42 protein-coding genes, 2 tRNA genes and 1 rRNA gene (1 of these 45 running past the window's edge) are annotated in these 57,671 nt (G+C 52.9%); 12 read left to right on the top strand and 33 right to left on the bottom strand.

What is annotated here, in order from left to right:
* From BQ7483_RS00415 to BQ7483_RS00375, 9 genes are all read right to left on the bottom strand, one after another.
* A protein-coding gene (locus BQ7483_RS00415) for a phage baseplate assembly protein V (protein ID WP_072544432.1) crosses the window boundary here: on the bottom strand, positions 1–3,755 show its 5' portion. The gene continues 76 nt to the left of window position 1, outside the view; only the first 3,755 of its 3,831 coding nucleotides appear in the window; it begins with the start codon at positions 3,753–3,755; its stop codon lies beyond the left edge, outside the window.
* Between the two features lie 18 nt (positions 3,756–3,773).
* Positions 3,774–4,283, bottom strand: a complete 510-nt coding sequence (locus tag BQ7483_RS00410) for a hypothetical protein (protein ID WP_139247477.1) — start codon at positions 4,281–4,283, stop codon at positions 3,774–3,776.
* A gap of 27 nt (positions 4,284–4,310) precedes the next feature.
* Positions 4,311–4,718, bottom strand: coding sequence for a type VI secretion system tube protein TssD (gene tssD, locus BQ7483_RS00405; protein WP_072544430.1), 408 nt, complete (start codon positions 4,716–4,718; stop codon positions 4,311–4,313).
* 95 nt (positions 4,719–4,813) lie between these two features.
* Positions 4,814–5,212 (bottom strand): type VI secretion system tube protein TssD, encoded by a 399-nt coding sequence (gene tssD, locus BQ7483_RS00400; protein ID WP_072544429.1) that lies wholly within the window; start codon positions 5,210–5,212, stop codon positions 4,814–4,816.
* Between the two features lie 38 nt (positions 5,213–5,250).
* Positions 5,251–5,643, bottom strand: a complete 393-nt coding sequence (tssD, locus tag BQ7483_RS00395; RefSeq protein WP_072544428.1) for a type VI secretion system tube protein TssD — start codon at positions 5,641–5,643, stop codon at positions 5,251–5,253.
* Between the two features lie 38 nt (positions 5,644–5,681).
* Positions 5,682–7,052 (bottom strand): hypothetical protein, encoded by a 1,371-nt coding sequence (locus BQ7483_RS00390; protein WP_083535604.1) that lies wholly within the window; start codon positions 7,050–7,052, stop codon positions 5,682–5,684.
* 19 nt (positions 7,053–7,071) lie between these two features.
* Positions 7,072–7,536, bottom strand: coding sequence for a hypothetical protein (locus tag BQ7483_RS00385; protein ID WP_072544427.1), 465 nt, complete (start codon positions 7,534–7,536; stop codon positions 7,072–7,074).
* A 49-nt stretch (positions 7,537–7,585) separates the two neighbouring features.
* A complete protein-coding gene (locus BQ7483_RS00380; protein WP_072544426.1) occupies positions 7,586–10,036 on the bottom strand; it encodes an AAA family ATPase in 2,451 nt (816 codons plus the stop codon).
* A 182-nt stretch (positions 10,037–10,218) separates the two neighbouring features.
* A tRNA-Met gene (locus BQ7483_RS00375) sits at positions 10,219–10,292 on the bottom strand.
* A 263-nt stretch (positions 10,293–10,555) separates the two neighbouring features.
* Here BQ7483_RS00375 and BQ7483_RS00370 point away from each other — a divergent pair.
* The 8 genes from BQ7483_RS00370 (at position 10,556) to BQ7483_RS00335 (ending at position 19,828) form a co-directional block, all read left to right on the top strand.
* Positions 10,556–10,942 carry an START-like domain-containing protein gene (locus BQ7483_RS00370; protein WP_072544425.1) on the top strand — a complete coding sequence of 129 codons (387 nt, stop codon included), beginning with the start codon at positions 10,556–10,558 and terminating at the stop codon, positions 10,940–10,942.
* 78 nt (positions 10,943–11,020) lie between these two features.
* Positions 11,021–12,922 (top strand): LptF/LptG family permease, encoded by a 1,902-nt coding sequence (locus tag BQ7483_RS00365; RefSeq protein WP_072544460.1) that lies wholly within the window; start codon positions 11,021–11,023, stop codon positions 12,920–12,922.
* A gap of 25 nt (positions 12,923–12,947) precedes the next feature.
* Positions 12,948–14,162 (top strand): bifunctional 3,4-dihydroxy-2-butanone-4-phosphate synthase/GTP cyclohydrolase II, encoded by a 1,215-nt coding sequence (locus tag BQ7483_RS00360; RefSeq protein WP_022020304.1) that lies wholly within the window; start codon positions 12,948–12,950, stop codon positions 14,160–14,162.
* 84 nt (positions 14,163–14,246) lie between these two features.
* Positions 14,247–15,440 carry a pyridoxal phosphate-dependent aminotransferase gene (locus BQ7483_RS00355; RefSeq protein WP_022020305.1) on the top strand — a complete coding sequence of 398 codons (1,194 nt, stop codon included), beginning with the start codon at positions 14,247–14,249 and terminating at the stop codon, positions 15,438–15,440.
* A gap of 312 nt (positions 15,441–15,752) precedes the next feature.
* Positions 15,753–16,709 (top strand): methylenetetrahydrofolate reductase [NAD(P)H], encoded by a 957-nt coding sequence (gene metF, locus BQ7483_RS00350; protein ID WP_072544424.1) that lies wholly within the window; start codon positions 15,753–15,755, stop codon positions 16,707–16,709.
* A gap of 16 nt (positions 16,710–16,725) precedes the next feature.
* A complete protein-coding gene (locus BQ7483_RS00345) occupies positions 16,726–17,850 on the top strand; it encodes a DNA polymerase III subunit (RefSeq protein WP_072544423.1) in 1,125 nt (374 codons plus the stop codon).
* A gap of 29 nt (positions 17,851–17,879) precedes the next feature.
* Positions 17,880–19,322, top strand: coding sequence for a PSP1 domain-containing protein (locus tag BQ7483_RS00340; protein WP_022020308.1), 1,443 nt, complete (start codon positions 17,880–17,882; stop codon positions 19,320–19,322).
* Positions 19,323–19,348: 26 nt separating this feature from the next.
* The gene (locus BQ7483_RS00335) at positions 19,349–19,828 is read left to right on the top strand and encodes a gliding motility lipoprotein GldH (RefSeq protein ID WP_022020309.1); all 480 of its coding nucleotides are present in this window, start codon (positions 19,349–19,351) and stop codon (positions 19,826–19,828) included.
* A gap of 2 nt (positions 19,829–19,830) precedes the next feature.
* On the opposite strand, the gene rodA is transcribed toward BQ7483_RS00335, so the two are convergent.
* From rodA to BQ7483_RS00295, 8 genes are all read right to left on the bottom strand, one after another.
* The gene (gene rodA / locus BQ7483_RS00330) at positions 19,831–21,297 is read right to left on the bottom strand and encodes a rod shape-determining protein RodA (protein ID WP_072544422.1); all 1,467 of its coding nucleotides are present in this window, start codon (positions 21,295–21,297) and stop codon (positions 19,831–19,833) included.
* The gene (gene mrdA / locus BQ7483_RS00325) at positions 21,278–23,146 is read right to left on the bottom strand and encodes a penicillin-binding protein 2 (protein WP_072544421.1); all 1,869 of its coding nucleotides are present in this window, start codon (positions 23,144–23,146) and stop codon (positions 21,278–21,280) included. Before mrdA ends, rodA begins: the two co-directional genes overlap by 20 nt.
* 22 nt (positions 23,147–23,168) lie before the next feature.
* Entirely contained in the window at positions 23,169–23,675 is a 507-nt protein-coding gene (gene mreD, locus BQ7483_RS00320) for a rod shape-determining protein MreD (RefSeq protein ID WP_022020312.1), read from the bottom strand.
* Positions 23,676–23,733: 58 nt separating this feature from the next.
* The gene (gene mreC, locus BQ7483_RS00315) at positions 23,734–24,573 is read right to left on the bottom strand and encodes a rod shape-determining protein MreC (RefSeq protein WP_072544420.1); all 840 of its coding nucleotides are present in this window, start codon (positions 24,571–24,573) and stop codon (positions 23,734–23,736) included.
* A 116-nt stretch (positions 24,574–24,689) separates the two neighbouring features.
* Positions 24,690–25,712: a rod shape-determining protein gene (locus tag BQ7483_RS00310; RefSeq protein ID WP_022020314.1), complete on the bottom strand. Its 1,023-nt coding sequence runs from the start codon at positions 25,710–25,712 to the stop codon at positions 24,690–24,692.
* A 118-nt stretch (positions 25,713–25,830) separates the two neighbouring features.
* A complete protein-coding gene (gene purH, locus BQ7483_RS00305; RefSeq protein WP_072544419.1) occupies positions 25,831–27,357 on the bottom strand; it encodes a bifunctional phosphoribosylaminoimidazolecarboxamide formyltransferase/IMP cyclohydrolase in 1,527 nt (508 codons plus the stop codon).
* 309 nt (positions 27,358–27,666) lie between these two features.
* The gene (locus BQ7483_RS00300; protein ID WP_072544418.1) at positions 27,667–29,703 is read right to left on the bottom strand and encodes a M13 family metallopeptidase; all 2,037 of its coding nucleotides are present in this window, start codon (positions 29,701–29,703) and stop codon (positions 27,667–27,669) included.
* 36 nt (positions 29,704–29,739) lie between these two features.
* The gene (locus tag BQ7483_RS00295) at positions 29,740–31,698 is read right to left on the bottom strand and encodes an ABC-F family ATP-binding cassette domain-containing protein (protein ID WP_072544417.1); all 1,959 of its coding nucleotides are present in this window, start codon (positions 31,696–31,698) and stop codon (positions 29,740–29,742) included.
* Between the two features lie 261 nt (positions 31,699–31,959).
* Here BQ7483_RS00295 and BQ7483_RS18120 point away from each other — a divergent pair, with 261 nt between their 5' ends.
* Positions 31,960–32,094 carry a hypothetical protein gene (locus BQ7483_RS18120; RefSeq protein ID WP_262493905.1) on the top strand — a complete coding sequence of 45 codons (135 nt, stop codon included), beginning with the start codon at positions 31,960–31,962 and terminating at the stop codon, positions 32,092–32,094.
* On the opposite strand, the gene BQ7483_RS00290 is transcribed toward BQ7483_RS18120, so the two are convergent.
* From BQ7483_RS00290 to BQ7483_RS00270, 5 genes are all read right to left on the bottom strand, one after another.
* Positions 32,091–33,002 carry a glycosyltransferase family protein gene (locus BQ7483_RS00290; RefSeq protein ID WP_072544416.1) on the bottom strand — a complete coding sequence of 304 codons (912 nt, stop codon included), beginning with the start codon at positions 33,000–33,002 and terminating at the stop codon, positions 32,091–32,093. The genes BQ7483_RS18120 and BQ7483_RS00290 overlap by 4 nt on opposite strands.
* 114 nt (positions 33,003–33,116) lie before the next feature.
* Positions 33,117–35,480 carry a translocation and assembly module lipoprotein TamL gene (tamL, locus tag BQ7483_RS00285; RefSeq protein ID WP_072544415.1) on the bottom strand — a complete coding sequence of 788 codons (2,364 nt, stop codon included), beginning with the start codon at positions 35,478–35,480 and terminating at the stop codon, positions 33,117–33,119.
* Positions 35,481–35,509: 29 nt separating this feature from the next.
* Positions 35,510–39,976, bottom strand: a complete 4,467-nt coding sequence (locus tag BQ7483_RS00280) for a translocation/assembly module TamB domain-containing protein (protein ID WP_083535608.1) — start codon at positions 39,974–39,976, stop codon at positions 35,510–35,512.
* 173 nt (positions 39,977–40,149) lie between these two features.
* The gene (locus BQ7483_RS00275; RefSeq protein WP_072544414.1) at positions 40,150–42,432 is read right to left on the bottom strand and encodes a hybrid sensor histidine kinase/response regulator; all 2,283 of its coding nucleotides are present in this window, start codon (positions 42,430–42,432) and stop codon (positions 40,150–40,152) included.
* A 3-nt stretch (positions 42,433–42,435) separates the two neighbouring features.
* Positions 42,436–43,770, bottom strand: coding sequence for an MATE family efflux transporter (locus tag BQ7483_RS00270; RefSeq protein ID WP_072544413.1), 1,335 nt, complete (start codon positions 43,768–43,770; stop codon positions 42,436–42,438).
* Positions 43,771–43,880: 110 nt separating this feature from the next.
* Here BQ7483_RS00270 and BQ7483_RS00265 point away from each other — a divergent pair, with 110 nt between their 5' ends.
* Entirely contained in the window at positions 43,881–45,062 is a 1,182-nt protein-coding gene (locus tag BQ7483_RS00265; protein WP_139247476.1) for a 6-bladed beta-propeller, read from the top strand.
* Between the two features lie 150 nt (positions 45,063–45,212).
* On the opposite strand, the gene BQ7483_RS00260 is transcribed toward BQ7483_RS00265, so the two are convergent.
* Both BQ7483_RS00260 and BQ7483_RS00255 read right to left on the bottom strand, forming a co-directional pair.
* A complete protein-coding gene (locus BQ7483_RS00260) occupies positions 45,213–46,448 on the bottom strand; it encodes a M16 family metallopeptidase (protein ID WP_072544411.1) in 1,236 nt (411 codons plus the stop codon).
* 13 nt (positions 46,449–46,461) lie between these two features.
* A complete protein-coding gene (locus BQ7483_RS00255; protein WP_072544410.1) occupies positions 46,462–47,298 on the bottom strand; it encodes a peptidylprolyl isomerase in 837 nt (278 codons plus the stop codon).
* A gap of 89 nt (positions 47,299–47,387) precedes the next feature.
* Here BQ7483_RS00255 and BQ7483_RS00250 point away from each other — a divergent pair, with 89 nt between their 5' ends.
* Positions 47,388–48,764 (top strand): sigma-54-dependent transcriptional regulator, encoded by a 1,377-nt coding sequence (locus BQ7483_RS00250; RefSeq protein WP_022020326.1) that lies wholly within the window; start codon positions 47,388–47,390, stop codon positions 48,762–48,764.
* 516 nt (positions 48,765–49,280) lie between these two features.
* Here BQ7483_RS00250 and BQ7483_RS00245 read toward each other — a convergent pair.
* From BQ7483_RS00245 to BQ7483_RS00230, 4 genes are all read right to left on the bottom strand, one after another.
* The gene (locus BQ7483_RS00245) at positions 49,281–51,821 is read right to left on the bottom strand and encodes a S9 family peptidase (RefSeq protein WP_072544409.1); all 2,541 of its coding nucleotides are present in this window, start codon (positions 51,819–51,821) and stop codon (positions 49,281–49,283) included.
* A gap of 29 nt (positions 51,822–51,850) precedes the next feature.
* Entirely contained in the window at positions 51,851–52,525 is a 675-nt protein-coding gene (locus tag BQ7483_RS00240; protein ID WP_072544408.1) for an RluA family pseudouridine synthase, read from the bottom strand.
* Positions 52,526–52,537: 12 nt separating this feature from the next.
* Positions 52,538–53,284: a 3-oxoacyl-[acyl-carrier-protein] reductase gene (fabG, locus tag BQ7483_RS00235; protein WP_072544407.1), complete on the bottom strand. Its 747-nt coding sequence runs from the start codon at positions 53,282–53,284 to the stop codon at positions 52,538–52,540.
* Between the two features lie 65 nt (positions 53,285–53,349).
* Positions 53,350–53,949, bottom strand: a complete 600-nt coding sequence (locus tag BQ7483_RS00230) for a TetR/AcrR family transcriptional regulator (RefSeq protein WP_072544406.1) — start codon at positions 53,947–53,949, stop codon at positions 53,350–53,352.
* Positions 53,950–54,090: 141 nt separating this feature from the next.
* Here BQ7483_RS00230 and BQ7483_RS00225 point away from each other — a divergent pair.
* Positions 54,091–54,166 (top strand) — tRNA-Met (locus BQ7483_RS00225).
* A gap of 51 nt (positions 54,167–54,217) precedes the next feature.
* Here the strand turns inward: BQ7483_RS00225 and BQ7483_RS00220 are convergent.
* From BQ7483_RS00220 to rrf, 5 genes are all read right to left on the bottom strand, one after another.
* Positions 54,218–55,057 carry a hypothetical protein gene (locus BQ7483_RS00220; RefSeq protein ID WP_139247475.1) on the bottom strand — a complete coding sequence of 280 codons (840 nt, stop codon included), beginning with the start codon at positions 55,055–55,057 and terminating at the stop codon, positions 54,218–54,220.
* Positions 55,054–55,437, bottom strand: a complete 384-nt coding sequence (locus tag BQ7483_RS00215) for a GntR family transcriptional regulator (protein WP_072544404.1) — start codon at positions 55,435–55,437, stop codon at positions 55,054–55,056. Before BQ7483_RS00215 ends, BQ7483_RS00220 begins: the two co-directional genes overlap by 4 nt.
* 2 nt (positions 55,438–55,439) lie before the next feature.
* A complete protein-coding gene (locus BQ7483_RS17395) occupies positions 55,440–56,150 on the bottom strand; it encodes a hypothetical protein (RefSeq protein ID WP_139247474.1) in 711 nt (236 codons plus the stop codon).
* A gap of 77 nt (positions 56,151–56,227) precedes the next feature.
* The gene (locus tag BQ7483_RS00205; protein WP_072544402.1) at positions 56,228–57,085 is read right to left on the bottom strand and encodes an ABC transporter ATP-binding protein; all 858 of its coding nucleotides are present in this window, start codon (positions 57,083–57,085) and stop codon (positions 56,228–56,230) included.
* Positions 57,086–57,565: 480 nt separating this feature from the next.
* Positions 57,566–57,671, bottom strand: a 5S ribosomal RNA gene (rrf, locus tag BQ7483_RS00200); the annotation flags it as partial.

Raw genomic sequence — 57,671 nt, 5'->3', positions numbered from 1 at the left:
TTGTTATGGAAATTAAGGGTTTCACCTTCCTGATCAGAAAATAGAATTTTCCCTGTATCTTCATGGGTATCCCATATGTATTGGTCGAGTATTCCTTCGAGTTTTTTATATCCAGTAAAATATTTTGCTAAAGTTATTCCCATGGGTTTTAAAAAGTTCTTAACTTTCGTCCTTTTTCTGGTATCAGGTTCAAATACTTCATAAGTTATTGAATTGCAGAAATTTGCCCAGTTAGCATCATCAAAATTAGGTTCTTGTTGTGGTAAATTGCCTATCTTTTTTGTATTTGTTTTTGCATCTGGTTGCTTTTGTATAAGTTGCTTTAAAACCTCATATGTTATTTTTCGTTTGTTTACTGAAGCAATATTATGTGCAATTTGAACTGCTTGTCCAATAATGCGACGTTGAGTTGTGAAATCGTTAAATACACCATCTTTCATTATTTCACTTCTAAGAGTAGTTATTATACTTTTGAGAACCGGGTCTTGAATGATTTCGGTGCAAAATTTATCCCATATTTTGTTTTCTGTTAAGTTCTCTTTTTTTATTTTTATAGCGCTTTTGTTCAAGTTGAATAATTGAGTCGCAATTGTTTGGAAATCTTGGGCTACCTCATTATTCTGAGGATGTTGTGCCGTAAGTTCATTAAATCCATCTATATTATTAGGATAGAGAGTGTTGAAATCCTGAAGATTACCCTCTATATACGTATTATGATTATTAATTCTTATAATTGCAGCATAGGCAGTTTCATAAGCCGTTTTCGCAGTGGATAATGATTGGTTAATTGTATTGAATAAAGCAGTTGCTGTATTAATAGCCTGGATGAAGTTGTTGATATATATTGGTATTCTGTTTGATGCCACATCAGTATTTTGATATGGGATTGTTACCTCCATTATTTGGTCTGGTTTGATTAATGACTTCCATGCAGTACCCATTCCAAATTGTTGATGTCCGGCAATTTGAGTCTCTCCCTTGCCGGCTTCAAAACACAGGTACCTGTTCGACTTGATAAGCATAGTACCGCCACAAGGACGTACGAAAGTTTCGAATGCAGTACGTATTAAATTCATGTCAATTATCTCAAGTTTAGAAATTATTGTTTTACCTGCATCCTTAAGGGAATCGAAAATACTTTCTCCAAGACTTTTATCACGATAAACAGGCCAAAAGTGGGATGCGATATTGTTTCCGGAAGAAATGGACAGGTTATTACCCGCCACGATATCGATGTTCTTGCCCTCGATACGGACATTCCCGTTGGGCGCACTGATGGTGATACCTGTAAAGGCGCTGATATTTACTTTGCCCAAAGGGCTGTCGATGGAGATGGCACGTTTGTCCGATGACATGGATATGGAGTACAGTCCGTGTTCGTCGGTAAACTCGATGCCTCCCATCGCTTTCTTGAAAGAATCTGGGAAAATATCCACTTTATGGTCACGTAAACTAAGTTCTGTTTTGATAAAACCGGTTGGGCAGAAACTTTTAATGGTGCTCATCAATGGGGACAATGAATTAAAAGCGTCTGAACTGGCTGATGGGTCGGAGAAAATGATGGAATGACCGTTTACGGACGAGATGACGCGGGCTTTGTCTTTCTTGTGGGCATATGGGACCGGTGATTCGTTTTCTTTTTCTGCCCTTGTATAGAGCATGCCTTCTACGTAAGGCTTCTCAATATTTCCGTTCTCGTAGTTGATAATGGCTTCGTCGTCTATCTGGGGAAGGAAGTTGAAGCCGCTGCCGTCCGAAGCCATGGGGAGAGCAATGCGGATCCACGGTGTGGGGTCTTCTGTTTGGCTTTGCCACGGATAGCGCACCCTTACACGGTTCATTTTCAGTGGGTCCGCATTGTGCGTGATGAAGGCTCGTTGGGCTTTGGCCTCTCGGATGGGGCTGACAGGAGCGGCAGGGGGGAATACGAACTTATCTTCGTATGGGATGGCCTCGATGTCGAGGGTCTCTGCACCGCTGTTGGCGCAGCCGTTCATCTGGACAACGATGTATTTCTTTCCGTCCAACTCTATCAAGCAGCCCAGCGTGAGGGGGTAGAAATGGTCGCCCAATGCAATTTGGATACGTGACCGTTCGTTCGCTTCTATTCCCTTGCGGATGGCTTCATAAAATTCCAGGCTGAAGGTGACGTAGCTGCTTAAAGTGGTGTTCATATTCTCCTCTGATGTACTGAACGGATGGATGCGATCGCCCTTTTTTCTGTCGTTTGTATAGGTCCCCTTTTTAAAATTTTTGTCTTCATAGTCGTCATTGGCCGCTTTGGCAGACAAACTACAGTTCAGTATGGTTATTCCCGTATCAGAGATTAAGTTCTTTGTTGCTTCAATTATATCGGCCGAATTAACGATGTCAGTAACAGCGTTGATAAAAAAATATCCTGGCCACAGGGCAAAATCTTGCCATTTGGTGTATTCATCTTTGGGAGGAAGGGAAACCAGGTTCTCATCTGAAGCCAGTTGGGAATCCTGAAGCTGCAGATCAGCAACGTTAACTTCGTAATTGCTCCTTAATTTATCTTGTATTGTTATTGATTTTCCTGATTGATCTGTGCTGGTTATATCTATTTTACCTTCTCCCTTTTCCTCAACATTGTAACCTTTTCCATACTCCGTTTGTAGCTTTTCTTCGTCAAGTGGCAATAACGAGGGAAAACGTTTCATGTGATTCTCCGTGAGTGGATAATTATGATGGCTGCTTACGATGTAGTTTTCTTTCCAAGCAGTAACTGTTTCATCAGAAAAATTGACGGAAACATACTCCGTAATGGGTGTTATGTCATCTTGTTCTTTATCATCCTTATCTTTTTTAGTCTTTTTTTCCCACCCGATATTGAAATATCCGTCCTCGTAATAGAGAAATTCTCCGCATCGGTTGCTGACTCTGACCAGAAAATCGAAGAAACTTTCGTTGTATTGCACGAGGTAGGGCTGGATAAATTCTTTATCATCATGGTATAGATAGCGAGGATTTTTGTTAAATTGAGATCCTTTTTTTCCTTCGATAATAGAGCCTAATTTCGTTATTTCGCTATCAAGTTCTTCTATTTTTATACTTATATTTTGAGATAATGCCTTCTTTTCATTAAGCGTCTTTTGCAGTTCCTCTTTTGTATTTTCGTTTGTCTCTTTGTTTATCTTATCGTTGAGGTCGTTTATTTCTTTATTTATTTCCTCTTGTTTTTTCTCGAGATTTGCCTTCTCTGCTTCCCGTTCCTTCTTCAAACTTTGAGCATTCTCTATTTTCAGTTGTTCATCTATTGCTTCCGGAAGGTTATTGGGCCAAAGATCTTTGTTCAAAAAAATGTCTTGAGTGAATTTTTTACCTGTATAGGCTTTGCAATACGTATCCAGTGTAAGGAACTTAAACGGGTCGTAGGCTTGGAACGTAGCATAATAAACGTTCCCTTTTTTCTCGATTTGTATGCCGAAAATATAATAGTCTTTTGCAATACTGCTACTCTTGTTATCGGCTTGGGCTGTTAATTCGATTTTTTTTCCTTTGAATGTGCTGTAAATAGCATTAACGCCGTTACACCCTGATATTTGCAACTTAAAGATAAGTTCTCCCGGTTTGTAAATGGCTTTCGAGTAGCTCAAATTTTGGAGCGTGAAAGTCCATGTAGTATTCTCTATGGTTGTAGATCCTGCTGAATGTCCATCGTTTGAGTTGTAACTCAATTCGATATTTTTATTTTCTTGAGGAACGTCGTAGATTTTTAAAGTATAGGAGGCCATGATCTATAGCTGTTAGGGTTAGAAATTGATATACAGTGTCTTTTGGTAGCTGTCGCTGCCGATGTAGGTAATTGATTGGGTCAGCAGCCTGATGCTGGTCATCATCAGGTCGGCTTTCTTTTCCCCTTCTTCGGAAGGGAATACTGCCGGTTCGGGACGGGAAATTCCGAAGGCCTCGTCCACGCTGATGACGTAGCCAGTTACGACCAGTCCGCTGTCGTAGTCGCTCAATGTGTTTTCTCCTTCATCTGTACGGAAGGTTGCGTTGAAAACGATCGAGAAACACGATTCTGTATGCTCGTCCAGCCGTTTGTATATTTCTTTCAGGTAACCGTCCGGCAAGGATTTGATTTGGAGTTGCAGGATAGTAGTCTGGGTAGGGCCGTAAGGCATTCCCCTGTCATTCCTTTTTCTGGCACATTCGTAATGGAATTGTTGCAGCGTGAAGCCTTGCTCTCTTTTGACTTTAGTTGTACGGATGTCATCGAAAAAGAGAGTGGCCTTGAGATAGTTTGAGATGTTTTGCATAGAAGGTCTTAATTTGAGGGGTTTGCTTTATTGGAATTCAGTCTCGTCAATCTCCAGCTTCTTCACCATAATGCCCAGTTTAAGTTGATGGCGGTTGGTGTCGCTGATATTATAGGTTTCGTCTATCGAAAAGCATTTGGCATCCTCAAACTTGAAGGTTCGTGTCGTTATGTCGTATTTGGCAGATTGGTTGGTCAGATCAACTACGACTTTGCCGGACAATGAAGTCTGGTCGATGTACCATTCAAACAGCATGAGGTCGTCTTTGTTGGGGGCAATGACCGACAGAATAAGTTGGTCGCACCGCGGATTACCGTCGGGCGTATAGGAATTGTGATGCCTCGATACTTTAACCTCGCATTGGACCACCCGATACGCGTTGGTATAAGTGTCAGAGGTGTTATCCCCCAAATATAAGTTAGCAAATAAAGACATAACGGGATGTTTATTACTTCGTGTTTTTTACTTTATCTCCCCGACAAAAAATGTCGGGGAGGCGATAGGATGCCGCCAGCTGGCGGCTACAAACTTTACTTCCAAGGGTTCTGGAAGTCAACGGGACCGTTCTTCAGCTCCTGGCAAACGATTTGCAGTTGTTCGAAGTGTTCCTCGCCATCTTCCCATTTTTCCAGGTAGTGCACGCAATAACATCCTGTACCTTCCAGTTCCTTCATCGTAGAACCGTCAATGGTGTTGTAGAAGGTAATCTTGATGTCACGCGGATCGTTGGGTGACAGCATCCATTGCAGCAACTGGTTATTGCCGTCGTTCATAGCTTTGACACGGATGTCAATACGGCCACCTCTGGGAATACCGGAGATTTGGCCTTCACGGTCGGTTGTCTGTGAGAAAGTGTAGTCAATCATCATGACTTCACGGGTCTCGAAATCTTTTACCGATAATTGTACCGGAGTTATGTTTTCTGCCATAGTGTTTCTGTTTTTTAATTAGACATCATGTTCAGAACTTAAGCCCAGTCGTTTTCAAAAACGACAGACTCGAATTCAATCTTTTGACAGGTGATTTCGATTTCCTCGAAATGACCTTTCTTGTCTTCCCATTTTTCCTCGAAGTTTACACAATAACCGTTGGTGAACTTGATAGTCTTCATGTTCTTACCGGTTTTTGTTTCCAGGAAAGTGATAACACCGTTTTTGGGTAGGTTCCGTTCGATCATCCATGCCAATAAATCGGGGGTTCCGTCATTAAGAGCTTTTACACGGATGTTGATTTTACCTCCACGGGGAATACCCGACATCTGGCCTTCTACGTCAGTAGCCTGGTCAAATTCGTATTTAACCATCATAACTTCTCGTTCTTTGTAGCCATCAACTTCTAATTTAACTGGTGTCTTTGCCATAATTATACGTTTTTGAAATATGAAAGAATTTGATTATATTATACCATCTGAGCGTCTTTATCCTTCTTGTCTGCCGATACCTTAATGATAAAATTCTTGGCTGAATAGAAAGGAGTCAGACTGATATCACATGTGATACGCTTGGTTACCGGATCCTGTGTCGGCTCTTTGATTTCATAATTCTGGAACAAGTTGCCGTAGCCCTTGTAATCGTTCAGGAAGGCCTGTATTTTTGCTTTCAAGTTTTTGGGAGAATTATAGGGATCCCAGTTTTCGAGAGCTACTTCGTGTACGTAGTTCATCAGTACTTTCTTGACCCAGTCGAATACGCGAACAATGGGATATTCTTTCATGGCGGTATTGTCACCATTGTAGAGGGTGGTGTTGTTGAATGCCATGACGCGCCCTTCGGAGTAAACCATCGGAATAACTTGGTTATCCATCAGAGCCGCAATCTCAGATTTCAGCAAGTCCAACTTGACACCTTTCACCCCATCGAGTGTACCATATTTTTTCCCACCAGCGCCTTGAGCCATATTGGCACTTTCGTCATACAGTTTTCCTGCCAATGCGCCCGAACTGCAGATATAGAATGCGGGGCTTTCTTTTTCGTCTTCAGACAGCTTTTCAGAGTCGCGTCCAACAAGCCAGTTTGCGGTCATAATAACGTTTTGCAGTTCGATATCGCTGTCGCGGTAGCCTTCTGTGTTGGCTTGCAAGTCATCAAATGAATATTCGTCGGCATGATCAGTGATCAGCATGACTTTGTATTTGAAGGCAATTTTGGCCCATTGTAACAAAGTTGGTTTGTCTTGGAATACATTGCCGGGAACAACCATCAAGCTATAACAATCTTTCAGGCTTAGACGATCAAAGCCGTTGCGCAGTAGGGTATCTACTTCTTGAGCAAACCCCGAATCGTTATCAGCAATGTCGTCTTTGTATACATTAATGATGCGCAGATTTTTCACTTTGTCTGTATTGGCGTTTTTGAAGAAGCTATCAAGAGCCCGATAAGAGCGTTCTAAATTAGCTGTTGCATAGAGAGCATCAGTGATGCCCTGGCTAAGAAGTTTGGTATACTTATCTTCTTTGGCTTTGCAGGCATCTACAAACTCGGACGCGCTTTCGTGTCCTTCGTTGAGGATTTCAAGCCAACCTTTGATATCGTTAATCAGATTCTCCCGTTTGTCCTGAAAACGTTTGTCCGACAGGAACACAGCTTTGGCAGCCTTGCGCGCGGGGTTCAAATTGTCTGCATCGGGCATAAAGCCACGAATGGCATTGAAACCACCGAATGCGGACAACAATTGCGAGATATCCTTGGACTGTGCCGGTTGCCGGGTCTGCTTCACTTCGCCAGCACCCTGTGATGCGGTATTGCTTTTTTGTAATTCTGCTTCTGGCATAACATTATATTTTTAATGGTTATTTACTATTTTCCAATTCTTCGAGCATGGCCTGGAGCATCTCTTTCAATTCCTCTTTAGCCGTACTGTCCTTAAGAATGTCTCTCAGCTTTCTGTTCTGTTCGATACTCTTACGGATTTTGCTGTTAGTATCAATCTTTTTTTTCACGCCTGAAAGAAACTGACTGTTTGCTACCAATCTGCCTTTACCGCCCTGAGCTTCGAAATCTCGGATTTCACTGAAATGGAGCACTTCATTTACCGAACCGCCCTCTTCGTCCACAAAGTCAACTTCGACGGACGGCTTGAAATGTGCAAACGCATCGTTGATATTCTGAATGTCTTCTACAAATTCAGGATCGCCCGGTTCTACATTCGATGTATACTGGTCAATCATCAACGTCTTGTTGTTGTCAATGGGATTGACTTTCGCATTGGATTCTTCATCTGGAGCCATCGAGATGAAATTTTCTTTCATTGCCATAAGTTTCTCGTTTTTTATAGGGTTATCATGAGTTTAATTTATACATTTATTATAGAGTCATAAATTCCGGTTTTCCATCCTTCATTCGTACTTCAACGGTATCTCCTGATTTAATTTTTCCAGAAATGATCAGTTTGGAAAGCGGGTGTCTCAGTTCCTTACGGATAATGCCTATGACCGGACGGGCACCGTATTGTGGGTTGAAGCCCATCATGGCAATGTCCCTTTTTGCTTCCGGACTAATACAAAGTTCAATGTTCTGCTCTTCCAGTAATTTCAGCAAACCTTTCAGATGTATGTCGAAAATACGGGTAACGGTCTCTTCGGTAATCGGAGAGAAAGGAACAATTTCCGTCAGGCGTCCCAGAAATTCTGGTCGGAAGTAGTTTTGCATAATGTCCATCAAATCGTTGTTCTGAGGGATGGAACCTTTGTTGAACGAATCGACGATGAACTGGCTGCCTATGTTTGAGGTGAACAGGATCAAAGCGTTCGAAAAATCGCCTACACGGCCCAGACGGTCATGAAGTTTGCCTTCATCCAATATCTGGAGAAACAGATCGAATACAGATTTATGTGCTTTCTCGATTTCGTCGAACAACACTACAGAATAAGGCTTTTGGCGAATCTTGTTTACCAGCAGACCTCCTTCTTCATAACCTACATATCCCGGAGGCGCTCCGTAGAGCAATGCGACGGAGTGCTCTTCCTTGAATTCTGACATATCAAAACGGATAAGCGCGGATTCATCTTCGAACAAAAAAGCAGCCAAGGCCTTGGACAATTCAGTCTTACCAGTTCCTGTCGGTCCGAGGAAGAAGAATGATCCCATAGGTTGTCCTTTCTTATTCAGACCCGAACGGGACTCAAACACAGCATCGAGTACAATTTTCACAGCATGATCTTGTCCGACTACACGTTTCTTCAGTGTGGCTTCAGCATTGATGAGACGATCCCGTTCTTTTGACTGGACTTTACCCAACGGGATGCCTGTCTGTTTGGCTACTACGGCGAATAGGTCCGAGCTGTCAAGTTCCGTACGCTTTTGCTGACACAATTGGGAGAGCTGGTCTAAGATCTTTTTCAGATAATCAATCCGCTCCTGGGCAGTAGCAATCTTGCCAAAATCAACGTCTGCATCCAGTTGGGCCATCAAAATACAACTGATTTGGTTGATCAGTTTGTAATGCAGCCATTCCAACTCCATCATCATTTGTCCATTCTCTTTAGTGCCAATCTGCTCCGTTAGCTGCGCCAACTCGGCCTGTAGGCTGGCTATATCGTTGGCAGACATATCGTTCATGGTCTTTACCAGTGCCATTGTGCGGTCAATCAGGTCGAAAGCAGAGTCTGGCAAAGCCTTTTCCGTCAGATAACGCTTGGCCAGCCGGACAGCATCCACCATAACAGGTTCTCCTATACCTAAATGGTGATATTCAGAATACGTACCCAATGCACCTTTCAGAATGCGGAGACACAGGTCGGCATTAGGTTCTTCGAGTGTAATCTTTTCAAGTTTGGTCACAAACTCCTTGTCTGTTTCAATATTTTTGGTATATCCGTCAATGGACGAGGTACAGAGTAGCAGAAGATTGCCCTTATTCAATTCCTGCTTTAAAATGGAAGAAGCTCCATACAGGCTATTTTGTTTGTCAAATAGCTTGTCTATAGACTCAATAATCAAAATTGCATTGGGTTGCTCTTTGATTTCTCGCAACAGGTTCTTGAAGCGATCTTCCAGTTCACCTTTATAGGATGCGTCAGAACCGATACTTGCCAAGTCCAGTTCATATGCGGATGCATTACTCAAAAAGGAAGGTACGTGACCCTCAGAAAGCTGTTTGACAAACGCATTGACAAGAGATGTTTTTCCTACCCCCGATTCTCCTGTTACAAGCAAGTTGGATTTTGTCTTTCGCCCAAAAATCTCGAAAATAACCGATATCTCATTTTCAAAACCGATAACGGGCCCTATTTTCCCCGCTTTGACTTCTTCCTTTTTGTCTATACAATATTTATTGATGAGTCCTTTCCCGTTGGCAACGGAAGACAGGCTTGTTCCGCCGCCGGTTTCGCCTGAATTGGCGGCATGTGTCGAGACTCCGATCTTTGCCTGTATTTCAGCAACGGTCAATGGTAAGGTTTTTAGTTGCTCAAATGTAAAACCTACACCAGGAGTAACAAGGGACATCAGAATGCAAACCGGTTCACATTCGGCCAGTCCAAGTTTTTCCTGGTAAACTTCTGCCTCTTCCATGACGGCCTCAGCTTCCTGAGAATAGGGCAAGTCCTTTTTCGGCCTGACTGCACGTGGTGAAAGTTGCATTTGTATGTCGGCCCATTCTTGCAGATAATAATAATCCTTATCCAAATCTGTTTCAATAAAATGAACCAAACCTACACTTTTGTGGAGTATAGCCTTGAACAAATGGGAGGGATAGATTGCGTCACTACAATATTCCTCAGCGAAAGAATTCGCAATGTCTCTGATGCTGCTCATCTTTTTTATATTTTGTAAGTTCGATAGTCGGTTATCGGTTATCATAAAGATGCTTTCGCAAATATAAAAAAAAAGGAATAAACTACCTATTCTGTAGCTTTTTTTATTGTTTTAGTGCAGCAATATTATAAAAAAAAGACCGCCAAGTGTGGAAGCCACTCAACAGTCTAAATCTTTTGTAGTAGCGGGACCCGGGATTGAACCGGGGACCTCATGATTATGAATCATGCGCTCTAACCAGCTGAGCTATCCCGCCATCGTTTCTCGATTGCGGGTGCAAAGATACGGCTTTTATTGGAACTACCAAAGCTTTTCAATCTTTTTTCTCCATTTTTCTACTTCCAGCAGGAAAGGTCCAAAGGAAGCAAAAAAAAGTTTTCCATTCCAACAATTTCCATATCATTTATTATCAAACAATTGCAGAAGCGAGAGAGCAAGCTGTCCTATAAAAATGCAAAATTGTTTTTTATAATTAGAAATAATGTTTTAACTTGGCGACGCAATTCGAGAAACGAAACCATGGAAAGAGAGAAGATACATTTGCAATATCCGTTGAACGCCACTTCCAAAACCATTCTGTGGAATGCCATCAGCACTCCCAGCGGCCTGGAAGGATGGTTTGCCGACCACGTACAGTCGGACGACAAGACCGTAACATTCTTTTGGGGAAAGACAGAATCGCGCAGTGCTGAAATTGTGGCTGTGCGGGCCTACTCCTTCATCCGCTTCCGCTGGAAAGACCAGAAAGACTCCCGCGAATATTTCGAATTCAGGATGGACTATAGCGAGCTGACCAATGACTTCACCCTCGAAATCGTAGATTTTGCAGCCAAGGACGAAGCCGATGACATGCGCGAATTGTGGGACTCGCAGGTAGAAACATTGCGTCGGGCGTGCGGCTTTTAGTTAACTTTCAATTAAAAATTTTACGTACTCCCTTTTTTGTGCTACTTTTGTGCTTTCAATAAGTATGAGACAAGTAACATGCTGCGCATAAAAAAGTTAGATATATTCGTATTGAAGAGCTTCTGCATGCTCTTTGCCGGCACTTTTTTCATCTGCCTCTTCATCTTCATGATGCAATTCTTGTGGAGATACGTAGACGAGCTGGTGGGAAAAGGATTGGAAATGACCGTCTTGGCGCAATTTTTTTTCTACTCCGCCCTGACACTCGTTCCTGCCTCCCTGCCGCTGGCCGTATTGTTGGCGGCCCTGATTACATTCGGCAATTTCGGCGAGCGCTTCGAATTGCTGGCCATGAAGGCGGCAGGCATCTCGCTCCTCAAGATTATGCGCCCGCTCATCGTGTTCATCGCCTTCATTTCCTGTGTATCCTTCTATTTCCAGAATGTGGTTGGTCCCAAGGCCCAAACCAAATTATGGACACTACTTTTCTCCATGAAGCAGAAGTCTCCCGAGCTGGATATTCCTGAAGGCGTATTCTACGATGAAATAGAGGGTTACAACCTGTATGTCAAGAAGAAGAACCGTGATACGGGTATGCTCTACGATGTGCTGATCTACAATTTCGAGAAAGGTTTTGAGAATGCCCAAATCATCAAGGCCGACTCCGGACGGCTCGAGATGACGGCCGACAAACAACACCTGTACCTTCATCTGTACAGCGGTGAGCAATTCGAAAATCTCAAGTCACAGAACATGAGCCAGAAGAATGTACCCTACCGCCGCGAGACTTTCCGCGAGAAGCATGCCATCATCGAGTTCGATTCCGACTTCAACATGGCCGACGAGGGTATCATGGGAGGAACGGCACAAAGCAAGAACATGGAGATGCTCCAGGTGGCCATCGACTCGATGAAGGTACAGAACGACAGTATCGGACGGGCCTATTATACCGAAGTGATGGGCAGCACCTACAAGCCTGCAACCTCACTGACCCGAGCCGACACGGTAAAGATAGAAGAGGCCCGCCCTGCAGCCTACGATTTGGACAGCTTGTTCAACTCGCTCACCTTGGCCGAAAAGGAGAAAATTATCAGCTCAGCCGCCAGCCGCGCCCAAAGCACAGGAAGCGACTGGAACTTCAAGAGCTTCAACGTGTCGCAGACCGACACCAACCTGCGCCGTCACATGACGGCCTGGCACGAGAAGCTGACCCTCTCGCTGGCCTGCCTCATCTTCTTCTTCATCGGCGCACCGCTGGGAGGCATCATCCGCAAAGGCGGACTGGGTATGCCCGTCATCGTGTCGGTACTGATATTCATTATCTATTACATCATCAACAACACAGGCTTCAAGATGGCCCGTGACGGCAAATGGATTGTGTGGATGGGCATGTGGACCAGTACGGCCGTGCTGGCTCCGCTAGGAGCGTTCCTCACCTACAAGTCGAACAACGACTCGGTGGTACTCAATGCCGACGCCTACATCCAGTTCTTCAAGAAGCTCATAGGCATACGCAGCGTACGCCACCTCTTCCGCAAGGAGGTCATCATACACGACCCGGATTACGAACACCTTCCGGGCGAACTCCAATCCCTGGCCGACGAATGCCGCCGCTACATGGGACAGAAGAACCTGAAGCATGCTCCCAACTACTTCAAGCTGTGGATGACCGATACACAAGACGAGGCCGTGGAACGTATCAGCAACCATATGGAACAACTGGTTGAAGAGCTATCGAACACCCGATCCATGACATTGCTGACTCTGCTCAACAACTTTCCCATCATCCCTGTACGTGCCCATACACGTCCCTTCCGAAACTATTGGCTGAACGTGGCCTGTGGTGTGGTCGTGCCTGTCGGCCTGTTCTTTTACTTCCGAATCTGGGCCTTCCGCCTCCGCTTGTACAAGGATTTGGAGCGAATCATCAAAACTTGTGACGACCTCGTGCTGGTGATGGAAAGAGATAAAAATAAATAACCATTATATAAATAAGATAGAACGTATGGAGAATGTAAAACTGAACACTATCGAAGAAGCTATTGAAGAGTTCAAGGCCGGAAACTTTGTCATCGTGGTAGACGACGAAGACCGTGAGAACGAGGGTGACCTCATCATCGCCGCTGAGAAAATCACCCCCGAAAAGGTGAACTTCATGCTGAAGCATGCCCGCGGCGTGCTCTGTGCGCCCATCACCGTGTCGCGCTGCAAGGAACTGGACCTGCCCCACCAGGTTCTGGACAATACCTCCGTACTGGGTACCCCCTTCACCGTAACCATCGACAAGCTGGAAGGTTGCACCACGGGCGTATCGGCCGCCGACCGCGCCGCGACCATCCAGGCACTGGCCGACCCGGCCTCGACTCCCGCTACCTTCGGCCGCCCCGGCCACATCAACCCCCTTTATGCACAGGAGAAAGGTGTGCTGCGCCGTGCAGGCCATACGGAAGCCACCATCGACATGTGCCGCCTGGCCGGTCTCTATCCAGCCGGCGCCCTGATGGAAATCATGAACGAAGACGGTACCATGGCCCGTCTGCCCGAGCTGCGCAAGATGGCCGACGAATACGGACTGAAGCTGATCTCCATCCGCGACATGATAGCCTATCGCCTGAAACAGGAATCCATCGTTGAAAAGGGTGTGGAGGTGCACATGCCCACCGCCCACGGTGACTTCCGCCTCATCGCCTTCCGCCAGAAATCCAACGGACTGGAACACGTGGCTCTGTTCAAGGGTACATGGGAACCCGACGAACCCATCCTGGTGCGCGTACACTCCTCATGCGCCACGGGCGACATCTTCGCCTCCAAGCGTTGCGATTGCGGCGAACAACTCCACAAGGCCATGGAAATGATTGAAAAGGCTGGTAAAGGTGTGATTGTCTACCTCAACCAGGAAGGACGCGGCATCGGACTGATGGAAAAGATGAAAGCCTACAAGCTGCAGGAAGACGGCATGGACACGGTGGATGCCAACATCTGCCTGGGCCACCTGGCCGACGAACGCGACTACGGCGTAGGAGCCCAAATCCTCCGCGAACTGGGCGTGCACAAGATGCGCCTCATGACCAACAATCCAGTGAAGCGCGTGGGCCTCGAAGCCTACGGGCTCGAGATAGCCGAAATCGTCCCCATCGAAACCACTCCCAATCCCTACAACGAGCGCTATCTGCGCACGAAGAAGGAGCGCATGGGGCACACGCTGCACTTCAACAAATGATTTTGTCCCTTTGCTTTCATGTATCGGGAAAAATCTGTTATTTTGCAACCAGAATTAAAACAACCTTCTAAAGATAGAACTGAAATGAACCAATTATCTGACCGTTTGAACAGTTTGTCGCCGTCGGCGACGCTGGCCATGTCTCAAAAGAGTGCCGAGCTGAAGGCACAGGGCGTGGATGTAATTAATCTGAGTGTCGGCGAGCCTGACTTCAATACTCCCGACCACATCAAAGAGGCCGCCAAGAAAGCCATCGACGAGAACTACTCGCGCTACTCTCCTGTAGCCGGTTACCCCGCCCTGCGCAATGCTATCGTGGCCAAGCTGAAGAACGAGAACGGTCTGGAGTATACCGCCGCCCAGATTTCGTGCGCCAATGGTGCCAAGCAGTCGGTGTGCAACACCATCCTGACGCTGGTCAACCCCGGCGACGAAGTCATCGTGCCTGCCCCCTACTGGGTTAGCTATCCCGAAATGGTGAAGCTGGCCGAAGGCAAGCCCGTCACTGTGCTCGCCGGCATCGAGCAGGACTTCAAGATGACACCCGCCCAGCTGGAAGCCGCCATCACGCCGAAGACAAAGGCACTGATTCTCTGCTCACCGTCCAACCCTACAGGTTCCGTCTATAGCGCTGAAGAGCTGGCCGGACTGGCCGCCGTGCTCGAGAAGCATCCGCAAGTCTATGTCATTGCCGACGAAATCTATGAGCACATCAACTACATCGGCCGCCACCACAGCATCGCCCAGATTCCTTCGATGAAGGACCGCACGGTCATCGTCAACGGTGTATCCAAGGCATACGCCATGACCGGTTGGCGTATCGGCTTCATTGCCGGACCCGAATGGATTGTAAAGGGTGTGAACAAACTGCAGGGACAATACACGTCAGGTCCTTGCTCGGTATCGCAGAAAGCCGCCGAAGCCGCTTATACCGGCACGCAGGCTCCTGTCGAAGAAATGCGTCAGGCCTTCCAGCGTCGTCGCGACCTCATCGTGAAGCTGGCCAAGGAAGTGCCGGGCTTTGAAGTAAACGTACCCGAAGGTGCCTTCTACCTCTTCCCCAAGTGCAGCTCGTTCTTCGGCAAGTCGGCCGGCGACCGTAAGATCAACACGTCCGACGACCTGGCCATGTATCTGCTCGAAGTGGGCCATGTGGCCTGCGTGGGCGGTACGTCGTTCGGCGCTCCCGACTGCATCCGCATGAGCTATGCCACCAGTGACGAGAACATCGTCGAGGCCATCCGCCGCATCAAGGAAGCGCTGGCCGCATTGAAGTAAACGGACCAAGGTCACACATATACATCCCCTTGCCGGGCCTCTCGGACAGAGAAGACGGCAAGGGGATTTTTTTGTCCGACTTGCAAAGGGGGAAATCAGGCAATGTTTCAGGGGAAAACATTGTATGTTTCGAAGAAAAACATTGCTTGTTTCAAGGCAAAAGGTCGTATGTTTTCCAGAGGTTCCAAGCCCGGCCCGGCAGAGGCCAATGAAAATTTTCGTTTTCATTTGCCTATGCGCCCGCCTTTTACTATTTTTGTCCCAATATGCACCGATGTGTGCCCGAAACAACTGAAACAAAGAAAAAAGACAATGAACGTCATAGAACTGATCAACAGCAACCAGCATACGGCCTTCTCCTTCGAAGTGCTGCCCCCACTCAAGGGGACAGGCATCGAACGGCTGTATGCCACCATAGACACGTTGCGCGAATTTGACCCCAAATATATCAACATCACCACCCATCGGAGCGAATACGTGTACCAGGAACTGGGCAACGGGCTCTACCAGCGCAAGCGGCTCCGCCGCCGACCGGGCACCGTGGCCGTGGCAGCTGCCATCCAGAACAAATACGGACTGACCACCGTGCCCCATCTGCTGTGCAGCGGATTCACGCGCGAAGATACCGAATACGTGCTGCTCGACCTGCAATTTCTGGGCATCACCGACCTGCTGGTGCTCCGCGGCGACAAGGCCAAGCACGAGGCGCGCTTCGTACCCGAAGAGGGTGGATACAGCCACGCCATCGAACTGGAGGAACAAATCAACCGCTTCAACCAGGGCATCTTCGTGGACGGAAGTCCGATGACCGTGACGCGCACGCCCTTCAGCTACGGAGTAGCCTGCTATCCCGAGAAGCACGACGAGGCGCCCAACCTGGAAAGCGACCTGATGTGGCTCAAACGGAAGGTGGACGCAGGTGCGCAATATGCCGTGACGCAGCTTTTCTATGACAACCGGCGCTATTTCGACTTCGTAGCCCGTGCCCGCAAGGCCGGCATCACCGTGCCCATCATCCCCGGCATCAAGCCCTTGAAACGCACGGCCCAGCTGAGCATCATCCCCAAAACGTTCAAGGTGGACATTCCTCAGGAACTGGCCGAGGAGGTGGAGCGATGCGCTGGCAACGACGAAAAGGTGCGCCAGGTAGGCATTGAATGGTGCGTGGCCCAATGCCGCGAACTGATGGAACATGGGGTGCCCAGCCTGCACTTCTACTCCGTAGCGGCCGAAGACAGCATACGAGAAGTGGCGAAACAGATATTTTGACAGACAGGCAAAGACGATGACAGGACTGGAGGACATCATAGGACAACGCGAGACAGGCCGCATGCTGAAGCAGGAAGTGGCTGCCGGACGCATGGCCCACGCACTGCTGCTGACGGGCCCGCGCGGAGCAGGCAAACTGCCGCTGGCACTGGCCTTGGGCAGACGCTTGTGCTGCGCCCATCCCACGGACGACGGCGAGGCCTGCGGACGTTGCACGGCATGTCTGGGCTGGGAGAAACTGGCCCATGCGGATGCCCACTTCGTGTTCCCCATCGTCGGCACCAAAAACACATGCGACGACTACCTGCCCAGCTGGCGCGAGATGGTGCTCGAAAACCCCTATACTGACCTTGGACGATGGACCGAACGCATAGGAGCGGGCAACGCACAGCCCATGATCTACGCCACCGAGGCCGACCGTATCCTGCGCAAACTGAGCCTGAGGTCGGCCACCGGCGGATGGAGGGTGGTAGTGGTATGGCTACCCGAACGCATGAACGAGCCCTGTGCCAACAAGATGCTGAAACTGCTCGAGGAACCGCCCTCGAAAACGGCTTTCCTTCTGGTGAGCGAAGAGCCCGAACGGCTGCTGGCTACCATCGTGAGCCGTACGCAACGCATCTACGTGCCCCGCATTGCCGAAGCCGACCTGGCCGAAGCCCTGCAAACACGCTACGGGCATCCGGCCGACGAAGCCACTGCCCTGGCCCACCGGGCAGACGGCAGCCTGCTGAAAGCGTTAGAACTGGCCGGACAGAGCGGCGAGCAGGCCCTGTGCTTCAACCTCTTCACACAGTTGATGCGCCTGGCATGGAAACGCGACATACGCGGCATGAAGATTTGGAGCGAAGAAGTGGCCGGTCTGGGACGCGAACGGCAGAAGGTCTTTCTGGAATATGCCCAACGCATGGTGCGCGAGAACTTCATCGCCAACTTCCACCGGCCGGAAATGAATTACATGGGGACGGACGAACAGCAGTTTGCCGTGCGCTTCGCCCCGTTTATCCATGAAGGCAATGTGACAGGCATCACCAACCTGCTGGCACAGGCGCAGGAACACGTGGCGCAAAACGTGAACGCGCGCATGGTGTTCTTCGACGTGATACTGAACATGACGGTACTCATTAAAATGAAGAATTGATAATTGACATTTAATATTTGACAGTTGATATGACCGACTTTATCTTACATAATGGCAGCGGAAGGCTCTGCTGCAAAAGCTGCGGACGACAGGACCGTCAGCTGAACACCTACGACTGGCTGGCCGACATTCCGGGCAACGACACAGCTTCGGAGTACGTCGAAGTGCAGTTCAAGAATACCCGCAAGGGCTACTTCCGCAACTCCAACCACCTGGAGCTGACCAAAGGCGACACCGTAGCCGTGGAAGCCAATCCGGGCCACGACATCGGCGTAGTGACGCTGACGGGACAACTCGTCCCCCTACAGATGAAGAAAGCCAACATCCGCTCGGAGGCCGACATCCGCCGCATCTACCGCAAGGCCAAGCCCACCGACATGGAGAAGTATGCCGAGGCCAAGGCACGCGAGCACGACACCATGATACGTTCGCGCCAGATAGCCCTCAGCCTGGGCCTGGACATGAAGATAGGCGACGTGGAGTATCAAGGCGACGGCAACAAGGCCATCTTCTACTACATCGCCGAGGGGCGTGTGGACTTCCGCCAGCTCATCAAAGTGTTGGCCGAAGTGTTCCGCGTGCGCATTGAGATGAAGCAGATCGGTGCCCGCCAGGAAGCCGGACGCATCGGAGGCATCGGCCCCTGCGGACGCGAGCTGTGCTGTGCCACGTGGATGACGAGCTTCGTCAGCGTATCGACGGGAGCGGCACGTTTTCAGGACATTTCACTCAATCCGCAGAAGCTGGCCGGACAGTGCGCCAAGCTGAAGTGCTGTCTGAACTATGAAGTGGACTGCTACGTCGAGGCACAGAAACGCCTGCCCAGCAAGGAAGTGACGCTGCACACAAAGGACGCCGAATGGTTCTGGTTCAAGGCCGACATCCTGGCCGGACAGGTAACCTACTCGAGCGACAAGTCCATCCCGGCCAACCTGACCACCATCAGCGCCCGCCGTGCCTTCGAAATCATCGGCATGAACAAGCGGGGCAATGCGCCCGAAAAGCTGATAGAAAGCGAGAACGACGTCAAAGCCCCCTCAGCAGACCTGCTGGAGCAGGAGAGCGTGACACGCTTCGACCGCAACCGCAAGGGCAAAGGTGCCGAAGGTGGCAAGAGCGGAAACGGAAAGAAGAAGAAAAAGGCCAAAGGCGCGCAGTCTGCCAATGCCGAAAACGGCGACAAGCCGGCCAACAAGAATGAAAAGACCGACAAACCGGCAGCCAATACGACCAAACCGACCGCCGACAAGCAGTCTGCCCCGCAGAAAGCGCCCAAGGCAGAAAAAGGGGAAAAAACGGAAAAGCCGGAGGTTACCGACAAAGGAGAAAAGAAGGAAAAAGGCGGAAACGGACAGAACCGTAACCGGCGCAACCGTCCCAAACAAGAGAAGCGTGAACGCCCGCAACAAGAGGGCGGCAAGGAAAGCAACAAACAAACCAACAAGGACGGAGGCAACCAACCAGCTTCCTGACGGTACCCACTAAAGGATAGTGAACCATGAAGTGGAAAAGATGGAAGACGACAGGCCTCGTACTGGCGGCAGCCTGGCTATGGGCCGCATGCAGCAGTACGGAGCCTGTCTACTATGAATACCGGGCCGTCGACGGCCTGGCATGGAGGCAGACCGATACATTGTCTTTTGCCGTCAGCCTGCCGGACACGGGGCAAGCTGACCTCGGTCTGTGGGTGGAGGTACGCCACCGGGGCGACTACCCCTACCGCAATCTGTCGGTATGCATGGCCCGCACACTGACCACACCCACCGACACGGTCTGCCAGGTAGATACCCTGCGCCTGACACTCGCCGACGCCCAAGGACGTTGGTTGGGCGAAGGACTGGCTAATGTCTTCCAACGCTCTTTTCCCGCCGGACGCCTGCACACGACGACGCCTGCCAATCTGCGCTTCGACCTCACTCCAGCTCTGCCCGACTCCTTGCTGCCGGGCATCAACGACATCGGCATCCGGCTGGAGTAACCCTATCGCATCCGAAGCCCGCGGGCTGCATCAATCCTCAGGAAAACAAAAAGCAGGATGGTGAATCCCCATAACGAAGAACCTCCGTAACTGAAAAACGGCAGGGGAATGCCGATAACGGGCGTCAATCCCAGCACCATGCCCACGTTGATAAACAGGTGAAAGAAGAAAACCCCCATCACACAATAGCCGTAGACACGGCCCGAAACCGTCGGCTGGCGTTCGGACAGCCAGATGAGACGCAGAATGAGCGCCATATACAGCAACAGCACTGAAACGGAGCCGACAAAGCCCTCCTCTTCGCCCACCGTACAGAAGATAAAGTCAGTATCCTGCTCGGGTACATATTTCAGCTTGGTCTGTGTGCCGTTCAGAAAACCTTTTCCCCACAATCCGCCCGAACCGATGGCAATCTTCGACTGGTTGACGTTGTAGCCAGCTCCCGCCAAATCTTCCTCCAGACCCAAAAGGACCTTGATGCGCACCTGCTGGTGGGGTTCAAGCACGCGGTCGAACACGTAATCACACGAATACAGAAAACCGACCGACGCTATCAGGAAAACCGCAATGAAGGCATACACCCGCCTCCGCTCACGCAGCAGCATGTAGAACAGCCAACCGACGGCCACCGCACAAAGCCCCCACAGGACATACACCACGTTGAAGGCCCACAGCCAACCGGACAACGCACAGGCCAGCAACACCACGCCTACACCCGAAGCAGCCAAAGGCCACAACCGTACACGGCTGTTCTCGGGCAGATAGACCCGCAGCAACGCAGGTACAGAAATCAGAATGAGACACAACACAGAGAATTCACCGACCGAAGTGGTATCCTGAAACATCCAAACATCGCCGAAACGGATGCCGACAACAAAATAGACCACGGCACAGACTCCTGCAAACAGCACGGCTCCCGGCATACCCCCGCGATAGAGCATCAGCGAAAAGGACAGATAAACCAGAGCCGAACCCGTCTCGCGCTGCCCCACGATGAGCAGCATCGGACAGAGAATGAGGAAGGCAATGGTCAGCACGCTGCGCCAACGATGAAGCACAAAACCATATGCCCCCATGAACTTAGCCAACGCCAAGGCCGTGGCAAACTTGGCAAACTCAGCGGGTTGAATGCTGACCGGTCCCAGGATGAGCCACGAGCGCGAGCCCTTCGTGTCGGGCGCAATAAAGATGGTCACTAGTAGCAACAGCAGCATGCCGGCATAAATGAGGTAGGCAAAGGTATCATAGAACATATCGTCGAGCAGTAACAGCACCACGCCCAAACCGAATGAGCAGACAATCCACACAAACTGCTTACCCGCACGCGTGCTGAAGTCCAGAAAGTCGCGGTCCACATAATCATAGCTGGCACCACACACACTGAACCACCCGCCGACAACCAGCAGCAGGTAGATGACAATCGTCACCCAGTCCACCGTTTTCCAAACACTATCTCTCCTCGTTACCATAGAAAATCACACGATTACTGAAGTCTTCGGCCAGCGCCTCGTTCTGCGGCGAGAGCTTGCCGTGCAAATATTGGTCCATCATCAAGGCACCGATGGGCACGCCGTACGTGGCTCCCCAGCCACCGTTCTCCACATATACCACAATGGCAATCTTGGGATCATCCTTCGGAGCAAAACCCATGAACACCGAATGGTCCTTTCCATGCGGATTCTGTGCTGTACCCGTCTTGCCACAAGCCTCCACACCGGGCAACAAGGTCCCCACCAGGCGGCAGGTACCACTGCCTGTACTTCCTGTGACGGCCGCCCTCATACCTTCGACAATGTCTTCGTAATAATCACGGCTGATGCCGGTCGTCCGCATTTCCGTATAGAGGCTGTCCAACGAATTGTCTTCAACTTCCTTCACGACATGGGGCGTGATGAAGTGTCCGCGGTTGGCTATCGTAGCTCCAAGGTTGGCTATCTGCAAGGGAGTAGCAAGAACTTCACCCTGTCCGATAGCGATACTGATGATGGTCAATCCGTTCCATGAGCCTCGATAAGCCCGGTCGTAGTACTGGGCATTGGGAATGAATCCTTGCAACTCACCCGGCAAATCGACTCCCAGCTTATATCCGAATCCCTGCGACACCATGTAATCCTTCCACACCGTAAGCGCATTCTGGGGCGAACCATACTTGCGGTCGCCAATCATCCGATACAATCCCCAACAGAAATAAGCGTTACACGAAGTGGCAATGGCAGGTATCAACGGCAGGGGAGAGGCATGACCATGGCATCCCACCTTCAGGCCGCGGTAACTGAATCCGTGCGAGCAGGGGAAAGATGTTTCCTCCTGAATGATGCCTTCCTGCAAGAATATGAGGCCTTGCGTGGTCTTGAAAGTGGAACCGGGCGGATAGGTACCCATGATGGCGCGGTTCAGCAAAGGTTTCTGACGGTCTTTTTCGAGCAGCAGATGGTTCTTGCCTCGCTGGCGGCCTATCATCATGTGCGGGTCGAAGTTGGGCGACGACACCATGCAGAGTATCTCGCCGGTTTTCGGTTCAATGGCTACGATAGCCCCGATCTTGTTCTGCATCAGGCGTTCGCCCAGCATCTGGAGGTCGATATCGATACCCAGTTTCAGGTTCTTGCCAGGCACAGAAGGGCGGTCGAGCTTCCCGTCCATATAATGCCCCTGTATGCGACCGTGGGCATCGCGCAGAAGCACTTCCACGCCCTTCTCGCCGCGCAGATATTTTTCATAGGAACGTTCAATGCCCTGCTTGCCGATGTAGTCGCCACGGATGTAATAGTCGTCCTTCTCAATGTCGCTCATCGACACTTCACCGATATCGCCCAGCACGTGGCCGGCCGAATTGTAGGAATACTGCCGGATAGTACGCCGCTGGATGGAAAAGCCTGGGAACTTGAACAATTTTTCCTGAAAGATGCCGCACTCCTCGGCAGACAGCTGTGTCATGAACACCTGGGGCGTATACTTGGAGTAACCCGGGTTCTTTCTGCGGTCGCGCACATCAGTCATCCGTTGCATGAACTGCTCCTCCGTAATGCCCAAAGAACGGCAGAAGTCAAGTGTATCAAGATTTTCCACCTCGCGCGGTACAAACGTCACGTCATAGGCCGGCTGGTTGAAAACGAGCAATTTGCCGTTGCGGTCGTAAATGGCTCCGCGGGAAGGGTATTGTATCTTGTTGAGGAAAGCATTGCTGTCAGCATAGCGCTTGTACTTGTCCGAAAGAATCTGAAGACCGAACAGGCGCACAATGTACAGAAGGACGACCAATATTACGACCGCCCCCAGCACATACTTTCTCTTTTCAAATGTATAGTCTTTCGCCATCAGTCAATTTATATATTGCCCGTCACTTGCCACGCTGCCTGAAGAGTTCAAGGGCCCAGATACAAACCGTTGTCAGTATGGTACTAGAGAGAATGCGCAGCAACAGGTCCAGCGGATGGGCCAGCGAGAAAAACTCCAGCAGGAACAAGGCTGTGTGATGAATGAATACCGCAGACACGATATACTTGAGGAAAACGCCTACTCCCATGGAGTGCATGGAAAGCACCAGTGTCTCCTGCACGTCGCGGGGAACAAAGAGCCTCAACAGCGTGGGGCGCAGAAAGGCTATCAATACGGAAGCTGCCGCATTCATGCCCGGAGTGTCCGAAAAGACATCGACCAGCAGGCCGACGGCAAAGGCCCACAACATCAGGTTCGAGGGCTTCACGTCGTTCTCGAACTGCAGGATGAGCACCACGTAGAGAAAAGGCGTAGCATATCCCGCAATGTGCAGGTTGTTCAGCACCAAGCCCTGCAACAAAACCAGCACCACGAGCCAGACAGCTTTATATAGATAGCTAATTGCCATGCGTCAACAATCCGTTTGTTTAATTATTGCTACTTCCTTTCATTCTCCTTATTCCAACTCAATCGACCGTCTTTTCAAGTGCCTTCTGCTCAGCCTGCCCGCTACGCGCCAGGATACGGACCGAGCCCAACTTGCCGAAGTCGGTTGCCAGCTTCACCTTGAGCAGATAGGAAAGGCCGTCGTTCGAGTCGGCCATATCGTCCACCGTCCCTACCATCAACCCCTGGGGAAAGACGGAGGAAAAGCCGCTGGTTACCACCGTATCGCCCAAACTGAACTCCGCATGGCGCGGCAGGTCCTTCAGATAAGCGTAACAGGGATCGTCGCCTTCCCACTTCAGATAGCCGAAGTAGTCGCTGCCCTGAATCTTGCAACTGACGCTGGACTTGCTGTTGAGCAAGGGGATGACCAGCGAATAGCGGGGCGACGTGCGATAGACAATGCCTACCACACCCGCGGCACCTACCACCCCCATATCGGGACGGACGCCAGACGCGCTTCCCTTGTCGAGCGTAATGTAGTTGTCGGCCAGCGTCAGACTGTTCTTTATCACATGTGCCTTGAAGGTCCAATAACCACCCGGCAATGGCTTGCCTGCCACCTTGGATGTCAGAGTGTCACCTGTCTCGTCGGCCAAAGCCTTCTCCAGAAAAGCCACGCGCTGCTCCAGCCAGATGTTGCGGTCGAGCAAGTCCTCGTTGGCATCCTTCAGGTGGAAATAGGACGTGACGACACCCGCCATGTCGTATACCTTCCCGACCACGTAGTTGGCCGACGAAAAGAATACGCTCTGCTGATAGCGTGCGGTCCGCCCTATCAGCACCAGGCAAAGGGCCTCGAGCAGCAGAAAGAGAAACCAATGGCTGTATCTCAGCAGAAAGTTAAGGAGGTCGCGCACGATAATTAGCGGTTAGTGGGTTAATGATGAACGGTTAGCGGCAAGTGGTCAACGGCAAGTAGTCCCCAAGGCAGGAATACGCACCGTCAACTGCTTACAACTAACCGCTGATAAAGTTATCGCATCAGGAACGAGAAACGGTCTACGTTCTTCAGCGCCACACCTGTACCCTTGGCAACGGCATGTAAGGGGTCTTCGGCGATGTGGAAGGGGATGTTGATCTTGTCCGTCAGACGCTTGTCGAGTCCGCGAAGCAGAGCGCCTCCACCGGCCAGGTAGATACCGTTGTGCACGATGTCGGCATACAGCTCGGGCGGCGTATTCTCCAGCGCGCTGAGGATGGCGGTCTCAATCTTCGAGATGGACTTCTCCAGGCAGTGGGCCACTTCCTGATAGCATACAGGTACTTCCATCGGCAGGGCTGTAATGCGGTTCGGACCATGCACGATATAGTCTTCGGGAGCATCGTCGCCCAGGTCGGTCAAGGCGGCTCCTACATGTATCTTGATACGTTCGGCCATACGCTCGCTGACCTTCACGTTGTGCTGGCGGCTCATGTACTCCTGAATGTCGGCCGTAAGGTCGTCGCCCGCGATGCGGATGGAGTTGTTCGACACGATACCTCCCAGCGAAATGACGGCGATTTCGGTCGAACCGCCACCTATGTCCACAATCATGTTGCCTTCGGGTGCCTCCACATCGATGCCGATACCGATGGCGGCGGCCATGGGTTCGAAGATGAGGTAGACGTCACGTCCGCCGGCATGCTCGGCCGAGTCGCGCACGGCACGGAGCTCCACTTCCGTACTGCCCGAGGGTACGCCGATGACCATGCGGAGCGAAGGCGAAAAGAGGCGGTGACGGGTGTTCACCATCTTGATGAGTCCGCGTATCATCTGCTCGCAGGCGTAGAAGTCGGCGATGACGCCGTCGCGCAGGGGGCGGATGGTGCGGATGTTCTCATGCGTCTTCTCGTGCATGAGCTTGGCTTTCTCGCCCACGGCAATCATCTTGTCCGTACGGCGGTCGAGGGCCACAACGGAAGGTTCGTCCACCACAATCTTACCACCCGAGGTGATAATGGTGTTGGCCGTACCCAGGTCCATGGCTATTTCTTGGGTAAAAGAGAATAATCCCATCTTTTTAATGAAGAATTAAGAATGATGAATTAAGAATGAAGAACGGAAAACGAGAATCCAGGCACGCACTTTGACACGCTCAAATTCTTCATTCTTCGTTCTTCATTCTTCATTATTTTTAGTGCTTGAAGTGACGGAAACCGGTTGTCACCATGGCGATGCCATGCTCGTTGCAATAGTCAAAGCTCAGCTGGTCCTTGATGCTTCCGCCCGGCTGGATGACGGCGGTGATGCCTTCGTTGCCCGCAATCTCCACACAGTCGGGGAAGGGGAAGAAAGCGTCGCTGGCCATCACGGCTCCGTGCAGGTCAAAACCGAAGCTCTTGGCCTTCTCGATGGCCTGCTTCAAGGCGTCTACACGGCTCGTCTGACCCACACCGCTGGCCAGCAGCTGATGTCCCTTGGCCAGTACGATGGCGTTGGACTTGGAGTTCTTCACAATCTTGTTGGCGAAGAGCATGTCGTCTATTTCCTGTGCGGTAGGAGCCTTGACGGTCACTACCTTCAGGTCTTCGGGAGTTTCCACCTTGAGGTCACGGTCCTGCACCAGCACGCCGTTCAGCAACGAGCGGAACTGCTTGGTGGGCAGCTTGCCCTGCTTGCGGGCCAGGATGATGCGGTTCTTCTTCTGTCCCAGGATTTCGAGAGCGTCCACATCATAGTCAGGAGCGATGATGACTTCGAAGAAGATTTTCGTGATTTCCTCGGCAGCCGCCTTGTCGACAACGGCATTCGTAATGAGCACACCGCCGAAAGCCGATACGGGGTCGCCAGCCAAGGCATCCTCCCAAGCCTCGAGCACCGTGGGGCGGGTAGCCAGGCCACAAGCGTTGTTGTGTTTCAGGATGGCGAAGGTGGTTTCGTTGCCAAATTCGTTAATGAGGTCTACGGCTGCGTTGATGTCCAGCAGGTTGTTGTAGGAGATTTCCTTGCCGTGAATCTGGTCGAACATCTCGTCCAGATTGCCGTAGAAGTAACCCTTCTGATGGGGGTTCTCGCCATAGCGCAGGGTCTTCTGGTTGTTGGCCGAGTAGCGGAAGGCGCTTCCCTCTCCGCCGTCAAAGTAGTTGAATATGGCCGAGTCGTAGTTGGAAGAAACGGCAAAGGCCTCCTTGGCAAACCAGCGGCGTTCTTCGAGCGACGTCGTGGCGCCGTGCTCCATCAGGATGTCGCGCAGGGGTTGGTACTGGGCCTGAGAAGCGACGATGACCACGTCCTTGTAGTTCTTGGCAGCGGCGCGGATGAGCGAGATGCCGCCTATGTCGATTTTCTCGATGATGTCGGCCTCGGGTGCTCCGCTGGCTACGGTTGCCTCAAACGGATAGAGGTCTACGATGACGAGGTCTATTTCGGGGATTTCATATTTTTCGATCTGCTGTCTGTCCTGCTCCACGTCGCGGCGGCACAGGATGCCTCCGAATACTTTCGGATGGAGGGTCTTCACGCGGCCGCCCAAGATGGACGGATAGGTGGTGAGCTCTTCCACCGCACGGCAGGGATAGCCCAGTCCTTCGATGAACTGGCGGGTGCCGCCTGTCGAGAGGAATTCCACTCCTTCTTCATGCAGTTTGCTGATGATTTCGTCCAAACCGTCTTTATGGTAAACGGATACCAATGCTGTTTTGATTCTCTTTGCTTCCGTCATGGTTATATGGTTTTTATGCGTATATGTATAATAACCCCGCAAAGTTACAAATTTTGTTGGTTTACCCACCTATTCCTTGGCAAGAAATTTACTATAATTAAAAGAATGAGAAGTTTACGCCTCTCTCCTCCCCCGACTGCCTCCGTCGGGAAAGCACTGCTTTCTTCCTCGGAAAACGATGCTTTCGCCCTCGGAAAACACTGCTTTCCTCCTTGACAAGAAATGCCCGACCTTCCACAACGGGGAGGACGGGCATTTCCTGAAGTCTTCCGTCCGATGCGTACAGGCGCATCGGCATGGAAGGATATTTTACCAGATTGAAACGCGCTTCTCTACAGGAATGAACATCGGGTCCTTGTCGGTGATACCAAAGGCATCGTACCATGCGCCGATATGAGGCAAGGCACCGTTCACACGCCATTCGCCCAGCGAGTGTACGTCAATCTTCGTCAGCTGGAGTACAGCTTCAGGACGGATGTTGTTGGCCCATACGCCTGCATAAGCCAGGAAGAAACGCTGTTCGGGCGTAAAGCCGTCCTTCACTTCGAGCGGGGCACCAGCCGTGGCGTTCTTGAAGGCCTGGAAGGCAACTTGCAAGCCGCCATGGTCGGCGATGTTCTCACCCAGCGTCATCTTGCCGTTGGCATGCACACCAGGAGCCACCTCGATGCTGTCAAAGAAAGCTACCATCACGTTGGCACGTTCTTCGAACTTCTTGGCGTCTTCTTCCGTCCACCAGTCTTTCAGGTTACCGTCCTTGTCGTACTGGCGGCCCTGGTCGTCGAATCCGTGCGTCATTTCGTGGCCGATTACCACACCGATGGCTCCGTAGTTGAAGGCATCGTCCGCGTTCATATCGAAGAAAGGCGGTTGCAGGATGGCGGCAGGGAAGCAGATTTCGTTGGTTGTCGGGTTGTAGTAGGCGTTCACCGTCTGAGGCGTCATCAGCCACTCGTCCTTGTCAACAGGCTTGCCGGCCTTGGCCACCATTTCGGCGTGTCCCCACAGGTTGGCACGCTCGATGTTTGCCCAATAAGAATCATCCTTGATTTCCAGTGCGCTATAATCTTTCCACTTATCGGGGTAACCAATCTTCACATGGAAGGTAGCAAGCTTCTCCATGGCTTTCACCTTGGTAGAGTCGCTCATCCACTCCAACGCCTGGATGCGCTCGCCCAAAGCCGTCTGCAGATTCTTTACAAGGGTCACCATGCGTTCCTTGGCGGCGGCGGGGAAATACTTCTCCACATACATCTGTCCGACGGCTTCTCCCAGCGTCGAGCTTACCACGCCTACGGCCGTCTTCCAGCGGGGTTGCATTTCCTGCGCACCCGACATCGTGCGGTTATAGAAGTCGAAGTTCTGCTCCTTCATGGCGTCGTTCAGGTAGTTGGCGGCGGCGTCAATCAGCTTCCATTGCAGGTAGAGCTTCTGCTGGTCGAGGGGCAGGGTGTCAATAATCTTGACCGAAGCCTCGAGCGAAGCGGGCTGGCCGATGATGATTTCGTTGACATTATTCAGGTCGAGTCCCTTCAGATAGGCATCCCAGTCGAAGGAGGCGTACTGCTTCTTGATGTCGGCCATCGCCATCTTGTTGTAGTTGGCATGCGGGTCGCGCAGCTCCACGCGCGAGCGGAAAGCCTTGGCCAGACGGGTTTCCACGTCCATCACGGTCTTCATGCCCTGTTCGGCGGTAGCGGCATCGAAGCCGGCCAGCTGATACATCTTCTTGACATGTTCCTTGAAGGCCTCGCGAATCTTCACGGTAGCCTCATCGTCGAGCAGATAATAGTCGCGGTCGCCCATGCTCAGGCCGTATTGGGCCATCTGAACAGCGTTCATGCTGCTGTTCATTTCGTCGGCACCCACATAGAGCGCCAGATAGGCGGCGATGCCTTTCTTGTACATCTCGGCCAGGAGCGGATAGACGTCCTTCTTGTCCTTCAAGGCAGCAATCTGGTCGAGCTCGGTCTGAATGGGAGCTACACCCTCCTTGTTCAGCTTGACGCTGTCCATGGCAATCTTGTACAAGTCACCCACCTTCTGCGCGATGCTTCCTGCCTCGTGTTGCGTAGCGGCCAGTTCCTCAATCAGGCCCTGGATCTGCTTGCGGTTGTTCTCGGCCAGGATGGTGAACGAGCCATACTGGGAATACTCGTCGGTCAGGGGATTGTTCTTCATCCAACCGCCGCAGGCATACTCGTAGAAGTCGGTACCCGGCAGAGCGGTCGTGTCCAGATTGGCAAGGTCGATGCCCGCCGTCAGCGTGGCAGGCTGCTTGCCCGAGTTGCAGGAGGCCAATGCCAGGCAAAGGGCTGCAACAGAAAAGTAACTTTTCAAATTCATAATGTTATCGTTTTAAAGGGTTTATCTATTTCGTCTTTATTTCTTGGCTGCTTCGAGCTCTGTCGAAGCGGCGTCCCATTCTTCCATGGCGCGGTCGAGCTGCTCCTTCAGCTTCTGATGCTGCTCGTAGAGCGACATGTCCGAAGCGCCTTCGGGTGTAGCCATCTTCGCTTCGAGAATGGAGATGGCAGCTTCCGTCTGACCGATTTCGGCTTCACAATCGGCCACGCGCCGCTCCAGCTTCTTCAGGCGCTTGTTCAGCTCCTTCTGTTCTTCGTAGGACAGGCGGCCCGACGAGGCTTGGGGAGCATCCGCAGCAGACGGCTTCTTGGCTCCCGTGGGCGACTCCGACAGGGAGGGCGTTTTTTGCAATTCGTTCAGGTTCTCGATCTGTTTCTTCTGCAGGAAGTCGTAGATGCCACCCAGGTGTTCCTTCACCAGCCCGCCCCCGAACTCATAGACCTTGGTCACCAGTCCGTCGAGGAAATCACGGTCGTGGCTTACGACAATCACCGTGCCGTCGAAGTCGCGGATGGCTTCCTTCAGCACATCCTTGGAGCGCATGTCCAGGTGGTTGGTCGGCTCGTCGAGGATGAGGAAGTTCACCGGTTCGAGCAGCAGCTTGATCATGGCCAGGCGGGTGCGCTCGCCGCCGCTGAGCACCTTCACCTTCTTGTCCGAGGCCTCGCCGCCGAACATGAAGGCGCCCAAGATGTCGCGTATCTTCAGGCGGATGTCGCCCACGGCCACGCGGTCGATGGTGTCGAACACCGTCAGCTCGCCGTCCAGCAGCTGCGCCTGGTTTTGGGCGAAGTAGCCTATCTGCACGTTGTGTCCCAGCGTCAGCTTGCCCGTATAGTCGGTTATCTCGCCCATGATGCACTTCACCAGCGTGGACTTACCCTCACCGTTCTTGCCCACAAAGGCCACCTTCTCGCCACGGTTGATGGTGAGGTTGACGTCGTGGAAGACCACATGGTCGCCATAGGCTTTCGCCATGTCCTCGCAAATGACGGGATAGTTGCCGCTCCGGCTGGAGCAAACGAACTTCAGACGCAGGGCGGAGTTGTCTTCCTCGTCCACCTCGATGCGTTCAATTTTTTCCAGCTGCTTGATGCGGCTCTGCACCTGCACGGCCTTCGTAGCCTTGTAGCGGAAGCGTTCGATGAAGGCTTCGGTGTCCTCAATCTGTTTCTGCTGGTTCTCGTAGGCACGGAGCTGCTGCTCGCGGCGCTCCTTGCGCAGCACGACAAACTCGTCGTACTTCACCTTGTAGTCGTAGATATGTCCGCAGGAGATTTCGATGGTGCGGGTGGTGACGTTGTTCAGGAAAGCGCGGTCGTGGCTGACCAGCACCACGGCATTGGCGCGCGTGGCGAGGAAATTCTCCAGCCACTGGATGGACTCGATGTCCAGATGGTTGGTAGGCTCGTCCAGCAGGAGCACGTCGGGACGGCGGAGCAGCAGCTTGGCCAGCTCGATGCGCATGCGCCAACCGCCTGAAAATTCGCTCGTGGGGCGGTCGAAATCTTCGCGACTGAATCCCAAGCCCTGGAGCGTGCGCTCTATCTCGGCCTGATAGTTGGTGCCGCCCATCATCAAGAAACGGTCGTTCTCGTGCGTGAAGCGGTCGATAAGTTTCTGATAGTCTTCACTCTCGTAGTCGGTACGGTCGGCCAGTTCCTGATTCATGCGCTCGATGTCGGCCTGCATCTCGAAGATGTGTTCGAAGGCCAGCTCGGCCTCCTGCATCACCGTCCGCTCATCACTCAGCACCATCACTTGCGGCAGATAGCCGATGGTACAGTCGCGGGGAACGGACACCGTGCCTGCCGTAGGGTGCTGCAATCCGGCCAGTATCTTCAGCATGGTCGATTTGCCCGCTCCGTTCTTGCCCACCAGGGCGATGCGGTCCTTTTTGTTGATGACGTAGGACACGTCCTCGAACAGGGGCGTGGCGTTGAATTCCACTTTCAGTCCTTCTACAGATATCATAATTGTAACAATGTCATTTTTATTTGAGCATGCAAAGGTAGTGCAAACCGAGGGAAATACAAAATGAAATCTGTCATTCAGCCTTTTATTAAAAGAACGAAAGGATTTTTATCAGACAAAGCGACCGTCCGAATGCACGTTTTTCCACAACACGCTTTCTTCCACTCTGACAAAGCACTGCATGACCTGCCAACGAAGTACTGCATGACACCCTGACGAAGCACTGCATGAGCGGGTGACGAAGCACTGTGTCAGAGGGTCATGAAGCACTGTATCAAAACCCGTGGCAGAACATCGTCCGACAACCCGACCACCCATCTCCCCAAAGCAAACCGCCACGACTGCCCGTTGGCAGCCGTGGCGGCTCTGTATGGTATAGGTACCTTATTCGTTTAGAACAGCTTGGCAGGATATTCGCCGGCATCGACCAGCGCCTTGATCTTGTCTACCACGCTCTGGCGGTCTTCGGGGTAAGTCACGCCGAACCACTTGCTGGTGGTGTCGAGCACTTCGACCGTGGCCGTACCGTCGTTGATGAGCTTGTCCACCATCAGCGGGATAAAGAATTCGCTCTTCAGGTTTTCCATGTTCTTCGGATCGGAAAGGAAGCCCTTGAAGTATTCCTTGCTGTAACCGAAGTAGTCGGGAGTAAAGCCCCAGAAGTTCATGCTGACGGGAGTCGTTTCGGGAGTTGCCGTCCATTCGCCGTTGTCGTCGATGTACTTCACCTCGCCGTCGATGCGCTGAATCTTGGTGCGTTCTACAACGGAAGTCAGCAGGTGTTGGTCATTGGTAGAGCAAATGCCGCGCGACACGGTACCGCTCTCACTCAGTGTGTTGCCCACACGGAAGCCTACCATGGCATAAACGTTCTTCGAACCTTCGGGCAGCGCTGCCAGGAACTTGCCCATCACCTGGAAGGAATCGCGTCCATAGAAGTCGTCGCAGTTGATGACGGCAAACGGTTCCTGGATGGCCTTCTCGCCCATCAGCACGGCATGGTTCGTACCCCACGGTTTCGTGCGGCCCTCGGGACAGATAAAGCCTTCGGGCAGGTCGTTGAGCGACTGGAACACCAGCTCGCAGGGGATGTGGCCTTCGTATTTGGAAAGAATCTTCTCGCGGAAATCTTTTTCAAAATCCTTGCGGATCACAAAAACAAGTTTGCCGAATCCGGCCTTGATGGCGTCATAGATGGAGTAGTCCATAATGGTTTCACCGTTGGGACCCAGTCCGTCCAATTGCTTCAAACCACCGTAACGGCTGCCCATACCGGCTGCCAGTAAAAAGAGAGTAGGTTTCATATTTGTTATTATTTAAAGGTTAGTGTTTCCTGTTTCAACGCACAAAAGTAAGAAATAAACCGCAGGATATGCAAAAAAAATGATACAATCTTTGGACATCGGCGCAAAATCCCTCTAAAACGGATAACCGATGGCAAAATGCAGGGCCAACCCGTCCTTGAACTTAGCAATATTGTAATATCCCGACTGTCCCACGGCAGAAGGATCGTGGAGGGCTACACCGCAATCCAGACGGAAGACGAGGAAGTCCAGGTCGTAGCGCAGGCCGAATCCCGTACCCAACGCAATCTGTTCGGGGAACTTCTTCAACGAGAACTCGCCATTGGGACGGCCCTCGTCGGCACGGAGCAGCCACACGTTACCCGCATCGAGGAAGACGGCCCCGTGCAGGTCGCTGATGATGCGGAAGCGGTACTCCACATTGGCCTCGAAACGGATGTCGCCCACGTGGTTGATGAAGCCATACTTGTCTGTTTCCTCGTTGGCAGGCGCATAGCCGCCCGGACCGATGCTGCGGGCGGCAAAAGCACGGACACTGTTGGCTCCGCCGATATAGAACTGCTCGGTATAGGGGGCCGAGAGCATGTTTCCGTACGACCACACACAACCGGCCGCCACACGGGCCGCCAGCGACTGGTTACGGTCGATGCGGAAGTTGTAGCGGAACTCGCTGTTCAGCTTGGAGAACTGGGCGAACGGTACGCCCAGCAATTCCTTCTCCTGCTTGCCGAACGACTGACCGAAAGCCTGGTACAGGCAGGAGACCAGATTGCCCGCCGAGGTAACCGTCGTCTGCCACCAGTGCGTGCTCCGGCGATTCTTGCGTATCGAGGCATCATCGTAGGTATAGGTGTACTCCATGGCGGGGATGAACTGGTCGCGCAGACTGATGTACAGGGCCGGATTCTCGGCCTGCAGGTCAAGGAAGGCCTGGGTGGGGTCGCGCAGCACGTTGAACGTCAGCCGGAAAGGAGTGAAGCTATGCTTGCTCGTCGGCTTGGGCTGGAAATCGTAGGTAGCATTGCCGCCGAAAGCCAGCAGTTTGTAGTACTTGGCACGGTTCATCTGGTCAGCATAGAGGCGGAAGGTAGTCGTGGCCGGGAAGTCGTACTCACGGTCGCCCATGCGCGGAAAGACCACACGCGGGAAGGTCAGCGACGTGGAGATGCCGTATTCGTAGCTGTTCATCAGGGAGGAATGGTCACCACCCGTCTGCCATTCATAGGAGCCTGTCAGCTTCACGTTCCAGCTCTCACCGCCACCAAACACATTGTTCTTGGTCAGGGTAAAGGAGGCACCGGGCCCCACCTGGTTGTTGCTCTTCATCTTGATGTTGAAGTCCAGCTCGGCATCATAGGGCTTGTCCAAAGCCGTACGGATATTGACATCGAGCGTATCAGACACAAAGGCCGTGTCACGGGGTGTGAACTGCATCTCCATGTAACGGAAGATGCCCACGTTGGCCAGACGCTCCTGCACACGCGTCTGCCGATAGAGGCTGTACAGGTTCTCGGCCGACCGCTGCCGGCTGATGCCCGCACTGTCCTGCACCTGACGCTTGAGGCGGAAGCCCTTGTAATTGGTCCAGCGGTATAACATGTTGGGGCGTACCCGCAGCTTGTCGTGGAAATAAATACGCAGCCCGTTGTAGTCCACGCTGTCGTTGGGCGCCTCCCCGTTCTTGCCCAAGATTTCCACCGTCTTGCGCCCCAGATAGAAGGGCTTCTCGGCTACGGCAGGCATGCCCGGCACCGGAATCATGCGCATGCTGACGTGTCCGCCGGGCACCAGCGTCGTATCGGCCTGGAAAGTCAGATAATCGGGACGGAAATAGTAGCAGCCCACATTGCGCAGCAGGGTGCTGATGCGGGTCCGTTCGCCATCCAGGTCGAGCACGTTGAACTGTTCGCCCGGACTGATGAGCGAACGGCGGCGACCCAGTTCCATGATGCGTTGCGTCCGGTTGCTGAACCCCTGATAGGTCACCGTATCTATCATGTACGGATTGCGCATGTCCACGGTATATTGTATCTTGGCCTTGAGCGAGTCCTTGGGGTCGACAAACGTTTCGTACCCCACCGTCCCGTTGAAGTAGCCGTAATCGCGCAGCAGGTTGGAAGCCGCCTTGATGCGGATGTCCGGATTGACAGACGACATCAGTACGGGCTTGGCTGCAAAACGGTTGAATATCCACTTGCCCAGTCCTTTCTCGTATTTCACAAAACCATTGTACACCCACAGGCCAAGGGGAAAAGGGATACGCACCGTCGAGCTGCCCAGCAGCGAATTGTTGGGAGCGGTGGCCAAGGCAGCTTCCACCTCCTCGATTGCGGTCTCGCCCACCGGTGTCGGATAGGGATTGTGTATCACCATAGGCTTCTGCCCGGTGTAGAGCACTTCCCCTTCCGGCAGGTTCTTCGTGGTAGAGCAGGCAACCAAAAGCATCAGGACTGTTATGTAGGATATAATCTTCTTCATATCGTTCTCGTTAAACTTGCGGATGGACGTCAGGGTTCTCCCTTTTTCTTCTTTCTAAAAATAAAGAGCTCGCTCAGGCGGTCCATCTTGCGGCGCAGTACCAGACCGACACCCGTTTCGGTAATCTCCCCGTCGAGCACACTCTCATAGTTCTTGTTGTGGAAGGCACGGATGTATCGGGTACCCGAAGCGTCGAGTCTGTATTCCAGCGAGATATTGTCGATGAACGACTCCACATCATTGGTGGCATTGGCTCCGGTCGACACCTTACCGCCGATAATGATCTGCACCCGGTCGTTGAAGAGGCGCTGGGAGTAACGGAAACTGTAGTCGGTCTGCTTGTCGCCGGTCTCGGCAGATGTACGGTCCTCGATGCCGACACTGAAGCTGGCGCCCTTCATTCCACCGGCCAGGGCGTTGATCTGACTCTGCAGCACGCTGTTCAAGGCACTGCCCATGGTCAGTCCGCCTCCCTTGCCGCTGTCATTCAGGTAAATTCCCGTCGCCATCATGGTAATGGCCTGCTTGCTGCGTTCCTCGGCACCCATGGCCTGCAACTGGTTCTCCACGGTGGCATCTTCGGGAGCCGACAGGTCGAACACCAGTTCGGGACTTGCCAGCCGTCCCTTCAAAGCAATGGAAACATCGAAGTTCACCATGCGCGAACCACTGCCGTCGTCACCGTCGGCCACGGAGGCACGCATACGTTCCTGCGCCTTCAGGTTCAGCGTCGGGTCCATCACATCGCCCCGCCAGTCCACATAACTGCCGCTGACAATCTGAAACTCTTTCAGCGGAATGACGGGCAACGAGAATTTCATGACGCCTCCACTGAACGTATAACGTCCCGTCAGGCTCATGTCTCCCTGAGGGGTATATTGCCAGGAAAGGTCGCCTCCGCCTTCCAGCTCGATGTATTGCGAACGGTCGGGACTCAGGTCGGCCCGCAGGCGCACCGCATCGTCAATGTGGACAGACATCAGCATGTCCATGCCACCGAGAGGCACATTTGCTACCGCCGCCGAAGCCGCTGCCGTCGTATCACGGAAGGACACAAAAGATACCAGTCCGTCCAGACGGTCTTCCACCGTCAGCGGTGAGTCGGTCAGCACGTAAGTCACGTCGGTAGTTCCCAGCAAGTTCATGTTTCCCCTCATCTTCAGCGCATCGAGCGGACCTTTTACCGTAGCCAACATGTCGACCAGAACCTTGCCGTAGACCAGACTTTCACGTGTCCGCTTGGCATTGAGCAAGGTATAGTTGTTGGCCCGTAGGGTAAGGTCGGCCGTCGGCCGCTCCATGTTGCGGAAGTCCACATAGCCATTGATGGCAAAGGGATTGTCGCTGGTGGTATAGATGGCAAATTTGTCGAACACCAGCCGGTTGTTTTCCAGCCGGATGGGACGGTTGTCCATCCAATAGCGGGAGCCCAACATCTTGACGTACACATTGGCACTGTCCAGCGACAGGCTTCCGTCAACGGTCGGCTGATCCATGCTTCCCCCGATGAGGAGCTCACCGTCAGCCCGCCCTTGAAGCGTCGCCATCTGGTCGGGGACAAAGGCGTTGGCAATGGCCAGCGGCAAACGGGTAATGTTCGCGCTGATGTCCATCACATTCTTTTCACCCTGTTGCACCAGCGTACCGTCGGCACTCAGCACATCCTGATTGTTGTACAGGAAGTAGCTGCTCAGATAATGCGTATTTCCCTCGCCCGGCAACCAAGTCACGCCCAGCCCCACATCGCCCACAGGCTGTCCTTCATAAGTAAGCTTCTGTACATTGGCTTCGGCCGACACTTGTAGGGAGTTCTCCGTCTGGATATACTGGGCTTCGGCTGAGAACAAGCCGGTGAGACGGGGCAGATAAGGCATCACCTTGCTGAGCTCGCTCAGACGGAAACGGCTCAGCTCCACGTTCATATTCTGCAACGACACCGTATCCTGCCGATTGGACTGCATACGGAAACAGATGCCGTCATCGCTGTCCATATCCACATTGGCATAGACGCGCATGTTCTTGTGCAGATAAATCCAGTTGGCCTGATCCGCAAAGGTAAATTTGCGGTAGGCAATGATGGGGTTCTCGGGGATGAGATTCAGCAATACACCGTTTCCCTTCCCGTGTCCTTCGTTCAACGGTCGGGCATTGACGCCGAACAGAATACCCTTTTCACCGTTCTCGTCTTCGAAATCCAGTGTCAGTTCGGCGTCTTCGCTCCGGATTTCACCCGTCAGCGTGCTGCGGAACACGAACTGAGGATTTTGGGCATTGTTGATGACACCGCTTTGCAGCCTCATCCGTGTCGTATCCTGATGGACGGCAAAGAAGACAGTATCCAACTGCAACGAATCGGTATGCAGGCCGTGGATGGAAGTACGACCGTTGATACCCCATTCAGGAGTAAAGCCGAAGCTCAACTTCATTTCATGAAAACCCATGTGATACTGGGCCAGGAGGTCGTTTACCGGATTGTCTTCGCCAGCCTTTACAAACATGCCAGCCGATGGAAGTGCCCGTCGCAAAGCCGCATGATCAAGCCTCCGGTCCTCAATCTGTTTCATCAGCAGGTCGGCAAACTGATTGCTCTGCTCCATCAGCTTGTCCACCGTTCCCCGTGCCCGCAGCCACAGGTTCAAGTCGCCTGCCGACAGTTCCATCCGCACCGTGTCTCGCCGCACCTCCCCTTCCAGACGGAAAGCCAACGGACGTTTCAGGCGTTCGGGAATAAGCCCCAATTCATACAAGCCGACCCGCGACACATCCAAATCTACCGCACCGTCCAAATACTTACGGTCGAGCCTCATACTGCCATCCGCCTGCATCTTCAGCAATGCGTTGTCGCTGGTCAGGTTCACAGAAGCCAAGGCCGACTTCAGACCGGCTTTCAGATTGACTCCCGACAAATGCCACTTACCATACTGGAGGGCATCCAGCCGGAGCGAAGCGTCGGCCACGGTCCGCCGGGACAAGAAATCCACTCCCCTGCCCCGAGCCGCAGCGTGCATCGTCAGTTCATACAGACTGTCTTTGGGCAGGAAGTGATGGAGCTGGAGGGAGTCTACAGACAAATCGGCCCGATAGGCCTCGGTCGACAAATCGTAAAAGGCATCCAGGGCAAGACGTCCTCTCCCCTCCTTTATCTTCAGGTCCGATGACAGACGGTTACCTTCCAAGCCCACCTTGGCAGCCAGGTGCATGCTGTCGGGGATGGCCAACGTGCCGTCACCCGCCACACCGGCCAGTGTCGTCAGAAAGTCCAGGTTACGGGTCTGCATATCGAAATCCATCTGAACGGAACGGGTCAGGCTGTCAGTGACATTCCACAACTCACCGCCGCCCTTCATGGTAAAGGCACCGGGCAGGTCCACCAGGAAGCGGGATATCTGCATCTGCTTGAGATTTCCTTCCGTACCGGCACGAACGACCAAGGGATGGAACGGATAGGCTTTTTTGAATGCCTCGGGCAATCCGCCGGCAAAAAGAAGCACATCCGGCTTGCCGATACGAGCATCCAGGCGGACAGAAAGACGACCTGTCGTAGGAATCTCGACGAGTTCCCAATATGTCTGGGCAGCCAACTTCACCTCGCTGTGAGGCGTCAGCAACCGCAACCGGGGAATCTGTATCAATGTGGAATCGGCAAACACACGACCCGTCAGCGACGAAACGCTGAGCCCCGACCGCTCGTTCAAGGCAAACTCCTGAATCACGGCGTTCATGTTACGACCATAATAGAGCACCGAATCAATGCCCAACCGGATGTCACGAAGAGCGATGTGCGACGCATCGAATCCTTCAGCCGGACGTCCCGAACCGACATCATAACGCACCGACGCCCCTGAAAGGCGAAAACGCTGCCAGCCATAACGCTGGGCACCCAAATCAGCCTCCGCATCGGTAATCCCCAGTTCGGCAATCTGTGCAGACAGCGTTGTCGTGTCCAGCGGCATGGCCAGACTGGCAGACAAGTTTTTCAGCTTCAAGTTCTGCAAAGTCAGCTTCCACTTGACCGGAGCCGAAGTCGTGTCCTCTGGTTCGGAAGCCGTCGTATCGGACAGAAGCACATGCACCCGGGAATCTTCCAGCTCCACCTCGTTGAGCACCACTTCTTCCTTTACCAGATCTACACCATGGCTTTTCAAGAAGAAACGGCCCAGCTGTCCTTCCACACGCATTCCCTCCAGCAAATCGGCCGAATTGACAGAGACATCACTCAGGGTTACATGATCCACTTCCACCCGGCCATGCAACAAAGGCCACGCCTGAATGCGCACATTCAGACTGCCAAGGTCGAGCAACGTATCGGGAGCCTGTATGCCCTGCCCCGTTGAATCGGCCGGTTGCACCACCAAAGCGCCACGCACCAACAGATTGAGGGGGAAGCGCAAATCAATGCGCTCCACGGAGATATCCATGCCGGTAGCCTCGGAGGCAATCGCCGTAGCCTGTCTACGCAGGAAGTTCTGCACAGGGGGCACATAAAGCAGCACCATGAGCAGCGTAAACAAGGCAACAGGCGTAAGCAACACCCACAGCAATACCCGTAACCATCGTCTTTTTTTCTTTATCGGAGTCTCTTCTGTCACAACATCACGTATTTGAGTACAAAGTAAACAAATTCTGACGAAAAAAGTTAGTTTTTCCCGAAATAAGCACGATTGAACGCTTAAAGTGGAGCAGCTTCCAACACATCTTCTATCCGCTTCAAGGCTTCCGATGCCGCCTCAAGCAAGTCTTCGGAGAGAGGCTGTCCCGATGCTCCTTCCAGCCTTCTCAACAAGGCCACCAGTCCGGATGCTTCGAGCATGATAAACAAAGGTATCATCTTATGGGATACGGCTGCCATTTCCGACACATCACCTTCATCGACCGCCTGCCTTAACCGGCCGGCATTCCGACGGGTTTCCGCAACGAAACTCTCCAGAATAGTGCGCGAAGCCTCGGCATCGTCGGCCGAGAAGGCGGTCAGTGCCGCAAAATTATAACCCTGCGATGTGGAAACGGGAGGCGGCTGGGGCACTTCCCCGACCAAGGCTTTCTGCGACAATTCGGCCAACAGTTCGGCCACGGTAAAGGGCTTGTGCAGACAACCCGAGAAACCATGCTCCACAAATTCCTCGCGCTGCATGTCGCTCCGCGCCGTTACGGCAATGATGGGAATGATACGTGCCTGCGGAATATTGGAAGCCCGAAGCAGATTCAAGAGGTCGAATCCGCTGATGGCCGGCATCTGTACATCGGTCAGCAGAACATCGAACGGTTCACCGCGCAAGGCATCGAGCAACTCATCCGGCTGCTGGCAGCAGACGGAATCCAGTCCACCCTGTTTCAGCATAGCCGCCGTCAGAGTCAGCTGGATACGGTCGTCGTCGATGAGCAAGGCCCGCTTCACCACAGGTACCTGTTCCTCGTGACCGGCAGCAGGACGTTCCTCCTCCACCGTATCGGCCGCCTTGTCAATGTGTACGGGATAGATGGGGATCCGCACGGTGAAGGTGCTTCCCTTTCCAGGCACACTGTCTACCTCGATGGAACCCTCGAGCAACTGTACCAGCATCTTCACGATGGACAGGCCGAGGCCGAACCCTTCCTTGCCCTGCGCTCCCGGCAGCCGGGTAAACTCCTGAAAGATACGTTCGCGGTCGGACGGCTCCATGCCCTTCCCTGTATCGGCTACCGCTACGACCAGCATCCGGTCTTCATAGCGTGCGGTCAGGGTAATGCCTCCCCGGTCGGTAAACTTCACGGCATTGGACAACAGGTTGTTGATGATCTGACGCAGGCGCAACGGGTCACAGATAAAGGTCCCGTCCAGCTCGGGAGCCGTCTCGCAATGCAGAGCCAGTCCTTTGGCTGCCGTCAACGGCTCGAAGCTCACCCGAATCTCCTCCATCAGACGGGCCGGATGGAAGCTGACGCGATTGATTTCAGCCTTATGCAAGTCCAGCCGATGGAAGTCGAGCAGGTCTGTAACCAGCTTCAACAGATGTTCCGACGAAGTCTTCATGTTGTCCAGATAGAAACGCTGCCGCTCGTCGACGGTCAAGCGTGACAACAGGTCGGCATACCCCATGATAGACCCCAGCGGTGCCTTGAAGTCGTGCGTGATGGCCAGCATCAACTTCTCGCGCGTAGCGAGCAAGTCCTCGGCCCGGCGCCGCGCCTCTTCCAGTTCACGGCGGTAACGGTTGCTGCGGGTCACGTCACGTCCGATCAGCATCAGGAAAAAGGCGGAAAGCAAGACGGCACCCACGGCAATGCCTCCGATGATACGGGCCGAGCGCTGCCGCACCCGCTCCTGCCTTTCGTCCGCCTCGCGGGCCCGAAGCAGCACTTCCTGTTCATAACCTTTCAGCAGGCTGTCGATGCGGGCGTTGAGCATTTTGTCCAATCCACGCAGGTAGCGCTGGCGCCGCTGCACCGTCACCTGCTGTTCTTGCCGCTTCTGGGTTACGGCCTTCAGCCGCTCCTGCAGGGAGTCCACCGGATTGTAGGTATCGTAGAGAGTGTCCATTGCCACTTCGGTCGACGTGCGGATCTGGACCGTCGTATCTTCCTTGGGAGGCACGAAAACTTCCCCCAAGCGCTTGAAGAACCCTTTCTTCTCCTTCTTGGGCGTCCGGATGGTGTCGCGCCGCTTCACCACATGCTGCTGCACCCGCTGGCGGATGATGATGGTGTCGTGCTGGGCTATCATCTGCTCGATGTCGTTGGTGGAAATCAGGCTGTCGCTGGCCGCACTCATCATGCGCAGCAGGCGGATGGTATTCTCGTCCTTTTCGCGGAGCAAGGTCATCAGGCTGTCCTCCCACTGCATGTTGCGATCCTCGGAAAGGGTCAGATTGCCCATCTCCCGATTGACGAAGAACAGGGAGAACAGCAGCACGGCCAGCATCAAGGCATAGCCCAAAGTGATCTTCACACGCGAAACATGGGTCTTGGTACGCATAGGCTATCGGGTTTTAGAGCGGAAACGTCCCCACAACATCAGCCCGGCACTGGTCAGCCCGAAGGGAAAGGCCATCCACACCCCCGGCAGTCCCCAGCCGAGCACGAATCCGCAGAAATATCCTACCGGCAAAGATATAAGAAAATAGGCAATAAACGCTATCAGCATCATCGGTTTAACGTCGGTAATGCCACGCAGGGCATTGGCGAAATTGATTTGCAGGCCGTCGCCAAACTGATAGATGAGGAAGGGGAAAAACAACGCGGAAACCAGGGCAGAAACTTCCGCATTGTCCGTAAACCATCCGCCTACCCGACTGCGGAAGGCAAAGACGATGCTGAGCAGAATGACGCCCATGAAGAGGATGAGATGAAAGCCTGCGTAGGCCACGCGGCGCACATTCCGCACATCGCCCTGCCCGTGAAAATTGCTGACGCGCACCGCTACGGCCGCCCCCATGCCATAGAACATCATGAACGTGAATTGCGAAATGGTGAGCATAATCTGATGGGAGGCCAGCGCCAGCGTGCCCAGCCAGCCGACCATCACCGTACTGAGGCTGAACGAAGCGGTCTCCATCCCCATCTGCAGGCCGACGGGCCATCCCAAGGCATTGAGACGGCGGAACACCGGCACCGACCATCCCAACCGCCACACTCCGACCCGATAACGGGCAAACCGACGGCTGCGCCACACAATCAGCGCAAAGGTCACCACCATCACGATGCGCGACAGGAGTGTACTCAGCCCGGCACCCAGCAGTCCCAGCTCGGGCAGCCCCAGCTTGCCGTTTATCAGCACATAGTTGCCCACGATGTTCAGCGCATTGCCTCCCAGCAGCAGCCACATGGCCGTCTGTGTATCGGTAATGCCGTCGGTAAACTGCTTGAATCCGTTGAACAGCAGCACGAAAAGCAGGGAAGCCAGCAACACCAGATAATAAGGACGGATCAGCGGCAACAATTCCTCCGGCTGGCCCAACCGCCCGATGTTGAAGTACAGGACTCCCATCACCACCGTCAGCAACACTGCCACCAGCGCATTGGCCACCAGGCTGCACAACAGGGCCTGCCCCGCCTCGGCAAAGCGACGGTTACCGTAAAGGGCTCCCACCACCGGCGTCAGGCCATAGCTGAAACCTGTACTGAAAATGATGCACAAGTTAAACAGATTGTTGACAAACGAAGCCGCGCCCAGCTCCTCTGTACTGTGATGGCCAATCATCAGCGTATCGGCAAAGCCCAATATAATGACGCCCAACTGCCCCACCACAATCGGAAAGCCCAGGCGGACCAACGCACGATAGTGCCCGCCATAAGTCTGCATCCAGTGTTTCATCGAGAATTTTCTAAAGATAGTTTCGTAAATTCTCACAAAGGTAGTTCATTTATTCCAAATAAGCAAAGCATGTCCTGCGGCAGGTCTCATAAAAGAAGCGCTTTGAGAATTTGCCTTTTTCCATTTTTTTTGTTTATTTGCATGACAGAAACCTTTTTAATCGAACAACCATGAAGAAAAGCATGCCCCTCTGCCTCGTCCTTCTGTTATCGGTATTCACCGCATGCCATTCCACGAACGGCCAATCAGAAGACAACACAATCCTACTGCCGCTCAATCTGACCTCACCCCAGAAAGAGCTCCCCCTGTCATCCTTCATAGACAGTGTGACAACCATTCGGCTCGCCTTGCCGGACAGTATGTTCTTCGGCTCAGTTTCACGTATCTATTTTGAAGGGAACAACATCTATGCATCAGATTCCAAACAGAATGTTGTATTCCGTTTCGACCGCTCAGGCAGGTTCCTCAACAGCATCGGACGTCAAGGAGGCGGGCCGGGAGAATATACCGAATTATCTGGTTTCTTTCTGGGCAAAGACTGTCTGTATCTGGAAGACTTGGCTACCCGCCGAATCTTCAGCTATTCCCCCGATGGCACATTCATTCGAAACATCACCTTTCCATTCAGTTTAATTTATGATGACATTGTAGCCCTTCCGGACAGTAATTTCCTGTGCTATCAATTGTCCTGTTCACAATTGGACAACAGCAACGGACTTTGGATTATGAACGATAAAGGCGAAAAGGTAGAAACAATCCTGCAAAAGGAGGAAGTGTACCCCTACAGTTCAAGTATGTTTGCCCGAATGACTACCGATACGGAAGGAATTGTTCACGCTTTCAATCCTTCCAGCGGAGAATTTTACAGGTACGACCCCGTTCAAAAAACTGTCAGCCGGACTTATCAGTTCCAGCCCGATGTAAAATTAGAAAGTCAGTTCATAGGGCATAGGACAACGCTGGACATCAAGGATGAACGGGCCGGTTGTGATATGGCCATCGAATCCGACCATTACCTGTATACCCTTTGGAGCATCTTTTCCGATAGTCCGAGAGGAAGAGGAGTACATGTCCTGTATCATAAACAGACCGGAGAACTGACAACGTTCGAACGTCCCCTTATCGATCTTCCCGGCATGTTTTCATTAGGACTTTATGTTTCTTCCAATTATCCCAACGCGTTGGTCCTTCAATATTCGGATGAATATGTTGCGGAATATTATCCCAAAGAATATAAAGAATTGGAAATGAAAGAGAATATATTGCTTGTGAAAGTTCTGCACTTCAAGTGACGTGCAAGGCATGAGCTTCCCTCCCAAAGAAAGCAATCTTTCAGGCTGGAAAAAGCAATGATTTAGGCTGGGAAAAGCAATGTTTTAAGCTGGGCAAACGAATGATTTAGGCTGGGAAAACAGACGCTTTGCCCTGCTTATTTTTTTCTTTCATTCTTTCCGATAATGCAGTACCACTCCATTCTCGCGACGGAAGGCGCGGTCGGCCACCTGACGGAGGTGGTCGGCGGTGACGGAACGGTAGTTGTCCACCTCACGGTCGATGTCCTCGGCACGGCCGGTCAGCTCGAACCAGGCCAGGTTGGTGGCCACATTCAGGTAATGGATGTTGCCGAAAATCTGGGCGGCCTCGAACTTGTTCTTCACCTTTTCCAGCTCGGGTTCGTCGACCAGCTGGCGGCGGAGCTGCTCCAGTTCTTCGCGGACGGCCGCTTCGGCCTCATCGAGCGAGACTCCTTGCGAAGGCTTGCCGCTGATATGGATAAGACCCGCATCCCGACTGCCGGAAATGTAGGCATCAATGCTGGAAAAAAGTTTCTGTTCCTGTATCAGCCGGCGGTTCAGACGGCTGGAGCGTCCGTTGGCCAAGATGTCGGAAAGAATGTCGAAAGCATAATAGTCGGACTCGTCGCGGCGGCACATGTGGAAAGCCATGAAGAGGGCGTCGAGGGGGACAGGACGCTCCACGGTCAAGCGTCGCTCTTCGGTCTGCCTAGGTTCCTGCGGCAGACAACGGACGGGCACTTCGCGACGGGGAATGGGGCCGAACCATTTCTGCGTCAGGCGGACGGTTTCCTCCCACGTGATGTTGCCGGCCACAGCCAGGACGGCATTGTTGGGGGCATAGTGGCGGTAGAAGAATTCGCGCACCTCGTCGAGCGTGGCCTGCTCGATGTGCGAAAGGTCCTTGCCGATGGTAGGCCACTGATAGGGGTGGAAGCGATAGGCCAGCGGACGGAGCAGATGGCCCACGTCGCCATACGGCTGGTTGAGGCAGCGTTGTTTGAACTCCTCCATCACCACACCGCGCTGCACTTCGAGGCTCCGTTCGCTGAAGTCCAGCCCCAGCATGCGGTCGGACTCCAGCCAGAAGCCCGTCTCCACATTCTGGCGGGGCACGGTGAGGTAATAGTTGGTGATGTCGTTGTTGGTCCACGCGTTGTTCTCGCCGCCCGCCAGCTGGAGGGGAGTGTCATAGTCGGGAATGTGCAAGGAACCTCCGAACATCAGGTGTTCGAACAGATGGGCAAACCCCGTGTGCTGGGGATGCTCGTCGCGGGCGCCGACATCATACACGATATTCAGCGCCACCATCTGCGTGCTGGTGTCTTCGCAATGCACCAGCCGCAGGCCGTTGTCCAATATCTGCCTGTTTACCTTGAACATTCCCGCCGGGAGCTTACTTCAGCACTTCCACCTTGATGATCTTCACATCCTCTTCGGGACGGTCGTTGCGGTCGGTCTTCACCCGCTGGATCTTGTCGACCACGTCCATGCCTTCCAGCACTTCGCCGAAGACGGTGTACTCGCCGTCCAGATGGGGCGTACCACCCACGGTCGTGTAGGCCTTCACCTGCTCGGGCGTGAAGCGGAATTCGGGCTGGCCGGCCAGCTGCTTCTCCACCTGGGCTATGAGCGTGTCCTGCAGGTTCATCAGCCCTTCCTGGTCGCCTGCCTTGCGCATCTTGTAGATGTCCTTGGCATGCTTGGAGGCCAACGTGTTGAACAGGTTGTTGAAGCGCATCTGGTTCATCTGCTGCTCCATGCTCAGCAGGGCCGAATCGCTGTACACCTTGCCGGTAACGATGTAGAACTGACAGCCCGACGAAGCCTTCTGGGGATTCACGTTGTCCCCCTGGCGGGCGGCAGACAAAGCACCTTTCTTATGGAAATACTTGGGATAGACAAACTCGGCAGGGACGGTATAGCCCACATCGCCCGCACCCAGCATCTGACCCTTGGACGCGTTCTTCGAATCGGGGTCACCTGCCTGTATCATGAAGTCCTTGATGACACGGTGAAAGAGGGTTCCCTCATAGGTACCGTTCTCGGCCAGCTTGATGAAATTGTCCCGATGCTGGGGAGTTTCGTTGTACAGCTTCACCACGATGTCGCCCGCGGTGGTTTCAATCTTCAGTTTGGTTTCTTCGCTCATATCTTTCGCTTTTTTATCCGATTTGCAGGCCACAAAGCCGCAAACCAGGATGGTTAATAATACAACTGTTGCCTTTTTCATCTTACTTTTTGTTTAATTTAAGTCTGCAAATATACTAAAATCAGCCAAAACAGCTTACCTTTGTGTTGTAAAAGATAATATTTGCGCTTATGAAGTCTGTATTGATTGTAGAAGATGATATCACGTATGGCATGATGCTGAAGACCTGGCTGGGGAAGAAAGGCTTCCAGGTACAGTCGGCCAGCAGCATCGCGCGTGCCCAGAAAATCATTGAAACAGAAGCTATAGACCTCATTCTCTCCGACTTGCGCCTGCCCGACCGCGACGGCATCGACCTGCTGAAGTGGATGGGGCAACACGGCCGCCTGACTCCGCTCATCATCATGACGGGTTATGCGGACATCCAGTCGGCCGTACAGGCCATGAAGCTGGGCGCACGCGATTACGTGGCCAAGCCGGTGAACCCCGACGAACTGCTCAAGAAGATGGACGAAGCACTCAAATCTTCCGAGACCTCTACTTCCGCTCCCGCCCCTCAGGCCGAAAAGCCCCACACCGCACAGGAAGCCGCCGGCCAGAACCCTCCGTCCGACTATCTGGAAGGGGAAAGCGATGCCGCCAAGCAACTCTACAACTACGTCCGCCTGGTGGCCCCCACCAGCATGTCGGTGCTCATCAACGGAGCCAGCGGCACGGGTAAGGAATACGTGGCCCACCGCATCCACCAGCTGAGCAAGCGGGCGCAATATCCGTTCGTAGCCATCGACTGCGGCGCCATCCCCAAGGAACTGGCCGCTTCCGAATTCTTCGGCCATGTGAAGGGAGCCTTCACCGGCGCCCTGACCGACAAGACGGGAGCCTTCGTGGCTGCCAACGGCGGCACTATCTTTCTGGACGAAATCGGCAACCTGAGCTACGAGGTGCAGGTACAGCTGCTCCGCGCCCTGCAGGAGCGCAAGATACGCCCCGTCGGCTCGAACAAGGAGATACAGGTGGACGTCCGCCTGATATCGGCCACCAACGAAAATCTGGAGCAAGCCATCGAACGGGGCAACTTCCGCGAGGACCTCTACCACCGTATCAACGAATTCACCCTGCGCATGCCGCAACTGAAGGACCGCCACGAAGACATCCTGCTCTTCGCCAACTTCTTCCTGGACCAGGCCAACCGCGAAATGGACAAGCATCTGATAGGTTTCGACGAAGCCGCCTCGCGTGCCCTGACCGAATATTCCTGGCCGGGCAACCTCCGCCAGATGAAGAACGTCGTACGCCGGGCCACCCTGCTCGCCACAGGCAAGTTCATCACCCTGAACGAGCTGTCCGACCTCCAGCCCTCTCCTTCCCTCGCTGCCCACACGCCTGGCAGCATGCCCCTGCGCAACGAGGAGACGGAAAAGCAGCAGATCATCGAAGCCCTCCGCCAGACCGGCAACAACAAGAGCCGGGCCGCCCAGCTGCTCGGCATCGACCGGAAAACGCTCTACAACAAACTGAAGCTCTACAACCTTTCGGACATATTGTAGAAATATTCCACAATCCGTTCCACACATCCACACCCGTTTTCCACACTTCCACAACGGAAGGGGAAATCGCAAGTTCTTGCTTATCAAAGCGATAAGCAAGAACGAAGGTTTTTGGCACGCTTTTTGAAGTTAATTAGATGTGAGCGCGAGCTTACGCTGACAAAAAAGCAACTTAAACCTAAACTTTATATATATATATATACTCTTTTAAAAGGAAAGCAAGTGAAAGTAAAACGTTAGTATTAGTAGCAGCCCTGTTTATGTTTGTTTGTGGAGGGCTCTCCCCGGCCGCCTTCTGAAAAGAAGAGGCCGGGGGAGCCAATACCAGAAGCCGGAAACAAATCAGCCCTAAAATACTTCCGGCTTTCTCTTGGACAGCTCCGCACTTCGGACAGAAACATCTGCTCAAAGTTGCTGAAGAAGAGTAAGCACACTAACAAGAAAAAAAGCCGCCCCGTCTTGTCTATTCTGGGGGCGGCTTTTTCTTTTTTATCGCCTTGATGTTTCGCTATATTCTTACCAATGACGTTCAGGATACAGGTCGTTCCACCACTCGGGGCTGTCCTGCAACCACTTGGCAAACCAGGCCATGATGGAGTTGTGCCACAGGATACGCTTGTCGTAGTCGGCAATGAAGTGGTTCTCCCCGTCCACGGTTATGAATTCCACCGTCCGGCCCAGAATCTTCAACGCATTGTACAGCTGGATGCTCTCGCCGATAGGCACGTTGGTATCGGCCGTACCGTGCAGAAGCAGCAGGGGCGTGTGGATCTTGTCGGCATTGAACAGGGCCCCGTGCTTGGTGAAGAGGTCGGGCTGCGACCAGGGATAACTGCCTGCGGCGGCAATGGCATTGTAGGAATAGCCCCAATAGCCTTCACCCCAGTAGCTGGTGACGTTGCTGATGCCGGCATGCGAGGCGGCAGCGGCAAAGATGTCGGTCTTGGTCTGCAGATACATGGTCATGAAGCCGCCATACGAAGCACCCAGACAGCCGATACGCTCGGCATTGACAAACGGATGGGCTTCACAGAACTTCTTGGTACCCTCGATGATGTTGTCGGCCGTATAGTCGCCCCAGGCATTGACGTGGCGGGCAGAGAACTCCTGGCCGTAGCCGATGGTGCCGCTGGGCTGGATGACGTAGACCACATAGTCGCGCGAAGCAAAGAGCTGCGGACTGTAGGGCGAAGTCATGCCGCGCGTGGTAGGCGTGGTACCGCCGTAGTAATAGACAATCAGCGGATATTTCTTCTCGGGGTCGAAGTCGGGCGGCAGGCACATCATGCCTTCAATCGTCGTTCCGTCCGAAGCCGTGAAGTTCCACTCTTCCATCCGGCCGAACTCGATCTTGTCCAGCGTCTTCTGCATCGGATTAGCCAGCAGCTTGGATGTCTGCTTCTTGCAGTCGTACAGATAGGCTACGCCGGTCGAGGTGTTGCCACCGCCTACATAGGCCGCCACCTGGGGAGCCTTGTCGGCCAGAGAGAACGAAGAAATGACGTCTTCGGCCAGGGGAAGCAGCTCGAACGTGCCTTTCTTCGGTGTGTAGCGATAGATGTGCTGACAGTCCTTGTCGGTGGTATTGAAGTAGATGCAGCCGTCCGTACGGTTCCATTGCAGGAGGGATACCGAGGGATTGAAGTCGCGCGTGATGGGCGTTATCTCCTTGGTAGCCAAGTCCATCAGAAAAGCCTGCGTGTCGAAGTCGTTGGCAATGGGATGCGGACCGCAGTTCTTGCCGATGCCGCCGAAGGCCTCGGGGCTGCCGATCAGCACCAGCTGACGGCCGTCGGGCGAATAGGAAGCGGAGTTGAGGTAGGCATCCTCACGCACCAGCGTGTCAGCCTTCATCGTGTTCAGGTCGAGCTCGAACAGGGTGGTCAGGCTGTAGGGGCACTTCGTGATGTTGGGTTTCGACGTGGTGCAGAGCAACTTGGCGCCATCCCACGAAATGTCGTTCAGGTAAACGGGGCGCGAGCCGTAGGTCAGGCGCTCGGACACACCCGTCTTCAGGTCATACTTCATCAGGTAGGAGCGGTTGCGCGAACCGGGGATGCGGTCGTCGGGCATCAGCATGCGCTTCAGGGGACCGCTCACCTTCTCACCTTCGTCCGAAGACGAATAAATCAGGTAGTCTTCCGTGGGCGACCAGGTGAAACGGCCGTCGGGCACGTTGGTCATCACCGTCTCCTCGCGCATCGTGGCAGGGTCCAGCACCACGAGGTCTTTCCGTTCGTCGCCCGTCACGGTATAGTAGAGCTTGCTGCTCACCGGCATCCAGCGGGCATTGGTGGGCACGTTGGGATGAATCATGCGGCCCGTCTTCACTTCGGTCAGTTCCTGCCACGTGCGCGAACGCTTGGTGGAGTAGTTGTCCCAATAATACGTCAGCAGGTACTTGCCGTCGGGCGAGAGGGAGACGGAGTAGACCTTCTGTCCGAAAGCGGTATTGTAGAGCGACAGGCGGCGCTTCAGATCGGGAGCCATGTGGAAGGGAACGTTCTCGAAGTCCTTATCGCCCTCGAACGTGCACTTCAGCACGGGCTCGGCCTTGTCGTCGGCCGAGGCAAGGAGCTTGATGATGATTTCGTTGTCGGCCTCGGGCTCCAGACGCAGGCTGATTTCAGCAGGGTGCACCTGCGAGAGGCTGTCCTGGACAGCATCCTTCACATGCTTGGACACGCCGTTGACGAACACCTCGAAGCGGGCGGGCGAAGATACCTTGAGCTTGCCCTTCATGAAGCGTTCGGCCCGCAGGTTGGTGGCGAAGAGGTAGAGCAGGTTGTCGCGGTCGGCAGGGGCCACACGGACGTAACCGGCCGTATCGGCCTCGACGCGGTCGTAGGTATAGGAGTCGAAGTCCAGATTCACTTTTGTTTTCAGCAGTTCCTTCATGTCAAACTTGTCGCCCTTGAAGTTGATGCTGTCCCCCTGGAGGGGTGCCCGCAACGACACGGCGGGACGAAGGTAGAAAGCAGACGCCTGCTGTTGCTGCGCCTGCACGGCCATGCCTGCACAGAGCAGCAATGCCGGGAGTATCAGTCTTTTTTTCATAGAAAATCTGTGTTTTATCAAATCGGTCGTTACAAAGAAGCGGTAAGGCTGCGCCACAGGTTGTCCGACGGTACGGGGGCCACGACGTCTATCAGTTCCTTGGAAACAGGATGGACGAAGCGCACGTGGCGGGCGTGCAGACATATGCTGCCGTCGGGATTGGAGCGGGGAAAGCCGTACTTCAGATCGCCCTTGATGGGGCAGCCCATCTTGGCCAGCTGGCAACGGATCTGATGGTGGCGGCCCGTCTTCAGGTCCACCTCCAGCAGACTGTAATTATCCGAGCGGGCGATGAGCCGGTAGTGCAGGACGGCCTTCTTGCTGCCGGGCTTTTCGGTGTCGTAGGCGTAGCTCTTGTTCTGCTTCTCGTTGCGCACCAAGTAGTTCACCAGCTCGCCCTCGGTCTCGGCGGGCGTCTGCTTCACGATGGCCCAGTAGGTCTTCTTCACCTCGCTGTTCTTGAACATCTCGTTCAGGCGCAACAGGGCCTTGCTGGTCTTGGCAAAGACAACAAGACCGCTCACAGGGCGGTCCAGGCGGTGGGTCACACCGATAAAGACGTTGCCGGGCTTGTGGTACTTCTCTTTCAGATACTGCTTGACGGTTTCCGAAAGGGGTACATCGCCCGTCTTGTCTCCCTGAACAATCTCCGAAGCGGTCTTGTTGACGATAATGATGTGATTGTCCTCGTAAACGACGGTCATATCAATCGCAAATTACATGTTCATGCCACCGTCGATCTGGATCACCTGACCCGAAACGTAGGACGACATGTCGGATGCCAGGAAGGTAGCCACGTTGGCCACGTCTTCGGGCGTACCGCCACGGCGCAGAGGAATCTTCTTGCACCATTCGGCCTTCACCTCGTCAGAGAGGGCGTCGGTCATGGCTGTCATGATGAAGCCCGGAGCAATGGCGTTGGCACGGATGCCGCGCGAGCCGAGTTCCTGTGCGATGGACTTGGCCAGAGCAATCATACCGGCCTTGGAAGCCGAGTAGTTGGCCTGTCCGGCGTTGCCGTGAACACCTACTACAGAAGCCATGTTGATGATGCTGCCGGCTTTCTGGCGCATCATGATGGGCGTACAGGCGTGGATGAAGTTGAATGCCGACTTCAGGTTCACGTTGATGACCATATCCCACTGCTGCTCGCTCATGCGCATCATCAGGCCGTCGCGGGTGATGCCGGCGTTGTTCACCAGGATGTCGATGCGGCCGAAGTCCTGATGGATGGCCTCTACCACCTTGGCCGTATCCTCGAAGTTGGCGGCATTCGAAGCGTAAGCCTTGGCCTTCACGCCCATGGCTTCGATTTCCTTGGCTGTATTCTCGGCGTTCTCGTCGATGACCAGGTCCGTAAATGCTACATTGGCGCCTTCAGCGGCAAACTTCAATGCAATAGCCTTGCCGATACCACGTGCGGCACCGGTTACGATGGCTGTTTTTCCAGTTAATAATCCCATAATCGTATTGTTTAAAAATTAAAAGTATCTTTTCTTCTCCGTAAAAGTATCTTTTCCCGCCCGCATCACGGTGTCTTCGGTTCCTTGCGGTGCAGGGCGCCGAAGACGATGCGCGCCACGTACTTGTCGCGTGTGGCGTCGTCCAGATTGGCTCCGATCTGTCCGCGGATGTAGGGCACCTCGATACCTTTCACACAATAGTGCACCAGCTCGGCCGTCATGTCGAGGTCGTCTATCTGGAACACCCCCTTTTCCATGCCCTCGCGCAGCACCTCCTTGAAGAGCTGCACTTCCTTCTCGTCGAACTGCTTGCGCGCCTTCTCCACCTTCCAGATGTCGCGGAAGAAACCGGCCCGGAGCGTACCGTTGCGGTAGACCACCTCCTTCACCACGTCCAGACGGGTGTAGATCATCTCGAGCATCTTCTCGTCGGGCGAGATGTGCTTGTCGGCCACACGCTTCATGGTGTCCAGCAGGATGTCCAGCTGCGACTCGACCACGGCCAGATAGATGTCTTCCTTGCTCTTGAAGTAGGTATAGAGCGTGCGTCGCCCTTTCTTCGAAGCGAGGGCGATGTCGTTCATCGTGGTGTTCTCGACACCCATCTTCGCAAAGAGCTGACGGGCGACGTCCACTAACTGGGCTCTGGTCTTGGATAACGGCATGGTTCAATAATTGCACATTGCTTAATAATCTGAGCAAAAGTAAGACATTTCCCCTTATCACACAAGAAATAAAAAAAATATCTGCCGAATATTTGTTTTTTCCAAAATAAGTCGTACCTTTGCACTCGAAATCAAGAACATCGCGGAGTGGAGCAGTTGGTAGCTCGTTGGGCTCATAACCCAAAGGTCGTAAGTTCGAGTCTTGCCTCCGCAACCAATAAAAAAAGGAATTGCAATCGCAATTCCTTTTTCGTTTTCATCCCCCTGCTCAGTCGCGCAGGAGGATTTCACTTGGATTCTTCATTTTCAGATTCAGTTTGGTTTCCTTCGACAGAGGATTCCACAGAATACGACGACATTCCTGCGGGTCTGCCTGGAAGTCCGCATTCCTCGAGCCACTCAAGTATTCGGTGTCGATGCGGAAGGAATCGGTCTTCACCTCAAAACTGTACAATTCGTCCAGATTCAGATACAGATGGTCCACCGACCCACTGACCAGATCCAGCTGACGCGCCAAAACAGACAGGGCACGGAAACGGGAATTCTGCACAAACACCGTGGCAGGGCTGTCGGAGAAATCAATGGCCAACGAATCGCGTTGCAAGTCCTGCAACTCTACCGCATAAAGCATCTCTCCGTTCAAGCACTCAACGCTTTCGGGCAAGCGCAAAGAAAGAGGGGCAGTCTTTATAATAAAAGAAGGGGCAATCTTTCCTTCCGGCATCCTCTTCCGAAGCTCCTCCGGCGGGAAGCTGAACACAACATCCAGGGTATCTCCATTCGTCTCGAAGCTCATAAATTCCTCCATATCGGCCGCATAAGAGAAACTGCCGGTTGCCGTATCGGCCGGAGTCACTATCAGATGGGCAGTGTTCAAGGTAAAGTAATAAGTAAAATCATCCTTGCCATCGTACTTGTACAAAGTCTTGTCCATCTGGAATCTCACGACCTTGCAGGCAGGCAACGGACGCACCTGCTCTTCTCCTTCCAGGCGGACGGTCATGTCCGACACACTTCCGCTGTGCGTTCCCCAATAGATAATGGTGCCACTCATGCCGGCCAGCAGGGCCAGCAACACACCCAATATAATATAAGTAGTTCGTTTCATAACTTGTTATTCTTTTCTTGATTCTTGGCATAATCGCGGTACATCGCCGCCAGTTCGGCATCGGAAATGCCCAGCGTGTACAGCTGTTTGAAAAAATAGTCGACCTCGTTTGTCAGGAACTGTTCCTTGCGCAAGGCGAGAATCCGCTCGCGGGCACCCGCAGCCACAAAATAGCCGATGCCCCGCTTGTTGTAGATGATACCCTGCGACTGGAGCTGGTCGAACGAGCGCATCACCGTGTTGGCATTCACTTCCACCACGGCAGCATACTCGCGCACCGAGGGAATGCGGCTGTCTTCGGCAAACTTTCCCACCAGTACTTCGTCGCAGATGCGGTCGGCAATCTGCAGATAAATAGCTTTCGTATCTCTAAAATCCATACTTACCAACGATTAATGATTTCCGCTTCCTTCAAACGATAGTAGGCCGTCACCCAGCAGAAGATGGCAAAGGCGAACAAAAGACAAGTACAGAGTGTCACCGCCGTTTCTTCCTCCATGGGAGTATAGGGTCCGAAGTGCAGCGACTTGACCAGCGAAACCAGTACGGCCACAAAAATGGAAATGACGACAATCAGGGCTGCCGAGGTCTTGATGAAAGCATTCTTCGGCCACAAGGCACTGCCCAGCACATAGGCACTCTGGACGGCAAAGTAGAACGAGAAGCTAAAGAGTGTCCCCCGTCCGGTACTGAAAAATGGAGGAAACATCGTTTCATTTGTCAACTGTCCATAAGGGAAAATAGACGTAACACCAGTGTCAAATAGGGAAGAAATAAAAGCACGCGTCAAATCGGCCAATACAAAAGCCAAGGCATAAGCCAAAAGGAAAACGAAAGTATAAAGAAACCAACGTGATAAATATTTCTCGAAAGCGGTAGCCGGTAACATCAGAGCCGAAAGCCGACGGCGTTTGTCTTTCAGGAACTCCATCACAAACGAAGCACTCAACGTACCCATCGCAAATATCATGAAGCACCCGACTCCGAACTCGTTTTGCCAAAGCTCACTACTAAAACTAGGACGACGCCAGATGCGACCAGCCCAAATAAAAAAGACGGTCAAAGCACCATACATCGCAACCAGACGCAACATATTTTTCCGCCAATTCTCCACCAAATCTTTCTGACAGCAATTCAGAAAACGCGACATACTGAAAAAACGATCACGCATCATCTCTCCTCCTCCATTTTAGATTGAAACAATTCTTTTATCTTCTCGGGGTTGGCCAATACGGCACCGAAGAGCAGCTCCAGGTTGAGCTTCGTCTCCACGCCCTCACGATTGGGCAGCAGCAGGCTGTTGCCTTGCACCGAAGGCAGTTTGTACAGAGCCTCCTCGGCCAGGGCGGGGCTGTCGCTCTCCACAAACGCCAGTCGTTCGGTCACGCGTGCGATAGACTCGTCGAGCAGCACGCAGCTGTTGTTCATAATCACTACATGATCCAGCACATTGTCAATGTCCCTCACCTGGTGGGTGGAAATCACAATGGTCCGCTCGTCCGACATGCCCGAAGCGATGAACTTGCGGAACTGGCTCTTCGCCATGATGTCCAGTCCGTTGGTCGGCTCGTCCATCAGCAGCAGCGAGGTATGCGTGGCAAGTGCAAAACTCATGAACACTTTCTTCTTCTGCCCCATAGACAGCCCGCCCAGATGGATGTTCCAGTCCATCTCGAACAGATGTAGATAGGTCATCATGTCCTCCTTGCTGAAGTTGGGATAGAAAGGGCTGTTCAGCTCCACAAACTGAACCAGCGAAACGGCAGGCAAGTCAAATTCCTCGGGTACCAGGAACATATCCCGCAGCGTTTCGGGCAGACGTCTCCGCACATCCAGTCCGTGATACATCACGCGGCCATGCTTGGGCGTCAGCAGTCCGCACATCAGATATAATAGGGTAGACTTGCCCACCCCGTTCTTCCCCAGCAGTCCATATACCCGGCCTTTCTCCAGGGAAAACGAGAAGTCCGACAATACTTCGGGCTTCCTGCGTCCATAACTGAACGAAATATTCTCTACTTGTAGCATAACACATTAATTAATTATATACCAACACCCCATTCCTTCCATCCGACGAGCTGAAGGCCTGTCACTCTTCCGGATCAAGGATATATAGTGTATTAGATTAATAGTACACTGCAAATGTAGTGAAAGAAAGCGAAACAACAAACAAAAAGAGAATTTTCTTTTGCAAAAGAGCAAAAATACTTGGAAAAGAGTGCAAACACATTGTTTCGGTGCAACGCAGCACTTCGTGAGGTTCTGACGAAGCGCTTCATGAGGACCTGACGCAGTGCTTCCTGAGGACCTGAGGAAGCACTTCATGGGGAGGTGACGCAGCACTCCGTGAAGGTGTAAGGAAGCGCGGCACGGCAGGAGGAGGGAGGGAGAGGTGGAGGGGAGCAGAGGCGCGGAAGCGGAAAGGGACGGGAGGGCCGGCCGCAGGGACGGGACGTGCACAAACGAAAAGTCCCCCGTGACACGTTCGTCACGGAGGACTTCCACTGAAGACGGCGGCTACCTACTCTCCCACTGTTGCGCAGTACCATCGGCGTGACCGGGCTTAACTTCTCTGTTCGGAATGGGAAGAGGTGGAACCCCGGTGCTATAGCCA

The organism is Mediterranea massiliensis (assembly GCF_900128475.1).
GTDB classification, from domain to species: Bacteria; Bacteroidota; Bacteroidia; order Bacteroidales; family Bacteroidaceae; genus Bacteroides; species Bacteroides massiliensis_E.
This window is presented reverse-complemented; position numbering and strand designations above follow the sequence as displayed.

Excerpts from the sequence above, each read along its gene's own strand:
- BQ7483_RS00310 (WP_022020314.1), bottom strand. The coding sequence starts at position 25,712 with ATGGGATTATTCTCTTTTACCCAAGAAATAGCCATGGACCTGGGTACG.
- BQ7483_RS00280 (WP_083535608.1), bottom strand. The coding sequence starts at position 39,976 with ATGGTGCTGCTTTATGTGCCCCCTGTGCAGAACTTCCTGCGTAGACAG.
- BQ7483_RS00290 (WP_072544416.1), bottom strand. The coding sequence starts at position 33,002 with ATGAAACCTACTCTCTTTTTACTGGCAGCCGGTATGGGCAGCCGTTAC.
- BQ7483_RS00300 (WP_072544418.1), bottom strand. The coding sequence starts at position 29,703 with ATGAATTTGAAAAGTTACTTTTCTGTTGCAGCCCTTTGCCTGGCATTG.
- purH (WP_072544419.1), bottom strand. The coding sequence starts at position 27,357 with ATGACGGAAGCAAAGAGAATCAAAACAGCATTGGTATCCGTTTACCAT.
- tamL (WP_072544415.1), bottom strand. The coding sequence starts at position 35,480 with ATGAAGAAGATTATATCCTACATAACAGTCCTGATGCTTTTGGTTGCC.
- tssD (WP_072544429.1), bottom strand. The coding sequence starts at position 5,212 with ATGGCAGAAAACATAACTCCGGTACAATTATCGGTAAAAGATTTCGAG.
- BQ7483_RS00295 (WP_072544417.1), bottom strand. The coding sequence starts at position 31,698 with ATGATATCTGTAGAAGGACTGAAAGTGGAATTCAACGCCACGCCCCTG.
- BQ7483_RS00355 (WP_022020305.1), top strand. The coding sequence starts at position 14,247 with ATGAACCAATTATCTGACCGTTTGAACAGTTTGTCGCCGTCGGCGACG.
- BQ7483_RS00240 (WP_072544408.1), bottom strand. The coding sequence starts at position 52,525 with ATGACCGTCGTTTACGAGGACAATCACATCATTATCGTCAACAAGACC.
- BQ7483_RS00345 (WP_072544423.1), top strand. The coding sequence starts at position 16,726 with ATGACAGGACTGGAGGACATCATAGGACAACGCGAGACAGGCCGCATG.
- BQ7483_RS00255 (WP_072544410.1), bottom strand. The coding sequence starts at position 47,298 with ATGAAAAAGGCAACAGTTGTATTATTAACCATCCTGGTTTGCGGCTTT.
- BQ7483_RS00365 (WP_072544460.1), top strand. The coding sequence starts at position 11,021 with ATGCTGCGCATAAAAAAGTTAGATATATTCGTATTGAAGAGCTTCTGC.
- BQ7483_RS00205 (WP_072544402.1), bottom strand. The coding sequence starts at position 57,085 with ATGCTACAAGTAGAGAATATTTCGTTCAGTTATGGACGCAGGAAGCCC.
- mrdA (WP_072544421.1), bottom strand. The coding sequence starts at position 23,146 with ATGGCGAAAGACTATACATTTGAAAAGAGAAAGTATGTGCTGGGGGCG.
- BQ7483_RS00215 (WP_072544404.1), bottom strand. The coding sequence starts at position 55,437 with ATGGATTTTAGAGATACGAAAGCTATTTATCTGCAGATTGCCGACCGC.
- fabG (WP_072544407.1), bottom strand. The coding sequence starts at position 53,284 with ATGGGATTATTAACTGGAAAAACAGCCATCGTAACCGGTGCCGCACGT.
- BQ7483_RS00340 (WP_022020308.1), top strand. The coding sequence starts at position 17,880 with ATGACCGACTTTATCTTACATAATGGCAGCGGAAGGCTCTGCTGCAAA.
- BQ7483_RS00250 (WP_022020326.1), top strand. The coding sequence starts at position 47,388 with ATGAAGTCTGTATTGATTGTAGAAGATGATATCACGTATGGCATGATG.
- BQ7483_RS00275 (WP_072544414.1), bottom strand. The coding sequence starts at position 42,432 with ATGCGTACCAAGACCCATGTTTCGCGTGTGAAGATCACTTTGGGCTAT.
- BQ7483_RS00385 (WP_072544427.1), bottom strand. The coding sequence starts at position 7,536 with ATGGCAATGAAAGAAAATTTCATCTCGATGGCTCCAGATGAAGAATCC.
- BQ7483_RS00220 (WP_139247475.1), bottom strand. The coding sequence starts at position 55,057 with ATGAAACGAACTACTTATATTATATTGGGTGTGTTGCTGGCCCTGCTG.
- tssD (WP_072544430.1), bottom strand. The coding sequence starts at position 4,718 with ATGTCTTTATTTGCTAACTTATATTTGGGGGATAACACCTCTGACACT.
- rodA (WP_072544422.1), bottom strand. The coding sequence starts at position 21,297 with ATGGTAACGAGGAGAGATAGTGTTTGGAAAACGGTGGACTGGGTGACG.
- BQ7483_RS17395 (WP_139247474.1), bottom strand. The coding sequence starts at position 56,150 with ATGTTGCGTCTGGTTGCGATGTATGGTGCTTTGACCGTCTTTTTTATT.
- BQ7483_RS00270 (WP_072544413.1), bottom strand. The coding sequence starts at position 43,770 with ATGAAACACTGGATGCAGACTTATGGCGGGCACTATCGTGCGTTGGTC.
- BQ7483_RS00245 (WP_072544409.1), bottom strand. The coding sequence starts at position 51,821 with ATGAAAAAAAGACTGATACTCCCGGCATTGCTGCTCTGTGCAGGCATG.
- BQ7483_RS00370 (WP_072544425.1), top strand. The coding sequence starts at position 10,556 with ATGGAAAGAGAGAAGATACATTTGCAATATCCGTTGAACGCCACTTCC.
- BQ7483_RS00410 (WP_139247477.1), bottom strand. The coding sequence starts at position 4,283 with ATGCAAAACATCTCAAACTATCTCAAGGCCACTCTCTTTTTCGATGAC.
- BQ7483_RS00390 (WP_083535604.1), bottom strand. The coding sequence starts at position 7,052 with ATGCCAGAAGCAGAATTACAAAAAAGCAATACCGCATCACAGGGTGCT.
- BQ7483_RS00260 (WP_072544411.1), bottom strand. The coding sequence starts at position 46,448 with ATGTTCAAGGTAAACAGGCAGATATTGGACAACGGCCTGCGGCTGGTG.
- metF (WP_072544424.1), top strand. The coding sequence starts at position 15,753 with ATGAACGTCATAGAACTGATCAACAGCAACCAGCATACGGCCTTCTCC.
- mreD (WP_022020312.1), bottom strand. The coding sequence starts at position 23,675 with ATGGCAATTAGCTATCTATATAAAGCTGTCTGGCTCGTGGTGCTGGTT.
- BQ7483_RS00360 (WP_022020304.1), top strand. The coding sequence starts at position 12,948 with ATGGAGAATGTAAAACTGAACACTATCGAAGAAGCTATTGAAGAGTTC.
- tssD (WP_072544428.1), bottom strand. The coding sequence starts at position 5,643 with ATGGCAAAGACACCAGTTAAATTAGAAGTTGATGGCTACAAAGAACGA.
- BQ7483_RS00230 (WP_072544406.1), bottom strand. The coding sequence starts at position 53,949 with ATGCCGTTATCCAAGACCAGAGCCCAGTTAGTGGACGTCGCCCGTCAG.
- BQ7483_RS18120 (WP_262493905.1), top strand. The coding sequence starts at position 31,960 with ATGAAGCACTGTATCAAAACCCGTGGCAGAACATCGTCCGACAACCCG.
- BQ7483_RS00335 (WP_022020309.1), top strand. The coding sequence starts at position 19,349 with ATGAAGTGGAAAAGATGGAAGACGACAGGCCTCGTACTGGCGGCAGCC.
- BQ7483_RS00380 (WP_072544426.1), bottom strand. The coding sequence starts at position 10,036 with ATGAGCAGCATCAGAGACATTGCGAATTCTTTCGCTGAGGAATATTGT.